Below are 53,732 nucleotides of genomic sequence, written 5' to 3'. Positions count from 1 at the left end.
GATCAATTTCAATCCACTCCCCTTTGTGCTCGGACAAAAAGGAGCGGCTCAATGTCTCACGTCCAACCCCAATGGCAAGGCAAAATTTTGGTTGATCCCCCGAGATAGCGGCGCTTTCGCGGGTCAGAAACCTCGCGTCATCAACGCCCCTGATGGCTTCGTGTTCCATCACCTCAATGCCTGGGAAGAGGACGGGGAGGTGATCGTGGAGAGCATCTACTACAGCGACTTCCCATCGATCGGTCCGGATCAGGACTTCGCTGATGTGAATTTCGATCTCATCCCCGAGGGCTTGCTCGAGCAATGCCGCATCAACCTTGATTCAGAGTCGATTCAAACCACCCGCCTGAGTGAGCGCTGTTGTGAGTTCGCCATGGTGAACCCCAAACAGCAGGGTCTTCCTTGCCGCTTTGCCTGGATGGCGGCCGCGGCGCGAGAGCAGGGGAATGATCCCTTGCAGGTGATTAAAAAACTCGATCTTCAAACCGGCGAACGACACATCTGGAGTGCAGCCCCCTCTGGCTTCGTGAGTGAACCTTTGATGGTGCCTCGACCCGGCGCCAGTGCAGAGGACGACGGCTGGGTGTTGGACCTCGTTTGGAATGGAGCGAGACAGGCCTCCGATCTGGTGATTCTCGCCGCTTCTGATCTCGCAGAAGTGGCCGTGTTGGAGCTCCCCCTAGCCATTCCTCACGGACTTCATGGCAGTTGGGTGCCAGAGGCCTGAACGCAATGGGAGGGAGGTCATGGTTAGACACATCTCAAGGGATGGCTAACCGCTCTTTTGCCGTCTTTTCCTTCAGGCTGGGACTGGATTGAGAACGTTCTCGATGACTGCCTCAATAATTGCCTCGATGACTGCCTTGGTGACCGCTGCCTTAACTCGTCGGATCGTTTGCTCTCGACAGAGACGGAGATCAGGATCGGCGATCTTGATTCCGGTTGTTGTTGGTGTTGGCCTTGGCGCAGCGACGCCTGCCTTGGCGTCAGCTCAGGTCTGCAAAGGCACCTTGTTGGAATTACAAGTGCAAGAAAGTGCAAGCACCGCCAGTGATCGCTTTCTCTTTTCGCTTGGATTGCAAGCGGAAGCTTCTTCCAAAGCGGCTGCGATGGCGCTTCTCAACCAGCGCCTTGATCGGGCGCGCCAAGACCTGAAGCCCCTCGTTCTTGGTGCCCTGAACATTCCCGCTCCACGCAGCTACTCCTTTGGTGGCGGCAGTGCCTCCAGTCCCAAGTTGGAGCGCGCCTCGACGAATGTTCGTGGTGAGGTGAGTCGTGGGAATTACGACGCGCTGATTCAATTGGCTGGTCGCTTGCCTGGCGTTCGCCTCCAAGGGATGACATCCCTGGCCTCCAGCCGTGGGGGTGTGGCCTTGGAGGATCAATTGCTGAAACAGGCCCTGAAGGAGGGGCGTCGCCGCGCGAACATCACGGCGAGCGCCTTGGGGTTAGGCCGCGTGGACCTGCTGCGAATCAACCAACGCGCTGGAGGTGTGCGGCCCGTTGCCTATGCAGAGGCAAGGATGTCCAAGCCAGCGTTTCGTCCTGACGAGGCCCCAAAACCTATGCGGTCGCTCACGCTTGGCTTGGATTATTGCCTGCGCTGATGCCGGTGGACACACTCAAGGGCTGGTGCTTTTGCCCGGATGCCCCATCGCCGCCTCTGGTTGGTCAGCTTGCTGTTTGTGGCCTGGCTGGTCTGGGCAGAGACCAGTTTTCAGTTTTACGACCATGCCCTTGGCCGTGATCTTCAGCTCTCGGCAAGTCGGGTCTCGCTGATTGCAGGCAGTTTCCTGGTCCCCTACGGCTTGCTGCAGATCCCCGTCGGGCGTCTGCTCGACCAGGGCCGAGTGGATCGCTGGATCTGGATTGCCGCCCTGATGGCCTCCGGGTTCAGCTTGACGTTTGCATTCAGTACGGATCTTGTGGGGCTGATGCTCAGCCGGATGGGAACCGGGGTGGCCTGTGCTGTTGCCTTTCCTGCCTCGGCTTTGCTCGCTCGTCGCGCCTTGCCGGCGCACAGATTTGCTTTGGCGATGGGCCTCACCGATAGTTTGCTCGGCTGGGGTGCCGTCTTTGCTGCCCTGATCCCGCTGGTCTTCCCCTGGACGGTTTGGCGTCAGTTGGTGGTTTTCCAGGCGCTGTTTCTGGCCGTCATGGTGGTGGTGCCGGTGATCGCCCTTGGCCGAGGGTTGCCATCCCCTGAGTTGCCCCAAACCCTGGGGAGCTTGGCCTCCCCTGCCCCCCCGATCCAGTGGGATCGAGCTGGTGTTGGCAAGGTCATCAAGGCTTGCTTGATGTATGCCTGGGGCGGTGGGTTTGTGTTTGGTTTGGCCCAGTACGGGCTGATTTCAGGATTGCGTGTGTGGGGCGTTGAGCGCACGCAGTGGATGTCCCTGACGATGTCGTTTGGGATTGGTGTTGGGATGGTGTTGGCTGGTTGGATCGGGAGCGTCGCAAGCCGCCGGGGGCTGGTGCTGCTCACAGGCACTGGCATGAGTGTGTTGGCTTTGATCGCCTTGCTTCAGCTCCCGAATGCCATGGGAGGCCTGTTGTTGCTGGCAGCCCTCGGACTGGGTCTTGGGCTTGGATCCTCGGTCCTGGCGTTCCCGATTGCTGAAGACGCAGCACCTGCGGGTCAAACCGGCCTCATCGTGGCCATCGTGAACACCACTGGCACCGTCACCGGCGGGGTGATGTCGGTCGTGTCTGGGTTGATCCTCGAGGCCTCAGGACCGGGCGATCTCAACCCGGTCCTTGTTGTTTATGGCCTCTTTGGTCTGTTTGGTGTCGCCGTCGCGGCTTGGATTCAGTGCAGTGGCGCGCCCGCTCAATCAGCAGCTTGACCACTGCGTTGCCATTCCTTAAACGCCAACCTTGGAGCGCTCCACAGCGTGAATAACACCAGCGGTGTGACGGGCACTGCCGTGATCACGATGAAGGCCTGGAGGGCGTCAATCGAGGTGCTGTCGCCTAATCCCGTCCCGATTCTCAGCAACACCAAGGTGAGGCTGCCGATCATCAACGCCCAGAACAGCCGCAGCCGCTGCGATGGTTCATTGCGTCCGCTCACCACCATGGCGGCGGCATAACTCATGGAATCGGCACTCGTGCACATGAACAGCACCACCAACAGGAGGCCAACGGGGATGAGCAAGCCTGAGATGGGCAGGGCACTCAGGATCGCGAGCAAGGCGGCAGCAGCCCCGTTTTGTGCCAGGGCATCACTAATGCCTGCCCCGGCGAGTTCCAGGTGCATTCCCGTTCCGCCAAGCAAGGTGAACCAGAGATTCGTCACGATCGGGCAGAGGATGGCTACGGCGAGAACCAGTTCACGGATGCTGCGGCCGCGGCTGACTCCGGCCGTGAAGAGACCCATGAGCGGCGCATAGCCCAAAAACCAGCCCCAATAAAACACCGTCCAGCCGTTCAACCACGGTTTCGTGACTTCAGATCGAGGCATCAAAGCCATCTGAGGCAGATGCACCAAGTAGGTCCAAAAACCGCTCAAAAAATGCTGGAGTAGCCAGATGCCAGGTCCGAGGATTAGCAACCCCGCCCCGAGCAAAAGGGTGAGCCAGACGTTAAGTTCCGAAAGCCACTTAATCCCCTTTTGGATGCCGCTCACGGTGGATGTGGCAAACACGGCTGTGAGCAGGACCACCACTAGGGACTGAAGCCCGGCACTGTCGCTGAGCCACGGGAGTTGTCCCGCTGCATTGCTGAGTTGAAGCGACAGGAAACCGAGAGGGCCAACGGTGCCGGCGATAGCAGCGACAACCGAAAGGCCGTCCGCAAGATGGCCGATGGGGCCATTTACCCAACCCTTGGGAAGGATGTTGACGAGGAGAGTGCGAGGCCGCAGCGGTTCTCCCCGCTGTTCCAGCATTGAAAACGTGATGGTGGTGGTGGTGGCGACGAGCGCCCAGGCGAGGAAGCCCCAGTGCAGGAAGCTCACCGCCAAAGCAGGATCGACAGCGGCCGCGGTGCTCCCCACCACGCCTGCAAAGACAGGAGAGGGTGTTTGAAAGTGGTACAGCGGCTCCGCTGCAGACCAGAACACACCCCCGCCCGCCAGCAGGGTGCAAATCAAGACCGCGCACCAATCAAAAAATTTCAGACTTGGCTGCGCTGTTGCTCCCCCTAGCCGCAGTTTTCCTACCGGGCTGATTGCAATGGCCAGGGCGATCAGGAACAGCAGCATCACCATCCATTGCCAGAGACCTCCAAGGGAGTTGCTGACGATGGTTTTGCCGGTTTCCGTGAAGTGCTTCGCTAACGCCAGATCGATGGCGGAGACCAGCAGGAAAATCAGCAGCGGAATGGCTCCAACCCAAAGGGGTGGCTGGGTTAAGGACGAGCGAACTGGGGTGGGGGATTCAGACAAGGGTCGTAGGAGAGGGGGTCAGGCGCGGACAGCGTCGCGTTGATGGCTCCAGCAGGAGATGTCTGCAGCGGGTTGATCGCCGCTGGCAAGACGGGCCAGCGAATCTCCGATGAGCGGCGCAAATTTGAACGATTGCCCGGAACCGCCGGCAAACAAGCTGAGTTTGGGGGTGAGCCGATCCAAGATGAAATTCACATCGCTCGTCATCGAATAGGGGCTCATCACCGTTTCCACCCGCTCTTGCACGCCGTCCAGCTCGTTGAACAGGAAGGTGTCCAGGAGCTCCAGGAGGCGGGCCGGCGCCTCGGTGCACATGGCGTTGGGTTCAGCGACGCGGAGCTCCTTGGGAGACCAGTCGATCCCGGCTTTGATGCGAGGACGCCCGTCAGCAGTTGTGCTGAGAGAGGGGAAGCCGTAATAGAGGCCGCCGTCATCGCCGTGCTCTTTCTGGAAGCAAAACCACTGGGGATAGCGGCTGGCGAGCGCTGGATCCACGGTGTAGTGGGCCCAGAGCATCGGCCAGATTTCCAGCTTTGGTGCCAGTCCTAATGGGGCCAGCAGGAGTTGACTCCAAATGCCGCAGGCGACAACAACATGGCCTGCGCTGATGTGATGACCAGCTTCGAGGGTGACGCCGCCCCCATCGGCATCAATGCTGCTCACCGGACAGTGCTCTTCGATCTGATGGCCTGCTTGACGGGCGGTCCGAACCCAGTGAGCAATCACCTTGTCGCTGCGGACGGCACCAGCGGTGGGTTCGAACAGTCCGGTGAAATCGGCCTTGGGTTTCAGCGGGAAGCGCTCGGCGATTTGAGCGGCACTGAGGGCTTCGTAGGGGATCCCCTGATCATCCATCACTTTGCGGGCGCCGGGGATCGATCCTTCGATCGTCTCCTCATCCCAGCTTTCTCCGTAAAAGAGAAGCCCATGGGTGTCTCGCAACACTTCCCCGGCATGGGTCTCCTCTTCACGCCAAAGGCGATTGGCTTCCTGCGCAAGGCGGCAGAGCACCGGGTCGGAATACATCTCCCGGAACATTCGGGTTTCTCCGAAGCTGCTGGCTCGCGCATGGGCCAGGGTTTTGCCTTCAAGAAGAATCACGTCGCGGATTCCTCGGCGCGCGAGCGATGCGGCACAGCTGAGGCCAGCCATGCCGCCACCGATGATCACGACGGCGGCGCTAGCTGGGAGCGAGGTGGATGTCATGCGGCTGTTCCGAAGCTGAGTCCAATGGGATCTTTGCCGGTGTGGGCGGCAACTTCAACCAGAGCGTCACTGACGGTGAGGCCATCGCCACGTTGTTTTAAAAAATCCGTGGCGCGCTGACGCACTTCGTTGCGTACGAAGTCGTACACCTCCTGAGCTGAAGCCTGGTCCCAGGCCTCAGGGGAGAAGCGCTCGATGGAGTCGGCGATGACGGCGCCAGCATTCACGAGTGGATCTGGCAGGACGCGAATGCTGCGTCGACGCAGATCATCGGCAATCTCAGGCTGCTGGAAAGGAGCATTGGCCGCTGGAACAATCGCGTTGACCTGCATCGCGTTGGCCATCTCCGTGTCGATCAAACCGGAGATGGAGCAAGGCAACAGCAGGTCGAGTGGTTTCTCCCACCAGGAGCTGCTCGGTGGCAGAGGTGTTGCCCCCTGAAGCCCCGCCCGCTCGGGGCTCATGTCAACGGTGAAAACGTCCCAGCCATGCTGAATCAGCGTTTTCGCCACCGTTCCACCCACGGCCCCACAACCGTGTACAAGCGCTTTGCCTGGCTGCGCTTCCGTTAACGATTGCGCAAGCACGGCTTCAATGGCGCCAACGGTGCCGAAGGCGGTGGCGGCGCTGGCATCCACAGGACTTCCGACGGCAGCCAAGACATGGGGTGTGAGCGACATCAATCGCTCCATGTCTTCCAGGCTGGTGTTGAGATCACAGCCCGTGATCATGGCGCCGTTTAAGGATTGGAGCAGCTCAGCGGTGACGCTGATCAACTCATCTTTCACAGTGGCGGGTTCCGCAGCCCTGGCCACGATTTTTCCGCCCGCAAAGCCCGTTCCGTAGAGGTCGTGCTTGTGGGTCATCAGACTGGCTAAGCGATGCCCATCGGCGATGCAGGCCTCATCACTGGAGTAATTGAGCAGCCGCAGGCCACCGTTAGCGGGTTTGCCGGTATCGCTGCTTTCGGCTACGACAAACACCGAAAGATGATCGGAGACGTGTTGAGCCAGCACCGACACCTCAGGGGGGCCGGCGGATTGCAGAGAAGCCATGGTCATCAGGCCACACGCTCCATGATCTGGTGGTGCTCCACGTAATCGAGGCTCCACTCCTCTGGAGAGGCTGCGATGCGCTGCTTCAGGCGCTCATAGACAAGATCGGCTGTCTCATCACCAGCGACGGAGGCAAAACTGTGGCGGCTCCAGCTGCGGATGGTGGCCATCAGTCCCTCGGCGAACGCCGCGGTGTCTGCGTCTTCGTTCCAGCGATTGCGATAGGGGCAGGGCACGTAAACGGTGCGCTCGTCCACCAGCCTGAGGCCATTGAGATAGGCCGCTGAAGTCTTGTCCTTCAGGGGGGCCATGAATTCGTCCGGAGACTTGTAGAAATTCAGGATCGTGCCCTTGCGGTAGATCTCTTCGCTGATCACTCCCTCATCAGCAAGGCTGCGCCAGATTTGATGGAGCTGGTCGTGGACATTGCGGGTCACCCCACCGTTGTGACCGAGGTATCGGCCCTCCTCATCACGGGACAAATTCACGGTGAGCAGGCGGCCGCCCACGGCGAGTTCAACGCTGCGGAGCTCGAGGATGCTCGCCCAATCCTTCATGGCCTGAGCCGTGAACCGCGCAAGGCCTCTTTGTCGTCTGATGCGAGCACATGGGTGTGCGTGTTGAGGGGGCCTGGGGATTCACTCAACCAATGCATGGCCGTTGCTGAGAAGCCGAAGCTCACGGTCTCAGGGGCCACGAGGGGTTCGTAAAAGCTACGTGCACTCACCAGGACGGTGGGATTGGGCGCGCGGCCCAGCTGCTTGGCAATATTTTCGGCCAAGGCAACGTTGTCGTTGCTGGGAAGATCGTTGCCGATCAAGGTGAGGTGGGCCTTGGGCTGACGTTGATGCAGCCGATCCAAAACCTGGGACCACAGCCCGACAGCAGTGCCTCCGTCGGCAGCGCCGTAATCCATCAGCACGTGGCTGCAATCGTTCGTTAATTGTTCAACACAAGTCAGGGCCCAGTCCGAGGCTGCATCAATGCAGAGGCGTGCGCCTTCGGTTTGAGCGCTGTAACCCGTGGTCATGGCGATGGCCATAGACCTCGTCAGCAGCAAGGGGCACCGTACAGGGTTGTTCCGTTAGGGATTCGACGGGTTGTCGGCGTCTTGGCTGGGGTTGTGGGCGAGAAGCTTCTCCAGTTCTGGCGTTAGCAGGGCAAAGGCGCGCCCTCGATGTCCGTGTTTTTTTTTGTAATCCAGACTCATTTCCGCAAAGGTGAGTCCAGTGTTTTTGACCTCAAACACGGGGTCGTAGCCGAACCCTTGCGTTCCCCGGGCGCTGAAGGTGATCGAGCCTTCGCAGTGCCCCTCCACGGCTGCAAGCACGCTGCCGTCCGGTGCTGCGATGCAAAGCGCCGCACTGAAGCGCGCCTGGCGGTCGTTGCGATCTCCCAGCTCTTGGAGGAGACGTTGAATCCGTTCAGGGTCGGAGTCTGCGTAGCGGGCCGAATAGACCCCAGGGGCACCCCCCAGTGCATCGACGCTCAGGCCCGAATCATCGGCGAGTGCCCAATGGCCAGTGGCTGCTGCAACGGTCCTGGCCTTGAGCAGGGCGTTGTCGCGGAAGGTGCTTCCGGTTTCCTCCACCTCGATCCCCTCGGGTTGGGGTTCCACTTGCAATGGCCAGGGTTGCAGCAGGTTCGAAAATTCTCGGATTTTGCCGGCATTGCCGCTGGCAATCACCAGGACGCGGTTGCTCATATGGCGGCAGCAAAGGTGCGGGCCCAGCTCAGAACCTCCTCCACCCGCGACGGGCTTGGGGCTTCGCAATAAAGGCGAAGCAAGGGTTCTGTCCCAGAGAAGCGGAGCATCAGCCAATGGCTCGGCCCCAGTCTGAGTTTGACGCCGTCTGTGGTGACCACCTCGAGCACAGGGGATCCAGCAACCTCCTGGGGAGGCGTGTCTGCCAGCAGGGCTTCCAGCCGCCGGCGGGAAGCCATATCGGCGAGGCGGAGATCGAGTCGGTCGTAATGGGCCTCGCCTCCACACCGCTCCTGGATGGCTTTCATGCGCTCTCCAAGGGGCGTCTTGCCTTCCACCAAGGCTTCGAGCACGAGCATCGCGGCAAACAGGGCATCCCGTTCTGGTAGGTGCATGCCAAACCCCACGCCACCGGACTCCTCGCCGCCGATCAGCACCTCTCCGGCCAACATTTCAGCAGCGATGTACTTGAAGCCCACAGGCAGTTCAAGAACTTCCCGCCCCAGATCTTCCGCCACCAGGCGCATGAGGTCGGAGCCGCTCACCGTTTTCACCACCGATCCAGGAAGATTTTTGGCGCGAGCCAAGTGATCGATCAGCAGGGGCATCAACTGTTGGGTGCTGCAGAACCGTCCGTTTTCATCCACGGCGGCGATGCGGTCTCCATCGCCATCAAACACCAGCCCAACGGCATCACGGCCGGCTGCTTTTGAGTCCTTCAGCGCTGCGATCAGCTCCCCTAGGTAAGGGGCCAGGGGTTCCGGTGCACAGCCGCCAAAGAGGGGATCACGGTTGGTTCGGATCTCGGTGATCAGATCCTTGGCGTCGTCTCCCAGGAGGTCTGCAACGCAACCGGCCGCCGACCCATGCATGGGATCGACGAACACGTGCAGCCCCATGGCGCGCAGGCCAGTGGTCAGAGCCTTGAGGTCCAGTTTTGTTCGCAATCCTGCGAGATGTTCCCCGCGGCCATCAAAGCGTTCGCAACGGCCAGTCACCGGTGCTGTGATTCCTCCAGCGGCGAGCCGTCGCTCCACCGCTGCCGTGAACGTGCCCTCGACCGATCCACCAAAAGGGCCTTTGATTTTGAGGCCAAGCCATTCCGGAGGGTTATGGCTGGCCGTGATGACTAGGGCTCCAAGCGATTGGCGCTCCACCACAGCCCAGCTGCAGGCCGGTGTGGGAACAGCTGTATCGGTTAGAAGCGGCTCCAGGTCGCAGCCACGGACCGCTGCCGCGACGACTTCGGCCAGTTCAGGGGCGAGGAAGCGGCGGTCGTAGCCGATCACCACCGTGCGGCTGTTCAAGCCTTCAGGTGCCTGGTGGGCGAGCTCCTGGGCTGCCGCGACGGCAACAGGAAGCAATCGCTCCACGGTGATGTCCACCCCCAAAATGCCTCGCCAACCATCGGTACCAAAACGGATCGGGGAGGCATCCAGTGGGAGCGGGGAAGACACCATGGGTTGCAAGCGATGCACAGGATCTAGCAGCTGGCCGCCTTACCGTCGGTTGATGGGTGCCACCCCTCTCGCTGACAAGCCGCTCACGGACAGGTTGCTGCGGAGCTGGGTGCGCTGCCGGCGGCGGGCATGGCTCGACCGCCATGCCAATCCAGATGATCGGCTTTACACCGCCCATCGCACCCTGCAGCTGGATGACCAACAGCGCAGTTTTGTGGCCTTGCTGCCAGGCAAGCCAGGGCATGGCCAGGCGGCTTGCGAGCGCGGAGAGCCCGGCGTGGTGGGGGTTCGGTTGAGCGGGGTCTTTCCTGATGTTTCAGCCCAGAAGGTTGCGGCTCTAGAGGCCCATCCGCCTCTGCTTGAACGGGTGAAAGGGTCCAGTCGCTGGGGGGAATTTGCCTATCGGCCCGTGATCGCTCGGCAGGGCCGCCGCTTAACCCGAGAACATCGTCTGCAGCTTGCCTTGGCTGGACGCTTGTTGGCTGAATTCCAGGGTGGGCCAGTGCCGGATGGCCTTGCGGTGGCAGGCTCGGGGCGCCGCTTAGAGCGGGAGCGTTTACCGCTTGGCAACAGCTTGAATCGTCAGCTCGATGAGGCTCTGCTGAGGTTGTCGGCCGACTTGACCAGAACCGATCCGCCTGCTTTGGCAGCTGATCGCCGCAAGTGCACGCTTTGTAGTTGGCGGGGGCTCTGCAACGACGTGGCGTCTCAAGAAGGGCATCTCAGTGAGGTCAGTGGAATTGGGGCCAAAAGGCGCGAGATGTTGCAAGACATTGGGGTGAATAGCCTCCAGGCCCTGGCCGCAGCCAACACCACGGATCTCGCTGGGCAGCTCAAGCGCTTCGGCGAGCAGCATGCAGCGATGGCGGCCCCTTTGGTGGCCCAAGCCCGTGCCCAGCGAGATGGGGTGGTTGAGCGTCTTGATGCATTCCCAGCAATCCCTGAATTGCTGAATGCTCCAGGGGTGTTGCTCTACGACATCGAATCAGATCCAGATGCCCGCGATGACTTTTTGCACGGATTTGTGCGCTTGCCCAAAAACGGAGGTCAAAGCTGGGATCTCACCCGTGCCACCTACCACCCGCTGCTGGTGCTTCAAGAGCATGGTGAGAAGCGCTGCTGGCAAAGGATCCAACGCTTCCTTGCCACCTATCCCGATTGGTTGATCCTTCATTACGGCGAAACCGAGTCGCTGGCTCTGTTGCGCATGGCCAAACGCCAGGGCGCTTCAGACCAAGAACAGCAAGCTCTGCGAGAGCGCCTGATTGATGTGCATGCCCGCTTGCGTGCCCATTGGCGGCTTCCCCTCAGCAGCTATGGCCTCAAGGCCGTTGCCGGTTGGAGAGGCTTTAAGTGGGGCCAGTCAGGGGCCGATGGCGCCAGGGCCCTGTTGTGGTGGCGTCAGTGGCGCGGTGAGGGAGTGAAGGCGCGGGGCTCCAGCCATGCCTTGCGTTGGATCCTCACCTACAACCGCGACGATGGATTGGCCACATGGGCTGTGGCCCAATGGTTGTTGAGCGGTGATCAAGGTCTGGTTTAAGGGCGTGTGGGTGGCTCAGAAAACGCCTGTGGTTTGGACAGCTGAATCGAGCCTTGATCGTTGTCGAGGCTGAGCTGGGGGTCTGCCAGGGCTTGTCGGCGCACGAGGGCGAGGCCGATCCATTCCGCTGGCGTTCCCTCCGCAGGCGCAATCTCCATGGCGGAGGTAATGACACCAGCACGTTCTCCCTGGCGTCGCAGCACGGTGCCCCGTTGAGGGACAGCCCCCTGAAGGTCGCTGGAGGGGGCGCGCCAACGCCGGAGTTGTTGCTTGACCTCCCCTTTTGAAGCCAGCTTTGCCACCGTTTCCTGCCCCAAATAACAGCCTTTGTTGAGATGCACCCAGGGGGAGAGGCCGAGCTCAAAGGGATTGGTGGTTCCATCCAATTCACCAGGGCTGAGAGGCCATCCCTGGTCCAGACGCCAACGCTCGAGTTGGTGGGCGTTAGCGGCCTCACTGGCGGGAAAGCGATCGCTGGCGTCCGGTGCATCCTCTGCCCAAGAGACGTTGACCGGATCCATCGGTTGGCCCTGAACCAGCAGCTCTTGTCTTCGTTGTTGTCGGGTGCCTTTGAGGCGGACGCGGTCGGCTGGAAAAATCACACGGTCGAACCCTTGGTTAACGGCTTCCACCGCCCCAGCCAGCACGAGCACATCAGCGCCTGTGGCATCCACTCGGATTTCAAGCAGAGCCTGTACCCGTCCGGTGGCATCCAGCCAGCAGGCCGGCAGGGGGGCGCCCTCCTCCGCCTGCTGGACGTCGGCACTGGTCTGACCTTGAAGAAACGTGCGACTGCCACTCCCCTCGAGACGCAAGACCGGGAAGCGTTGATCCCAAAGGAGCTTGTTCATGCTTGGAGTTCACGGGACTGGGCGGCCACCTCTTCCAGGCGATAAAGGCTGAGTAACTCAAGTCCAGCGGCTTGCATGGCAGCAGCCCCTCCCTCTTCACGGTCCACAATCGTCACCACCCGATTCACGCTGTAGCCCGCTGCTCGGAGTTGTTCGACAGCCTTGATCGACGACCCACCGGTGGTGACCACATCCTCAAGAACGGTGACGAGCGCGCCTTGCGCAGGCAGGGGACCCTCCAGCCAAGCCCCTGTGCCGTGGCCCTTGGCCTCTTTTCGCACGATCAGAGCGTCCAGCGAGCGTCCAGCCTGGGCGGCAACAAGGGCAACGCCACTAACCAGCGGATCGGCTCCCAGGGTGAGACCTCCAACGGCGGCCGCGTCGGCTTCCACGAGAGCCAACATCGCTGGGCAGAGCAGGGCTAGGCCTGAACCGCTCAAGCTGACCGGCTTGCAATTCACGTAGTGATGACTGCTGCGACCGGACGCGAGCGTGAAGCTGCCGTGGCGGTAAGCCTCTTTCGCTAATCGCTCCAGGAGAGGGTCGTGTTGAAAACGTTGAGACATCAGGGCTGGTGCGCAGCGAATCCTCTGCCTAGTTTGCGCGCAGTGGTAACGGTTTTTGTGCGCAGGCTCCCGTTTGGTGTTCTGGTGGTCATGGGACCACTCGCTCTGTGGCAGGCCAGCCCTGGTCAGGCCAATCCTGTGGTTTGCGAGACAAGCCTTGAAGCTCCTGCGTCTTCAAGCCGTGCTGGCGAGGTCATCGCTCCCGTGGAGGTGAGCCGTTGCGGCCCTGTCAAAACCACGGATGAGCTTGTGACTGAGCGGTTTTATACCTGGACGGCACCCTTCGCTCGTGGCGTGGATGTGATGCACCAGATCACCGACCTGCTTGGCATTGCAGTGGCGGGGCCTGAGGGCAACAGGGTGATGGGATTTGGCTTCCCCGATCAGACGATTGTTTGGGATGGATCGGCCATTCAATTCACGTATCAGGTGTTGCTAGAAGAGCAAAGTCCGGCCATTCCCTGGCGCACTGTGGATATTTCCAACGGATTCACGAGCAGCTTGGCGGAGGAAGGTCAGGTCAGAATGCCCATTGAGCGGGAGGATCCACCCTCAGCACCCATTCGTGCCTTGTGGTGAACCCGTGATAACGCGGGGGTCTAGCAATCTGGTGAATGCAGCGAACTCATAATTCGCCTTAGCCGAGTTCGATCCTCGGGACCCCCATTCATTCATGACTCATGCGCAACCTGCTGCTCATCGCGCTTTTGGTGTTGCCGGCGTTTTTTGCAGCGGCGGAAGTGGCATTGCTGCGACTGCGGCCGAGCCGCGTTCATGAACTTCGAGAGGAGGGTCTGCCAGGGGCTCCAGCGGTCGAGCGCCTCCAGCGCCGGTTGCGAACGGCTCTGCTGATGACCCAGTTCGGGACCACCTTGTCGTTGGTGGCGCTCGGTTGGATTGCGAAAGGCTTTGGTCAGCGTTGGTGGCCGATGGAAAACCCCGCCGGTCGTTGGTGGGATCTGGCCTGGTTCCTTGTGTTGGTGGTCTTGGCCACGTTGTTATCCGGGTTGCTCCCAAGGGCTTTGGTCCTTAGCCGTCCGGAGCCAGCTGCCTTGCAATTGTCTCCGGTCTTGGAAACCACCATGCAGGTGTTGCGTCCCCTGCTGTCAGCCCTGGAGGTCATCGCCTCCCTTCTGCTTCGTCTTGTGGGCTTGAAGCCTCGCTGGGATGCACTCGTGCCGGCACTCACAGCTGGTGAGCTGGAGACCCTGGTGGAGAGTGGTGGAGTCACGGGACTTCGGCCGGATGAACGCAACATCCTCGAAGGAGTGTTTGCCTTAAGAGATATGCAGGTGAGGGAGGTGATGGTGCCTCGCTCTGGGATGGTCACCCTGCCGGTGGAGGTGCGTTTCGCCGAGTTGATGGAGGCCGTCCACCGCACTCGACATGCACGTTTTCCAGTGATTGGGCAGTCGCTGGATGATGTTCGTGGCGTGCTCGACTTACGCCGTTTGGCTGAGCCGATCGCCCGTGGCGAACTGCAAAAAGATTCCGCTCTTGAGCCTTATTTAAGTCCTGCCGAGCGGGTGCCTGAGACCAGCAACCTCGCCGAATTGCTGGCAATTATTCGCTCTGGACATCCGTTGCTGTTGGTGGTGGATGAACACGGGGGAACCGAGGGATTGGTCACTGCCGCCGATCTCACCGGTGAAATTGTTGGGGATGAGCCAGAGCATGAAAGTGCCGAGCCAGACCTGCAGGCGATTGAGGGACAGGAAGGTGCCTGGTTGGTTGCTGGTGATTTGGAGATCTTCGAGCTCAATCGCCAACTCGACCTTGACCTGCCTGAGGCCTCGGACCATCACACCCTTGCTGGCTTCTTGTTGGAACGGTTGCAGCACATTCCTGCAGCCGGAGAAGCGCTGCGGCACAACGGAGTTCAATTTGAAATCGTCACGATGAGAGGCCCGCGCATCGTTCAGGTGAAACTGGTAATTCCCGGTGTGACGACCCTCTGAAGCAGTCCTAGCTGTTGATCACCGATAATCAGCTTTGACCTGCATTCCCTCCGATGACCGACCCTATGGTTCCGGTAAAGGTCGGAGTAATTGGAATCGGCAACATGGGTTGGCATCACGCCCGTGTTCTCAGCCTTTTGAAGGACGCAGTTCTTGTTGGTGTCTCTGATCCGGATGCCGAACGCGGAGCGTTGGCAAAAGACCAGTTCGATTGCCGTTGGTTCGCGGATTACCGCGAGATGCTGTCTGAGGTCGAAGCGGTTTGCATCGCGGTGCCGACCTTGCTTCACCATGCCGTCGGTTTGGCTTGTTTAGAGGCTGGGCTGCACGTTTTGATCGAAAAGCCGATTGCGGCCAGCCAGGAGGAAGCTGCGTCGCTCAGCGAGTCGGCAAGCCGGGTGGATCGGCTGCTGCAGGTGGGGCACATCGAACGCTTCAATCCTGCGTTTCGTGAGTTGACCAAGGTGGTCGCGAATGAGGAAGTGGTGGTGTTGGAAGCCCGACGTCACAGTCCCCATTCCGATCGTGCCAATGATGTTTCGGTCGTTCTGGATTTGATGATCCACGATTTGGATCTGGTCTTAGAGCTTGCCGGCGCGTCGGTTGTGCATTTATCAGCGGCCGGAGGCCGGAGCTCTGAGGGCCCTATCGATTACGTCAACGCCACCTTGGGCTTCGACAACGGCGTGGTGGCCAGCTTGACGGCCAGCAAAATGAGCCATCGCAAGATCAGGAATTTGAGTGCGCACTGTCGCGGGAGCCTGGTGGAAACAGATTTTTTGAATCACACCCTGCATATCCATCGGCGCGCCCACGAGTGGTACTCGGCGGATCATGGTGAGCTTTTGTATCGCAACGATGGATTCATTGAAGAGGTGAGCACCACGTCGATTGAGCCGCTTTACGCCGAGTTGGAGCACTTTTTGCAGTGCGTTCGCGGCCGTGAAACCCCTGCCGTGGATGGCCAGCAGGCTTCTCGGGCCCTGCGCCTCGCCGACCTCATTGAGCAGGCGGTGGAGCGGCCAGGGGTTGGCATTGCTCTCGACGCTCCTATTTGATTTAAAGCAGGCCTTCCTGTTCGGCTAACTCCCTTAGCGCTTCGATTTGCCATTGGCGGCATTGCGCCGGAGACGCTTGGTAAAACTGCTCCCAGGCCGCGGCTTTGTGCTGGCTGTAAGTCCCGATGTCTTGTTGGGGATGGGTGCTTTGCCATCCCACCCGCACGGCATGGCCAATCATCACGTCGAGTGCGATGTCGTCCTCAAAGTGCATGTCTGGATTGGTCATGGTGAAGGCCATCAGCGAGAGCAGGCTTTCGGTGCACAGTTGGCGGTATTCCGCGGCTTCAATACGACTGAGCAGGTGCTCGACCTGAATGGCGAAGTTGCGTTCGCCTGGGGTTTTTTCCAGCACCAAAGCGCTGGTTAGACGGTTGCGTCGCTCCAATTTGTCTCCGATCACCAACCCACGGCAGTGATGCAGGAGGGACCAGATGCCGGCATAGAACTCCTTCGGGACTTGTTGCAGGGAGCCCAAGCGCATGCGGTGTTGAAGCCAGTCGGATCCGCTGGGTCGTTCCTCGAGGGGCTCAGGCACGGTCCACTGCACATGTCCGCGCAGGTGAAGCAGCTCTCGTCGCTGTAGGGCTGCGCGGGCGTGGTCGACGTCATTGAGCAGGGCTTGAAGGCGCAAGCTGATCGCATGGGGGGCTTCGCTGCACAGGGCTTCAAAGGCTTCGTCCTGGCTGAGTTGCCTCTCGGCTGCGAGTTCTGAGGTGAGCAGAAGCAGCAATTGCCCCAGCTGCAGGGTGAGCGTGCCCTTGAGTTTTTCTGGTTCTCGGCGGGCAAGGCCATCAAGAGCCACGAGCAATTCCTGCTGCAGCATCCGTTCTCGGCCGTCATTGCCACAGGTGCGTTCAATCAGCGCGGCGATGGCCGGGCTGGAAGCCGGCGCGCTGAGACGGGAGTCGCTGGTGTAGTTCCTTCCCACCACCACTTGCTTCTGGCGGCTGAGTAGGTCGATGACGGCATCTTCCAGTTGGGGATGGACGAGCCCCATCGCCCCGGCACAGCGGCGGGCCACATTCCAATCCTCCTGGCTGAGCCCGCGGTGGTAGATCTCCTCCAGCAGGGTGACCAGCTCAATCGGTGTACCTTGAGGGCCACTGAGAATCGCTCGATGGCCCAGTTGGCGCTTGAGCAGTTCAAGCACTTCGGCTTGTTCTCGGAGCGAGTGGCTGCTCCAGAGGCGATCGCGGAGCTGAGCGAGGGGGATGTCATCGAGCTCCTGCTCCTGGGCTGCGGTGAGGTCGCTGAAGTCGGTGGAGTCTTGTAGGTAGCGCGCTGCATCGCTCCGTTGCTGGGCGTTGCTCTTGGCGGTTGTGGTGGGCAGAGTCACCCACTGAGCGCTGAGGGCGAGTGTCTCAAGGTCGCTGAAGCAAACAGGAACATCCTCGATGCGTCCGGATTGCAAACGCGTGGTGAGATCGACCAGCAGCTCTGGGTTGTTCTCAAGAAGGTTGGCTTCCACTGGGATCAGCAAGAGCGGTGAACCTTCACCGCGCCAGTGCCGCTGCAGCAGGTGCAGTTCATTGATGACCGTTTCCATGAGCTGGCGTGGGTCATGACTGACGAAAAAGGTGTCTTCTTCCAACACGGCCGGTAGGACGGCAAGCTGCTCGTCGCCCTGGCGGTAGAGGCGGGCTGTGTCCGAGGTGTCGGCTCGGAGCATCGGCTGACCGCTCAAGCGCAGAGCTTCATCTGCCCCGACGGCGCTGAGGCGATCGTTGAGATTGCTGGATGGCACCACCTGGATGGGGCAGGTCTGGGGATCGCTGACCGGGAGCCCCCGTGCCTTGAGTTCAGCGGCGAGGGAGCTGTTGGTGGGTGCAAGGGCCACCAGAACCTGCTCTGCACCGATCTCGGCGGGGAATCGGCGACCGCAGGGATCCAAGTCCCCTGGCTCGATCAGTCCTGCCATCAGCATGTCCCCCAGCCAGGCAAGGCTCTGGGTCCAAAGCAAAGGCACGTTCTCGTTGGCTAGGCGTTGTTGGCTGCCTGGTGCCCGTCGTTCCAGCTCCACCGCACTGTCCGGGACCAGATAGAGCTCGGGATAGAGCTGCTGTCCATGGCATACAACCTGGAGGGTCTTGAGCCTTTCTTGCCAGTAATGCGCGTCTGTCCAGCGCTCTTCGCAGCAGGCTGTCAGCTGCTCATAGGCCAAGAAAAGGGGCCATTCCGATTCCACGCCTTCGAAATTCACGAGTTCGGCCCGTTCGTAATGCAGTCGACTGACGTCTTCGACAACGGTTTGATGGCCGTCGCGGCGGAAGCGTTTGTATCCATAGGGGCCACCGAGCTCGCGTCGGATGCGTTGGACGGTTCGCTCCACCAGCTCGTGCTCTTCCACCGCCCAGGCTGGGTAGCCGATGATCGAGAGACAGGCGCTGTCGACTTCTTTGCTGGCGGATTCCCTGGGCAGAAGTCCTTGCAGGGCCCGACGCAAGCGGACGACAGCCCCTTGCGGCACCAGCACCTGCACCGAGCCATCCCCGTGGGAGCTGAAAAGATCCACGCCATCAAGGGCCTCGAGTGCCGCTTTGGCCATGCCAATAGAACTGGCGTTGCGTTCGGGTAAGCCTTGATTTCCCTTGTCTCCCCGCTCCCAAATTCCGTAGTCGGGCACCCGGTAGGCCCGGGCCACGTAGTAGACGAGGTTTTGGATGAACGCCACTTCGTGGCGATTGCGAATCACGGCGAGACCGCCGCGGCTGAGTTGAGCGAGCTGCAATAAAAACAGCGATGTGGCATCTAGCTGCAGATGGCCCCAGCCGTCATCGGCCACAACCTGATCGCCATTGGCGCTGTTGTATTTGGCATGCAGGGCGTCGAGCGGATCGAGGCTGTACTTGAAGCGCTCCACTTTTGAGGCTTGGCGCATCATGCTGTTAAGCAAGCCGCGCATCAGCCCCAGAACCCGTTGTTCGAGTTCCCAGCTGCGTTGGCTGCTGCCTCCGTGAAGGCGACGATGGGCGATCGCCAGGCCCCAAACGCACTGAATCGAGTACACGCAATCGCGAACCCAGGCGTCTCCGTAGTTTCCGTGCACGGTGTTTGCCGTGCTGGCTGGAAGCAATCCGCTCACGGGATGCTGACGTCCTAAGACCACCGCTTCGATGGCCACATCCAGGTTCTTGAGTTTTTCAAGGCGTAGCTCGTGCTGCTCCTGAGGGGTCGGATGCGACAAAACCGTGGCCTTCCAAGCGACCGGATCTAGATTCTCGCTCGTAGTCGATTTAGGGATGGACATCACCAGCACCGGTCCGCGTGATCAACGTCGCTTCCAAGTGCTGGGGGTGCCAGTCGATGCTTGTCGCGATGTCACGGCAGCAGCCATCGGTGTGCATGCCGACGGGGGAGGTCAGATCGTGACCCTGAATGCCGAAATGACGATGGCGGCACGTGCCAACCCACGCTTAGGCGCCGTGATCGCTGACGCCGATCTTGTGGTTCCCGACGGTGCAGGCGTTGTTTGGGCTCTTCGTTTGCAGGGTGTGCGGGTTCGCCGAAGCCCTGGCATTGAACTGGCGTGGGAATTGTTGGCTTACGCCGAGGCCCATGGTTGGTCGGTGGCGCTCGTGGGGGCTGCGCCGCAGGTGATGGAGCGCCTGTGTGATCGCTTGGTGGTGGAGCGCCCTGAATTGCGCCTGGTGCTGGCGCAACATGGATATCTCAGCGAGGAGGAATGGCCCCAGCTGGAAGCCAACTTGTGCAAGCTGAACCCGGATTTGGTGCTTGTTGCTCTCGGCGTTCCCCGTCAAGAAGTTTGGGCTCAGCGCTTGAAAGCTACGCAAACCGGCATCTGGATGGGTGTTGGTGGCAGCTTTGATGTCTGGGCTGGCCTCAAGGAACGGGCACCACGATGGGCCAGCCGTTTCCAGGTGGAATGGCTTTACAGGCTTTTGCAGGAACCAAGCCGTTGGAGGCGTTATCTCGCCCTACCCCAGTTTGTTTGGGCTGTTTTGGTCAGCGGAAGCCGACGGAAGCCTGCCAAACAAAAGCAAGCAACAGGAAGAACAAAGGAATGATCGGCAGGATGTCGATCAGCGGACCAAAGGCTTGATAGGCCTCAGGTAGCTGGGCCAGCAAATCGAGGGTGTAAGCAGCCATCCCGGCGAATTCAGGGTCGGAGCAGGGACGCTACCACGTGTGATGGGCTCTGGAGCTCGGCTCCCACGGAGCGAAATCCTCTGAAAAGCAACCATCACGAATGGCTTGCCCCATGGCGGTGGTGAATCGGATCAGATGGGTGAGGTTATGGAGACTCAAGAGTGTGAGTCCGAGCAGTTCCTCACTACGGATTAGATGGTTGAGGTAGGCACGGGTGTGATGGCGGCAGGCCATGCATGGGCAGCTTGCATCTAAAGGGGTGTGGTCGTGCCGGAAGCGAGCATTGCGCAGGTTCCAGCGCTCGCCTCCCACCAAGGCGGTGCCATGTCTGCCGAGACGGGTGGGCAGAACGCAATCAAACATGTCAATGCCATTGGCGACGGCGACGGCCATCTCGCGCAGGGTGCCAATGCCCATCAGGTAGCGGGGGCGATCCGCGGGCAACAGGGGTGTGACCTGACGCACGATCTGATGCATCTCATCCACCGGTTCGCCAACGCTGACGCCGCCGATGGCGATGCCGGGCAGGTTGAAGTCCGCCACCGTACGTGCGCTGAGATCACGAAGGTGGGGAAAACAACCCCCCTGCACAATCCCGAAGAGGGCTTGGTCGTCGCGTTGATGGGCGTCTGCACAGCGGCCCAGCCAGGCGTGAGTGCGCCGACAAGCTTCCGCAACATCGTTCTCGGTGGCTGGATAGGGCGGACATTGATCGAAGGCCATGGCCACATCGGCGCCGAGGCGCATTTGGATCTGCATCGACCGCTCGGGGGTCAGCAAGATTCGGCTGCCGTTGCGAGGGTTGCGGAAGTCGACCCCTTCATCGTCAATGCGGTTGAGGTCGCCGAGGCTGAACACCTGGAAGCCACCGGAATCGGTCAGCATCGGTCCGTCCCAGCCCATGAACCGATGCAGCCCGCCGGCGTCGGCAACGATCGCTTCCCCAGGCTGGAGATGCAGGTGATAGGTGTTGGACAGCACCATTTGAGCGCCGGTCTCTGCTAATTGAGAGGTGGTCACCCCTTTCACGGTGCCCAGCGTGCCCACGGGCATAAATCGTGGCGTCGTGACGGGACCGTGAGGTGTGTGGAAGCATCCACAGCGAGCAGCCGTGTGGCGGCAAGAGGCCTGAATCTCGAACTGGAACACAGGCCCTCGGGCAACGGACCAATTTACGGTGAGCCCTGTTGGTGCATGGGTCGAGGTCATGGCTTCAGCCCCCTTCTGGCTGCGCGATTTAGTGGGTGCCTGGATTTTTTATTCGGTGCTGCCGTCCTGGCCCTGGCCGCAGCCTCGCTTTGAGCGCATCGCCCGCTTTGCGCCCTGGATCGGCTTGGTGATTGGGGGCCTGCAGGCGGGATTGTGGTGGCTTTTGTCCGCTTTGGGATGGCCTCAAGTCGCGCTCGTCCCAGTTGTTTTGGCCTTGGGGTTGTGGTTGACCGGTGGGCTCCATTTCGATGGACTGATCGATACGGCTGATGGTCTCGCTGCAGGACCGGAGCGCTGCCTAGAGGCGATGGAGGACAGCCGTGTGGGTGCCAGTGGGGTGCAGTTGTCTGTCCTGGTGCTGTTGCTGCAATTTGCTGCTTTGGTGCGTTTGGGCTCCCTGGCGCCAATCGCCTTAGTGGTCACGAGCGCTTTGGCAAGGGTGTCGCCCCTTTGGGCGATGGCGCGTTTTGCCTATTTGCGCGTGAATGGAACGGCTGGGTTTCACCGCCGTCACCACAAGGGTCTTGGCGATGCTGTCCCCACCCTTGTTTTGTTGTTGGTGGTGAGCCCCCTGCTTGGGCAGCTGCCGCTCTTGACGGTTCCTGTTTGTTTCCTCAGTGCATTGATCGCGGCTGAGTGGCTCGGCCGGCGTCTAGGGGGGATGACGGGAGACGGCTACGGAGCTGTTGTGATGCTCAGCGAGACCTCTAGTTTGTTTTTTATCGCCTTGCTGGCGCCTTTGCTGGGCTCGGGGGGAGGCTGAGAAGGAAGGCATTGCCGCGGCTTGGCAGGCTCGGGTCGAGCTGGTTGGGTGTGGTGTGCAAAACCAGTGATCCACCCCGTTCTTCGGCGAGATGTCGGGCGAGTGCGAGGCCTAGTCCGGATCCGGATTGATCCCTGCTGCTGCTGCCCCGTTCTCCTTTGCGGAAGATCAGCTCTTGTTCTTGATCCGGGATGGGAGGTCCCCCGTCCCAGATCAAGATGCTGCGTTCCAGCAGGCTGAGTCCGAGTGGACAGCCTGTAGGGCTGTATCGAAAAGCATTTTCCAGCAGATTGGCCACGATCTCTGAGATCACGGCATCGTCATCTGGCCGAATTTCTTGTGTCCAGGCAGGCCAGTTGGCTGGTGTTTGCCAGACGCGGTTCTGGAGGGCTGCGGTTGCGGCAGCCCGTTCAATCAGAGGTTGAAGCAGGTGTTCAATCGTGAGCCCTGGGCCCTTCGTTTGCACCTGAGGAAGCAGCAGCGGGGCAGGTGCCTCGGGGCGATAAGGCAGGTTCTCCTGACCGATCAGGTCCAGGGATGTGATGTAGCGGTCGAGCTGGGCCTGCTCTTGAAGGAGTCCCGTTACCAGTGGGCGTTGGAGATGCTCGGGCCCCAAGCGACGGAGCAGAAGCTGGGCATAGGTGCGCAAGGCTGCCAGTGGGTTGCGCAGCTGATGCACCACAAGATTCATCTGTTGGCGTTGCTGATGGAGCTCTTCCCGTAGGCGACTGCGTTCGAGTTCCAGGCCAAGGCTGTAAGCCAAGGCTGAGGCGCTGGCTTGCAGGCGGCGATCGAGTTGGTCGGACCATTCCGTCTCGCGCTGCTGCTCTGCCCTGAGAACTCCTAATAAGAGGTCGTCATGGCGGAGGGGAAACCAGTGACGCTCTGGCGCTGGAATGCGCAGGATGGGGTCGTCGGCAATCTCTGGTAGGCGGCCACCATCGGGAGGCCATTGATCCAGCATCGTGAAGCTGGGCGCATCTCCTTCACTGCTTTGCGCGATGTAGACAACGAGCTTGTCCAAAGCCTCGTCGCCAGAAAAACTCTGCAGTTGTTGCTGGACCAGGGTGAGGAACCGGTTGGACAGCTGCATTCGTGAAGTTGTGTGCCTGGATACAGCCGGGGAGGCAACTCAAGACCTGACCGTCTTGCCAATTCTGGAAAAAGTCTTAAGATCAGAAGATCGACCGACGGCGCTCTTCATTGCGGTGCCGGTTTCCTGTCGATTCTGCTCGGGTTGCACTTTCGTTGCTACCAAGGTTACAGCAGAGGTTGATGTGTCTCCTGTTGTCATCGGTTTTATGCCGTTGAAAGCGATGGTGTTTGTCGGTTTGTCTCGCAGCTTTGGTTGCGCGATCGACCCTCCGATTCGCTGACGTCACGATGCTCTTTATGAGCGTCTCACTTGATCGAATGCCGTCTCAAAACGGTGCCGGTCTTTCTTGACAGCCCCCTCTCACTCCCTCAACAGGGATTTTTGCCCAATGTCCAAAAAACGTAAGAGGATTAGTCGTCGTCGCCTTGCTGGCCAGCGTGTGCTCGCACACGTGCCGACTCACCATCTCGAAACTGGTGAACACAAGCCTGTGACAGCGGCTCGTCGCTACATCGCTGAGGGCGTCCTTATGCCCCCGGCTCTAGTCAACGTTCGCCGTAACGAACACACCACAGATCGATTCTTCTGGGGTGAAAAAGGACTTTTCAGTGCTCAGTACGCCGAGGAAAATCATTTCCTGTTCCCTTCCCTCCGTTCCATCGTTGATCACGTTGGTGAAGAGGTCATTTTTGAAGGCCTAGACCTGGCGTCTGACGATTGGGAGGAAATGGAAGAGTACGAATACGCCTTCGTCTGATTTCCTTTCATTCCAACCCTTGATCGCAAAGTCCTTAAGCGTCCTGAGCTGTTTGATCCAGCCAGCGCTTGAGGGCTTTTTTCATTTCAGCCTGAGCCTCAACGGGGATGGCATGCCCATTCTCAAAACTGAACAGATCACAGGCTTGCTTGCTGGACGACAGCTCGTTTTTTAGCGCTAAGGCTGCGGAATGCGGCACAACATCGTCATACCGTCCATGCAAAAGAAGCACAGGAGGGCGGATCACAGGAGCTTGCCAGTGGGGATGGGGATAGGCACTGCATGCGATTAATCCGGCGAGCGGTAAGTCACAGCCCGCGGCCATGGCCATCGCGCCTCCTTGAGAAAAGCCCAACAGCACGGTTGCTTCCAGTGGGATCTCCGCTGAGCCCAGATTGTTGATGCGTTCTTTTAATCCTTCAACAGCTGCTGGCACGGCGGACCAGTCGGCTGGGAAGAGGCCGTACCACTCGCGTCCTGGGCCTTGGGTCTGCAGTTCGGGAGCTTGTAGGGCCACCAGCTCGAGGGGTGTCGCGATCGCCTCGGCGAGCGCTTGTCCCAGGGGCATCAGGTCGCCGGCATCGGCGCCCCAGCCATGAAGGAGAACCAGGCGTGCCCTCGCCGTCGCTGTGGATTGGCGGAGCAGATCGGCGGCCATGGCAGCAGGTGAGCGGTTGCTGCGTAGGTTGGCTCAAGCCCTGTCTTTCGTCCTGCTGCCATGGCTCCAACTGCCTTGCTGAGCGTGTCTGATAAGCGGGGGGTGGTGCCCCTTGCTGAGGCTCTCAATCGGCTCCATGGCTATCAGCTGCTCTCCAGTGGTGGAACAGCCAACGTGCTTGAAGAGGCTGGATTGCCGGTCACACGCGTGGCCGACCACACCGGTGCTCCTGAGATTCTTGGCGGTCGCGTTAAAACACTCCACCCTCGAATTCATGGCGGAATCTTGGCGCGAAGAGGAGATCCGGCCCATGAGGCCGATCTCCTCGAACAGAAGATCGATCCCATCGATGTGGTGGTGGTGAACCTTTATCCGTTCAGGGAAACCGTCGCAGACCCTGATGTGAGCTGGGATACGGCCATTGAGAACATCGATATCGGCGGACCCACGATGGTTCGGTCTGCGGCCAAAAATCATGCCCATGTCGCGGTTCTCACCAGTCCTGAGCAGTACGACGGGTTTTTGCAATCGCTGTCTCGATCGGCTGGAGGCGTGGACGCGAATGTGCGCCGGCAGTTGGCTTTAGAGGCGTTTGCCCATACGGCGGCGTATGACGTCGCGATCAGTCGTTGGATGCAAGCTCGCCCTGAGCTGCACCCCGCTGTGGATGCCAGCTCTTCCGTCGAGGCCAAAGCTCCACCCGAAGCCCTGCCATGGCTCGAAGCGCTGCCGCTTCGGCAGACGTTGCGCTACGGGGAGAACCCCCACCAGAAGGCGGCTTGGTACAGCAGCAGCGTGGGCTGGGGGGGTGCCAAGCAGCTTCAGGGGAAGGAACTCAGCACCAATAATTTGCTCGATCTGGAAGCGGCCCTGGCCACCGTTCGTGAGTTTGGTTATGGCGCAGAGGGCCTTCATCGCGCCGAACAAGCGGCGGCTGTGGTGGTCAAGCACACCAATCCCTGTGGCGTGGCGGTGGGTGATGGCGTGGCGACCGCCCTCACCCGGGCTCTCGATGGTGATCGAATCAGTGCCTTCGGCGGCATTGTTGCTCTGAATGCCGTGGTTGATGGCTTAGCGGCTAAGGAGCTCACAAGCTTGTTCCTGGAGTGTGTTGTGGCGCCTGGGTTTAGCCCAGAAGCGCGTGAAATTTTGGCCGCCAAAGGCAATCTCCGCCTCCTCGAGTTGGCGCCTGAGGCCATTGATGCGGCAGCCAAAGATCATGTCCGCAGCATTCTTGGTGGTGTTTTGGTGCAGGATCTCGACGATCAGCCAATCGACCCCTCCGCTTGGACGGTGGCGAGCCAGCGTCAACCCACCACGGCTGAATACGCCGATCTCCGCTTTGCTTGGCAGCTCGTGCGTCACGTGCGCTCGAATGCGATTTTGGTCGCACGTGATGGACAGAGCCTGGGGGTGGGGGCTGGTCAGATGAATAGGGTTGGCTCTGCCCGTCTTGCTTTAGAGGCTGCTGGTGAGCAAGCGCTGGGGGCTGTGCTCGCCAGTGATGGCTTCTTCCCTTTCGATGACACCGTTCGCCTTGCCGCAAGCCATGGAATTAAGGCTGTGATCCATCCAGGCGGCAGCCTTCGGGATGCCGACTCGATCAAAGCCTGCGATGAGCTCGGTTTGGCCATGGTGCTGACCGGACGCCGTCACTTTCTTCACTGAGAACACGAGCACCTAATCTCGCTTTACTCGTCCACTCAACGAACTGATCCATGACCCTGCCAGCTCTGCCTTTTGCCGCCAACTTCATGCACCCCCTAATGATGTGGGGGCTCTTGGCGGCAGGTGGTTATTCCATGTTTCTTGGCATCAAAGCCAAGAAGGTCCGGACAGGGACCCCAGAGCAGCGCAAGGCCCTGCTACCAGGCAAGTTTGCCCAGCGTCATTACCGCTGGGGAAGTCTGATCCTTGCGGTGATGGTGACCGGAATGATCGGTGGTATGGCCGTGACTTACATCAACAACGGCAAGTTGTTCGTGGGTCCGCATCTGCTCGTGGGCTTGGCGATGACCGGAATGATCGCCCTTGCCGCGTCCTTGGCTCCCTTCATGCAGCAGGGGAATGTGATTGCCCGGAAAGCTCACGTTGGGCTCAACATGGGCACCCTCACGTTGTTCCTGTGGCAGGCGGTGAGTGGAATGGAGATTGTGAACAAGATCTGGGTGAATCGCTGATCGTGTTCAGCTGAGCTTGTTCAAAAGGCTGCCCGTCGTCTTGGCGGGCAGACAAGACCATGGCTTGCATGGAAATCTTCTTGCACTTTCCAGGTGAGACGCCTGGAAATTTGCCGCACAATTTGGCGCAAAAGGTGATCACCACTGGACTGAACCAGCCCGTCAGGGAGCAGGGTGATCATCTTGGGCAGGTGAATCCAAACGGATAGATCAAGATCCCAGCTCACCGCCGTGAGCTCTTCGGAGGCGTCACTCGAGCTGTTGTCCTCAAGGCTGAGGTTGGCCTGGAAATCAACGTCGTATAGATCCGCTAGGGCTGGATCTTGATTGCTGAGAGGCACTGTAGAGATCGCGTAATTACCAGCGTTCTGCGGTAGGAGGCGCAGGCCGATCGTGGGTTCGACCTCAAAACCGAAGTTGCCAAAGCGTCCGAGCGTAAGGGCATAGGCCTGCTCGTCAATGGCCTTCACCTCCATGGGAGCGGCACAACGGCGAAACCAGCCTTCGTGCCGATCGAGGTAAGCCCCGACGGTTTGAAAGTCAGCACGCATCTCCATGCGATCGCGAAATTCACTGCGATAACAGCGGACTTGACGGCTATCGCTACCGCGCAATGTGTCGGTTGAGGGTCTCGTCAAGAGCAGCACGTAGGCAGGTCCCCGGTTGGAGAAGTCTCCATGATGAACCAATGTAAAGGGAGCTGGGGGTCAGTTTTCGCTCAGGGCGATCAGTCTCTGAATGACATGCTCCACGACCCGATCTGGCGTGGAGGCTCCGGAGGTAATTCCGACGGTGACGGGCCCCTCGGGCAGGAACAGCTCTTCAAGGGTGAGTTCTTCGCCAAGGGGCTTGTGTTCAATCGAGTTGTCGGAGTGAATGCGCTCTGGAGTATCGATGTGGAAGGAACGGATCCCTCGGCTAACGGCAATTTCTTGCAGGTGGGTCGTGTTGGAGGAGTTGTAGCCCCCAATCACCACCATGAGATCCACGGTTTCATCAACGAGCGAGAACATGGCATCTTGCCGCTCCTGGGTGGCGTCGCAGATGGTGTTGAACGCTAAAAAATGCTCATTGAGTTCTGTGGGCCCGTACTTGCTGAGCATGGTGCGCTCAAACAAGCGGCCAATTTCTTCGGTCTCACTTTTGAGCATGGTGGTTTGGTTGGCCACACCCAAGCGTTCAAGATCACGATCGGGGTCAAACCCTGGCGAAGAAGCGTTTGAAAACCGTTTCATAAACGCTTCGCGATCGCCATTCCCGAGAATGTATTCAGCGACAAGCCGGGCTTCCTCGAGATCGAGAACAACGAGATACGTACCGGCAAAGGAACTCGTTGCCAGCGTCTCTTCGTGTTTCACCTTGCCGTGAATGATCGAGGTGAAGGATTGCTTCTTGTGCTTCTCCACCGTTGTCCACACCTTTGAAACCCATGGACAGGTGGTGTCAACAATGTGGCAACCACGCTCATTGAGAAGTTGCATCTCCTGAACGGTTGCACCAAAAGCCGGAAGGATCACCACATCGCCCGAGGCCACGCCAGAAAAATCCTTAACTCCACCCTCAACGGAGATGAACAACACGTCCATTTCTCGCAGGTGGTCATTCACCGATGGGTTATGGATGATTTCGTTGGTGATCCAGATCCGTTCTTGTGGGTAGTGACGTCGCGTCTCGTAAGCCATGGCGACAGCCCTCTCCACGCCCCAGCAGAATCCAAACGCTTCGGCAAGGCGGACCTGGAGACGGCCATGGGTTAAGCGATACCCGTTGTCTCGAATGGACCCGATCAGGCTGCTCTGGTAAGCCTGCTCCAAACTGCCTGCCACCTCTTCGGCTCGACCGAAGCCTCGCCGGTTGTAGCGATCGGAGTGATGCAGGGAGCGTTTGAAGGCGTGAGTATCCATATCTGTAACCACAGTGATTCGACTCTATGGGCTGTCTGCCACTAGCGACTGATCGCGGATGCCAATAAAAAACCCTGTCCCATGGAGGGACAGGGTGGAAAGCACTTCAAAAATGTGCAAAAAATGGATCAGCTGCCAGATGAGACGAAGTCTGGATAGGCCTCCATACCGTGCTCACCAATATCAAGACCTTCAATTTCTTCTTTTTCGGTGACGCGGATGCCTCCGAACAACCCACCGATCACAGACCATGCAATCCAGCAGGTCACGATCGTCCAGATGGCGTAAGCAGCGCAGCCCAGAGCTTGGATTCCGAGCTGGCTGATACCACCTCCGACCAGCAGGCCCAGAGGTGAGCCATCGCCTTGGATGTCAAAACCCCAAAGACCAACCACCAAGGTTCCCCAGACGCCACAGACGCCATGGACGGAGAAGGCTCCGACTGGATCATCAATGCCTGATGAATCCAAAGCTGAAACAGCGAAGACGACAATGATTCCGCCGATCAGACCAGCAACCCATGAGCCCACAAACGTCAGGTTGCCGCAACCTGCCGTGATGCTGACCAGGCCGGCAAGGATGCCGTTGATGATCATGGTCAAATCAGGTTTCCCTGATGTAATGGTTGAGATCACGGTGGCACCGATGGCTCCACCAGCTGCAGCCAAGGTTGTCGTTACTGCGACATAAGGAACCCACTGATCCATAGCGAGCTGGGATCCGGGGTTGAATCCATACCAACCAATCCAAAGAATCAGGGCCCCAAGAGTGGCGATCGCCATGTTGTGGCCAGGGATGGCTTGAGGCTTGCCATCCACGAATTTGCCAATGCGTGGGCCAAGAAGCATGGCTCCAACAAGACCAGCCCAGGCTCCTACGGAGTGAACAATGGATGATCCAGCAAAATCAATAAATTCTTTGTCTCCAACGGAATTCAGCCATCCGCCATTCCATTCCCAACTCCCTGCAACGGGGTAGATAAATGCGGTGAGTACCAGGGCAAACACCACAAATTCGCCAAATTTCACGCGTTCTGCCACGAGGCCAGACACGATTGTTGCTGCAGTTCCAGCGAAAGCCGCCTGAAACAAGAAGTCGACACTTGGAACAAGGCCAGCTTCTGAGATCAGTTCTGGCGTAACAGCCGGATCAAAAAACAGCCCGTTGAAGTAGAGCCAGCCAGCGGCTATGGGATCGCCGTACATCAAGGAATAACCGACAAACCAATAGGCGGTTACTGCAAGCGCAAAGACAAACAGGTTCTTAGCGAGAATATTGACTGCATTTTTTTGGCGACACATTCCGGCTTCCACCATGGCGAAGCCGGCGTTCATGAAGATCACCAGAATCGTTGCTACCAGTAACCAAAGGTTGTTGGCTAAAAAGGCGGCGCTGAGTTCTGGCATCTCTGCGGCATGAGCCGACAGGTTGAATAGCCCAAGCCCGAAAAGGGCCAGCGGCACGCAGCCAAGCCACAAGAGTGAGCGATTGGTTTTAAACCCACGAATGCTTTGAAGGAGAAGCATTGGGCCCTCCACGAGACTCGCCTCCTGAAGGCGAGATTTGCGTCGCCAATTGGGCGACTCGTAAGCAGTTGTCATAGAAAAAAGCGTCACTGCATGGAATGAGCTGGACGGGATTGTCCAATTTCACCTTCCAAAACTGCTCGCTAGCGAACACTTCTCAAGTGGCTATTGATACCAAATCTGGGTTTCGCGACGTTTTAAGTACTTTTACTGACAATTATGAACCGGCTGGAGTCCTTCCCAATTAATCCGATCTTCGTCAAAACTGAAGCGGCAAGGCAGCACTTCCACTCCTGCTGCCATAGCGAGCCTGAACAGATCTCCGTAGCGGGGATCGGCGCTGTCCCCGGGGGCAAAAGCAGTGACATCCGGCCGGCTTAGGCAGGGAATCAAGACCCCTCTTGCCTCAGGAATGAGTGCCGTGAGTTCCTCCAGGTGTTTTTGGCCCCGTTCCGTCACCGTGTCGGGGAAGAGCGCAACGTCGCCGCGGCTCCAGGTGGTGTTTTTGACTTCGACATAAATGGGGCGTTGATCGTCTGCGCTGTCGTCTGGAGTGAGCAATAGGTCAATGCGACTTCTGCGATTGAGGCCGTAGGGAACCTCGGCGCGGATGGTCTTGATCGGGCCGAGTTGGTTTTTGAGTTCTCCGGCTTCGATCAGGGCCCGAATCAGTTTGTTCGGCAAAGCCGTATTGATGCCAGCCCAACACAGCGTTCCGTCGCTGCTTGGGACCTCGGCCTGCTCCCAGGTCCAAGCCAACTTGCGCTTCGGGGAAGGGGCATGACGGACCCGGACCCTTCCACCGGGATGGAGCACGCCTTTCATGGGACCAGTGTTGGCGCAGTGGACGGTGACGACCTGTCCATCGTTGAGCTCCACATCAGCCAGAAAGCGTTTGTAGCGCTTCAGGAGCACGCCTTCGCTGAGGGCAGGAAACTGAAGAATCGACGTGCCGGTCATGGCTGCTGGCTGAATCCGCCCATGGTGGCCTGGCACGGGGTTGAGAATGCTGGCTCGGAAGCGCTGTGAAAAGACGACGAATGGCGAGATCTCTGAAGCGCATTGCCCTGGTCGTCACCTACGGCACGTTGTTGAGCAAGGTTGGTGGCTTGGTGCGTCAGTTGGTGATTGCAGCCGCCTTTGGGGTGGGTGCTGCCTACGACGCTTACAACTACGCCTACGTCCTCCCTGGCTTCCTATTAATCCTTTTGGGCGGGATTAACGGGCCCTTCCATAGCGCGATGGTGAGCGTGCTCAGTCGCCGTCCCCGGGAGGAGGGAGCGCACATTTTGGCCACGTTGAACACGATGGTCAGCACGCTGCTGCTTGGGGTAACCCTTGTGTTGGTCGTGGCGGCTGATCCCCTAATCACGCTTGTTGGCCCTGGTCTGAGTTCGGAGTTGCACCGCATCGCCGTGGTGCAACTGCAAGTGATGGCGCCGATGGCTCTGTTGGCCGGCCTGATCGGCCTTGGCTTTGGATCGCTAAATGCTGCTGATGAGTTCTGGATCCCAGCGATTTCGCCGTTGATGTCCAGCCTTGCTCTCATCCTGGGCATCGGTTTGCTCTGGTGGCAGGCGGGATCTGCGATCTCAACGCCCGCTCTCGCCCTGTGGGGAGGGGTGGTGTTGGCTTTATCCACCCTGGTGGGGGCGGTTCTGCAATGGCTTCTGCAGCTGCCTGCCCTCATGAAGCAGGGCTTGGTTCAATTGCGTCTCGCCTGGGATTGGCGCCATCCCGGTGTTCAGGAGGTTTGGCAGGTGATGGGCCCTGCCACCCTGTCGTCGGGAATGCTGCAGATCAATGTGTTTACCGATCTGTTTTTTGCTTCGGGGTTGCTTGGAGCGGCGGCAGGGCTTGGTTACGCCAATTTGTTGGTCCAGACCCCGCTGGGGTTGATTTCCAACGCGTTGTTGGTGCCACTGTTGCCCACCTTTTCCCGGTTGACGGCTCCACAAGATCGCCCAGAGCTGATCACTCGAATCCGCCAGGGTTTGATGTTGTCGACGGCATCAATGCTTCCCCTTGGTGCCTTGTTTTTGGCCCTCGCAACCCCAATTGTGGCTCTGGTGTACGAGCGGGGTGCGTTTAATCAAGGTGCGGTGGAGCTTGTTACGGGCTTGTTGATGGCCTATGGACTTGGCATGCCGGCCTATCTCGGCCGAGATGTGTTGGTGCGCGTGTTCTATGCCCTGGGCGACGGCACCACACCCTTTCGCCTTTCGGTCATCGGTATTGGCCTGAATGTGGTGTTCGACTGGGCCCTGGTGGGTGGGCCAACGCCTTGGGGACCGCAACTTCCCTTCAATTTCGGAGCAGCAGGTCTGGTGCTGGCCACCGTCTTGATCAATGTGCTGACCTGCGTTGCGCTGTTGTTAGCTCTGCAGCAGCGCTTGAAAGTCTTGCCTTTAAAACAGTGGGGCTTGGATGGTTTGCGCCTCACGGTTGCAGCCGCTGGAGCTGGGATCGTGGCCTGGGGATTGAGCCAAGGGGTGCGTTGGCCCGTTGATCTAGTGGGCCGACTCTTGCAGGTAGGCCTGTCGGGATCGCTAGGGGGTTTGGTGTTTGTGGCGTTAGGGCAAGCCTTTGCTGTTCAAGAGGTTCGCGAGATCAGCCAAGGTCTGACGCGTCGCTTCATTCGTCGCTGAGGCGGACGTCTCGGTCTTCACGCACCTGGATCGGTAATTCGAGGTGTTGTCGACCGACCAGCTGCGGTCCTTGCACAGACAGGATGCGCGCTTCAATGCCGAAGTCTCGGAAAGCGGTTTCCATCTCTTGAATGAGCGCTTTTTCAACCTGGGCTTCGGGATCAACAACCTTCCCGATTAACCGTTCGCCGAGGCGGCCGATCCGTTGCCGGACCACATCGCGGGCATTGGTGACCTCGATGATCAGCACGGCAGAGTCCAACAACGGTTCAACCTTATCGGCAGTGTCCTTCGAGAATCTCTTCGAGGTCTGAAAGTTGAGAGGACGGCAACAGACGCGCCATCGGCAATCGCGCACTTCCTCCCCCAATCGGCACTTGAACCGCCTCGAGGGCTTGTCGTGCTGCCACCACGGCGCCTTGGTCGAGCAGCGCACTGCATTCAATCGCAAGGGCTTCGGCTAAGCCGGCATCTCCCAAATACAAGTGCCATCCAGCCACTTGGATGTAAAGACGGTCCGCCAGTGTTGAGGTGAGGGCCCGTAGATCAGCTGAGTCCAGAGTCATCTTTCGTTTGTGTCTGTATCGGTGTCTGCATCTTTGCCTGGGCGCAAACGGATCACCACCAGCAGGTGAACAATCAAGACCCCAAGCCAAGCTTCAGTCCATAGGTCGAGATGGCTCCAGGGGTGACGCATCTCTTGCACAAACCAAAGGCCGCTGCTGACAGCGGCAAATCCCCCGGCGTGGAGGCAGAAATTCACCACCCGGTTGAAATGCCTGTAGGTGGCATTGTTGGGATCGGCGGGTCCGTACCAGCGGAGCGGCATGGGATGACCCTCGTGACTTCATTGATTTTGACGTGTTGATGTCCGTTGGTTGACGAAGGGTGCCTTGATACGGTCAGATGGTGGCTTCCAAGCGCTTGTAGCTCAGCGGATTAGAGCATCTGACTACGGATCAGAGGGTCGGGAGTTCGAATCTCTCCAGGCGCGCTTCTGAAAACTGCCGATAAGGCAGTTTTTTTTTGAAGATTCGTATGGGCAAGGGACCTATTCCCTACGATTCGTGCACTGATTTCTGAAACGCATGACAGATCGCTCCGCAGCCTCGATTAATGCATCTCTGAAGGCTGCAGACCCTGCCATTGCTGGTTTGATCGATCAGGAGCGGATGCGTCAAGAGACGCATCTTGAGTTGATCGCATCGGAGAACTTCACCTCCAAGGCGGTGATGGAAGCTCAGGGCTCGGTTCTGACGAATAAATACGCGGAGGGGCTACCTCACAAGCGTTATTACGGCGGTTGCGAGCACGTGGATGCCATCGAAGAATTGGCCATTTCAAGGGCGAAGGACCTCTTCGACGCAGCTTGGGCGAATGTTCAGCCCCACAGTGGCGCTCAGGCGAACTTCGCGGTGTTTCTTGCCTTGCTTCAGCCCGGTGACACGATCCTTGGGATGGATCTCAGCCATGGTGGGCACCTCACCCATGGCTCTCCGGTCAATGTGAGCGGCAAGTGGTTCAACGTGGTGCAGTACGGCGTTGATAAAGAGACGCAGCGCCTCGATATGGAGGCCATTCGCCAGCTGGCTCTCGAGCACAAGCCCAAATTGATTATTTGTGGCTATTCGGCCTACCCGCGCGCCATTGATTTTGCTGCGTTCCGCTCGATTGCGGATGAAGTGGGTGCGTACCTGTTGGCAGACATGGCCCATATCGCCGGCCTCGTGGCTGCTGGGGTGCATGCCAGCCCGGTCCCTCATTGTGATGTGGTGACCACCACCACGCACAAAACGCTGCGCGGCCCCCGTGGTGGTTTGATCCTTTGCCGCGATGCTGAATTCGCGCGCCGATTCGACAAGGCGGTGTTCCCAGGGTCGCAAGGTGGTCCGCTGGAACACGTGATTGCGGCCAAGGCCGTGGCCTTCGGCGAAGCCTTACAGCCCGATTTCAAGGCTTACAGCCAACAGGTTGTGGCCAATGCTCAGGCCCTCGCGGCCCGTCTTCAGGAGCGATCGATCGATGTGGTGAGTGGTGGTACTGATAACCATGTGGTGCTTTTGGATCTGCGCAGCATCGGGATGACCGGCAAGGTGGCTGATCTTTTGGTGAGTGATGTGCACATCACGGCCAACAAAAACACCGTTCCCTTTGATCCTGAGTCGCCCTTCGTGACGAGTGGTTTGCGTTTGGGAACGGCGGCCCTCACCACCCGCGGCTTCGACGAGAAGGCCTTCCACGAGGTTGCTGATGTGATCGCTGATCGGCTTCAGAACCCTGAGGATGACGCCATTCAGGCGCGTTGTTTGGAGCGAGTCAGTGACCTCTGCAAACGGTTTCCGCTCTACGCCCCTGCTCTGGAACCGGCTCTTGCATAACTGCCTGAGGCGCCGTGTCCCTCGGCCCATTTCTGCCTAATATTTGCCCTTAAAAGATTCTTTTTGGTGTCGTTCCGCCGGAGCTTTTTGTGACGTTTGCGAGCACTCCTCTCGCAGTCGCTTCGGCGAGCCTGGTGGTGGCGGCCGTCATTACGACGTTGCTCGTCCCCCTCGTGCGGCAGCTGGGGTTGAAATTGGGTCTCACAGATCAGCCCGATCCCCGCAAACAGCACACCACCCCCATGGTCCGATTGGGGGGCATCGCCTTGGTGCTGGGTTTTTGTTTGTCCCTGGGGGTGACTTGGTGGATGGGCGGTTTTGGCATGTTGGCTCCGGCCCGTGACCAGCTCATTTGGACCACGCTTGCGGGGTCTCTCTGCTTTTTTGTGATCGGTCTTGCGGACGATCTGTTTGCCCTGTCTCCTTGGCCGCGCTTGGCGGGTCAGATTGCTGTTTCGGTGGTTGTTTGGTCCCAGGGAGTCCGTATTGGAGCGATTGATCTTCCCTGGTTAGCGAACAGCTCCGAAGCCTTGCTGCTTCCGGATCTGCTCAGCTTGCTCGCCACGGTGATCTGGTTGGTGGGGATCACCAATGCGATCAACTGGCTGGATGGTCTGGATGGCTTGGCTGCAGGTGTGGCTGGAATCGCAGCGGTTGGCTTGGTGTCCGTGAGCTTTTCGCTGCATCAGTCAGCGGCTGCTTTTCTTGCTGCCGCGTTAGCTGGAAGTTGTCTTGGCTTCCTCCGTCACAACTTCAATCCAGCGCGCATCTTTATGGGTGATGGCGGATCGTATTTTTTGGGATTCACCCTGGCCGCCGTCAGCATTGTTGGCCCGGCGAAAGGGCTCACAACGGTGAGCTTGTTGCTGCCGTTATTGATTCTTTCCTTGCCCTTAGCCGATATGTCGGCTGTGATCATGGGGCGTCTCAGCGATGGTCACTCCCCCTTTTATCCGGATCGCCGTCACCTCCATCACCGCCTCCTACGTGCTGGGTTTAGCCATCGACGCACGGTTGTCTTGATCTATGTGTTCACGCAGTGGTTGGCGTCCTTGGCGATGGTCGTGGCCAACGTGGAAATGCGTTTTCTCTGGCTTGGATTGGCGACAGCCATCCTCGTTGCCACGGTCGTGACCATCAACCGTCAGCGTCATCTTGAAGCGGCCATCGAACCATCAGACCTGAAACCATCAGACCTGGAATCTTCATCCAATGACCGCCATCGCTGATCGCTCGAAGCGCTCGGGTGTTGAGATCCTCTGCGTTGGGACGGAGCTTCTGCTTGGCAACATCCTCAATGGCAATGCGCGTTGGTTGTCGGAGGAGCTTGCTTCTCTTGGTCTCCCTCATTTTCGCCAAACGGTTGTGGGAGACAACCGTGATCGCCTGATTGCGTTGGTTCAGGAAATCGCGCAACGCTCCAGCGTGTTGATCGTGACCGGTGGGCTTGGACCAACCCCGGATGACCTCACTACGGAGGCGATTGCCGCTGCGTTTTCTGTTCCTTTGGAAGAGCGAGCCGACGTTTGGTCTGACATTCAAGACAAGGCCCATAGCCGCGGTCGTACCCCTGGCCCTGAAACCCGCCGTCAGGCGCTCTTGCCAGTTGGGGCCGAGGTTCTATGGAATCCAACGGGAACGGCCCCCGGCATGATCTGGACCCCCGTGCCTGGATTCACAGTGCTCACGTTTCCCGGTGTGCCCAGTGAGATGAAGGCGATGTGGAAGGCCATGGCCGCGCCCTGGTTCCGTTCGTCCGGCCTTTCGAAGGGTGTGTTTGTGAGCCGTCTCCTTCATTTCTGGGGAATTGGTGAGTCCACGTTGGCTGAACAGGTGTCTGATCTCTTGGATGGGGTGAACCCCACGGTTGCTCCCTATGCCGGTCGTGGAGAGGTGAAGCTCCGGATTACGGCCTGCGCTGATGAGCCTGCGCAGGCTTGGAAGCTGGTGGATCAAACCGAGCAGGAGTTGCGTCGGCGCACGGGCAACCTGTGCTTTGGCATGGATCAAGATTCGCTGGCTTCTGTTGTGTTGAAGCGGCTGGGGCAAGCCGGCCAAACCCTGTCTGTGGCGGAATCCTGCACGGGTGGCGGGTTAGGTGCTGAGCTCACAGCGGTGCCCGGTGCCTCTTCCGTGATGCTTGGTGGGGTGATCTCCTATGCCAATGCCGTTAAGCGAGATCTGTTGTCCGTGCCTGAAGCGTTGCTCGAGCAGCACGGTGCCGTCAGTGCGCCAGTGGCGGAGGCGATGGCGCTGGGTGTTCGTCGTCTCACCGGATCGGACTGGGCGCTTTCGGTCACGGGAATCGCTGGCCCTGATGGCGGAACGCCGGAAAAACCCGTGGGATTGGTGTTTGTTGCTGTCGCTGGGCCGGATGGATGCAGCAGTCAGCGGTTGCGCTTGGGGAACACTCGCGGCCGGGAGTGGATCCGGACCGTCAGTGCTGGGGAGGTTTTGAATGCCCTGCGCTTGCGCTTAATCGCCAAGGCTGAGAAGGCGTGCTCGGAGCAGGAACCCTAAAAAGCGAGATCCAGCGGATTGGATTGAACGCCATTTGCCTCTAGGGTTTTGAGTGAATTGTCGAGTGGGAATGAGCAGCGGAACCCTGTACGACAAGGTTTGGGATCTCCATCGCGTTGCGGAACTCTCTGGCGGCTCTACCCAGCTGTTGATTGGGTTGCATCTGATCCACGAAGTCACGAGCCCTCAGGCGTTTGTGGCCCTTGAAGACAAGGGGTTGAAGGTGCGTTGTCCGGAGCGAACGGTGGCGACCGTGGACCACATCGTTCCCACGACCAATCAGGCCAGACCCTTTGCTGATCCGTTGGCGGAGGAGATGCTCAGCACTCTGGAGCGCAACTGCAGCAAGCATGGAATCGTGCTCAATGGGATTGGCAGTGGTCGTCAAGGAATCGTGCATGTCATTGCTCCGGAGCTGGGATTGACGCAGCCCGGCATGACGGTGGCCTGCGGGGATTCACACACCTCGACGCACGGGGCCTTTGGGGCGATCGCCTTTGGGATCGGCACCTCTCAGGTTCGTGATGTGCTGGCCAGCCAAAGCTTGGCGATGAACAAGCTCAAGGTCCGCCGTCTGTGGGTTGAAAATCAGCTGAGTCCTGGGGTGTTTGCCAAAGATTTGATCCTGCATGTGATTAGGTCGCTTGGGGTCAAGGCTGGGGTTGGCTATGCCTATGAGTTCGCCGGACCGGCGATCGATGCTCTCTCGATGGAGGAGCGGATGACCCTCTGCAACATGGCGATTGAGGGGGGAGCCCGTTGTGGGTACGTCAATCCCGACCAGACGACCTTTGACTACTTGGAGGGCCGTCCGTCCGTACCGACCGGTGAGGCTTGGCACCGGGCTACGCGCTGGTGGCGGTCACTGGCATCGAATGCCGATGCCGTCTTTGACGACGAGCTGCACTTCGATGCAGCGACGATTGCCCCAACGGTGACCTGGGGGATCACACCCGGTCAGGGCATCGGCGTCGATGAGCAGGTTCCAATGCCTGAGCAACTGGATCCTGCCGACCGACCGATTGCTCAAGAGGCTTATCGCTACATGGATTTAACGCCGGGCCAGGCCATCGCCGGCGTGCCGGTGGATGTCTGTTTTATCGGCAGTTGCACCAATGGTCGCCTCAGTGACCTGCAGGCCGCCGCCGCTGTGGCCCGGGGCAGGCAGGTGGCTGCTGGGATCAAGGCTTTTGTGGTTCCTGGCTCCGAGCAGGTGGCGCGTGCCGCTGAGGCTGAAGGCCTGGACCAAGTGTTTCGCGATGCGGGGTTTGAGTGGCGTGAGCCTGGCTGCTCCATGTGCCTAGCCATGAATCCTGACCGCCTAGAGGGGCGTCAGATCAGTGCGAGCTCCAGCAACCGCAACTTCAAGGGGCGTCAGGGATCTGCCAGCGGCCGCACGTTGCTGATGAGCCCTGCCATGGTGGCTGCTGCTGCCGTGACCGGCCATGTCAGCGATGTTCGCTTGCTCGAGGCCTGAGCTCGGCTGTGGCGGCAGGCTGCCGCTCCGTTTTGCGTGTTTTGGTTGCTGTTTTCTTCCTTTTGATCCTTCATGTCGCAAACCCACGATTTCCCTCAAGGCCTGATTACCAAGATTGAAGGCCGCGCCCTTGTCTTGCGGGGTGATGACATCGATACCGACCGGATTATTCCGGCTCGATTTCTGAAATGCGTGAGTTTTGAAGCGCTCGGATCGCAGGCGTTCGCTGATGATCGCAAGGAGCTCGAAGGATACCATCCCTTTGACCTCCCTGAGCATCAGGGATCCTCGATTTTGGTGGTGAATGACAACTTCGGTTGTGGATCGAGTCGTGAGCATGCACCTCAAGCCTTAATGCGTTGGGGGATCCGGGCGCTGATTGGGGTGAGCTTTGCTGAAATTTTTTACGGCAATTGTTTGGCCTTGGGAATCCCTTGTGCGAAGGCCAGTCAGGACCAGGTGCGCGCTTTGCAAGATGCCATGGCCCAAGACCCCTCAGCAATTTGGACCTTTGACTTGGAGACCTCAACCTGCAGCAGTGATCTGGGGCAATGGTCGATTGAAGTGGATCCGGGCCCGCGCGACATGCTCCTCTCCGGTCGTTGGGATGCGACGGGGCAGCTTTTGGCGCGGGATGCCGAGCTGCAGAGCACGCTCGATCGATTGCCTTACTTGAACGGGTTTTGCGTGGATGCGGCAGACACTTGATTTAGTGTCTATGAAGGAAGAAGCGGCATCGACGTCATGACAGTTCTTCTTAAGCGCATCTGGTGTGCTTTTGGCTCGATGGCCCTGGTGCTGGGCCCCTCTCCCGTCGTCGCAGGCTCCGTCACAGCGATTGCCGTGGAGCCTTTTGGCACCCCGCTTGAACGCTTGCTTGAGAGTGGCGCTTGCCAGGGATGTGATTTACGGGATGCGGATCTCCGCGGCCATCATCTGATCGGGGCGGATTTGCGTGATGCTGATTTGCGCGGGGCCAAGCTCCATGGGGCGAATCTTGAAGGAGCGGATTTGAGTGGTGCCAGGCTTGATGGTGCTGTCATGCAAGGGGCGATGCTCAGCAATGCCGATCTCTCAGGCACTGATCTGCGCCGTGCCGATTTGCGCGATTCGGTTGTGATCAATGCCTATGCGCCTGGGGTGCAGACCGAGGGAATGCAGTTTGCAGGCTCGGATCTCACCGGAAGTCATTTGATCTATGGCGGTGGTCCTGATGACGAAGCCATTGATTTTTAGAAAGAGGGTTTAAAAGGGTCGGTTGTCGAGCTCGTTTGAAGGGTTGTAGGGGACAAAGGGAACGCCAGTTCCCGTGAAGTTGAAATCATTGAGGCGGAATCGGAATCCGCCGACCCCTTGATAGGGATTGAAGTAGAAGCCAAAGTCGTAGGCACGACGTTGCCAGCGCAACTCAATATTGGAATCAATCACATCACCGTAAAACGGTGATGCGGGGTCAATATTTAAGCCAAGACCTGCATTGATCACCAAAGGTCCTGCGATCTGTTGTGTGACCCCAAGGCCCAAGGTTCCGAGGTCAATGGCTTGGTCAAAATCGAACGGACTTGAACCTTGCCTAAGAGTGCCACCACCGGTAACGGATAGCTGGGTGTAGTCCAGGAACGGTTTGCTAAAGGTGCCTAATGTGAGGCTGGGACCTCCGCTCAGGCTGATCGTGGTTTGACGTTCACCATCTCCGTAAGCGGCTAAAAGTGTGTTGATGTTGGTGTTAAATGTCAAGCCTGGAACGATGGCAACTGGAGAATAGCGATAGGCGGCTTGAGGCGTTAACGCCGCGTGATTACCCCTCCAGATTGGAAAACTGCTATTTAAAGAACCATAAAAATTAGCTCGCCACAAATCCGTGAGATTTTCACTTTCAAATTGTTCGGCTTGATAATTTCCAGCTCCGATGCGCCAAACGTAGTTATTGGCAAGCTTGCCAACATTGAAATCTCCCCTTTTTTCGAGGAAGCTACCAAAAGCGGAATAGACATCTGTTTCTCCTAACGAGCCGTTGTAGGCCTTGTAGCGATAAGCGGAAAAGAGCCTGGCCTGGATGTCGCCCAGCAAAGGAAGATCGATGGTCTTATTTAGTTCACCCCAGAAGCGACTGCCATTTGCGAAGTTTTCAGGATTAAACGTACTGATATCAGCATTGACTTTTGCTGTCCATCCCATGATCTCACTGGAGACTTTCGCTTCTAGGCCAAATAAATCGCCAGCTGTTGTTGGTTGACTGATTTTTCCGCTGCCAATTGATTCCCCTGGGGCGATATAGCTATCAGTAGTGCCATCAATAGCTCGTTGCACAAGAAGTTGAGGTTGGAGGCTTAATAAAGTCTTTTGGTTGAGTTCAATCGGTTTGAGTGATCTCCCGATAAAAAATCCGTCCCTGTCATCATTGTCGATTCCAAATTCCCAGCGGTTTTCAACTTCCTCTTCCTTTGTGATTCGTTGGGTGCGGCTCACCGGGATAGGGAGACGCTCTTCCACGATCAATTGATTGCGCGAACTCTTGATCAAAATGTCGCCGTTGGGCTGTTCCTTCGCAACAACGTTTTCGGTGTCGATTCTGGTTTGTGCCGGTGTATATGGATCATTGGTGAATCCCATGCGATCGGAAGTCCATCCTTCAGGTGTGATCGCAACTTGGGCTGCTTGGATACGCCAACGACTGATTTTCCCGTCAATTAGCTGCGTTTTTCCATAAGAAGGAAGCTGTCTTGGCCGAACTTTTCCATATTTTGTTTGTGCTTGGAAGTCACTATTTGACAGGTCTACAAACTCATCGTTACTGCCAAACCGACGATCGATCGTGAACCTTTGCTGGAGCTGGATGCTGCTAATCCTTTGATCGATCATGGCGATCGCTTGTTCGCGCAGCGCCTCCTGTTCAGCTGGGGACATCCCTGAGAAGCGCGATTGGGCCAGGGGTTGAACGGGCTGGGTCGCTTGTTTCCCTCCCGTGCCAAGCGTGATTTCCTCGAGTTCCTCGTTCAGCGTGAGTAGGGGCTGGCGGGTGGCGCGATCAGGATCGGGGCAGCCCAATGGAGGCGGCACCACGGCGATTTGGGGAGCCACGGGATCCTCACCCCATCGGTAGCGCAAGCCGAGGAGGTACGCATTGCTTCCTTCCTTGACACCGCTGTAGGTGCCGAAGGCTCCGGAGCGATGGTGAATCCTTCCGACAAAGGAGAGCTGCTCAGAGACCGAGGCTTCGAGCTCGAAGGCCAAGTAGTTCAGCAGTTGTGCGTAGTTCTCTCGATAGGTGCGTTCGTAGTTACTCACCGTGGAGTTAAAGCTGACTCCTTCCACAAACCCAAAGCTCAGCCAAGGCTGCAGCCAGAGTCGTGCACCCAGTCCAAGGATGGCTTCTCCGAACTGTTGGTCTGGTGTGTCGGCATTGGGAACATCCTGGTTGAAAGGCCCACCGGGTTGTTTGAATGCCTGATGCCCGAACAGGTCGGCCTCCAATTCGATCGCAAAGGGTCCAGCACGCCAAATCCGCTTTTGCATGCTGACCCCGAGGAGATACTCCTCTCGCATCCGCCCGTTGAACAGGAAGGTGTCTCCAAAATTGGAATCAATCATTTGGCCGCCCCACGCGGTCACCGCCCAAGGGTGAGGGTGCCAGTCAGGGATCGGTGGAAGCGGTACCGGACAGGCCATGCCTGCGTCGTCCGTTGACGTCGATGCGTTGGGTGCTCCGTCCGGGACTTCCCAGGTGGGCGTTGGCGCGAGCTCTGTGTCCCAGATGCTGTCTCCACTCGGCTGATCACTCATCCGGCCAGCAGTCCTGCCACCTAGCTCCATATCAAGAGCCGTTGGGAAGCCAAGGCCTGAACTCTCGAGCACAGGAAGGGTCTGTTTGGACGGTGGCTCTACAGCCTGTGCTGAGGATTGGAAGCCTTCAGACAGCTCGTCAAGCTCAAGAACGCCATAGACGTCTTTGAGTTCACCGCTGTTTTGAATCAGGCTGTAGCGGAAGGTGCTCGCTTGGAAATACTGCGATCCACGGCGTAGACGCACGCTGCCGCGGGCGAAAAGGGTATTGAAATTGGAGTCAAATTCAATGCGATCGGCCTGAAGCAAGCCCCCTCGAAGCGAGGCTCGGACGTTGCCTTCGGCGACAAAAACTCCACGGCGCGCATCAAATGATTGGCGATCAGCCTTGAGGCTGATTGCTTCTGGAGGCTTGGGAGACTCTGCGAAGGGTTCAACATCAAGAGCGGTCTGTTCCGTGACCGCATCGGTGACCGCATCGGTCTCATCAGCCAAAGAGTCCACACGCTGAGAGTGGACGGGAACTCCCGTCAGCGCAGCGGCAACAGCCAGAGATCCAGCGATCCTGGTGATGGGGCTAAACGCCGACAAAAGAATGCAGCAATGGCCGGTGATCCTGCCATGTGCAAAGGCTCTTAAACGAGAGGGCTAACCAGTGCTCGGCGTGACCCTGTTACTGCGTGATCAATCTTCGAGATCTTTCCGGCTAGGGGTGCGGCTTGGGTCGCTGGCAAGGAAGCCAAAGACAAAGATGCCGAGAAAGAAAAAGACGACGGAATAAACCGAAATCTTGAGGGCAAGCATGGCAACCGACCGGCGTCTGAAATTTGATCGCCATCCTATGGCGGAATGATGAAATATCACGATGGAGAAGCCTCTGCAAGCCCCGGGATCGGAGTGGATTGAAACGTTTCGATGTCGGAGTCGCGTTGATCTGCACCCAGGGTGGTGGCGACGTGGCGATCAGGAACGGCGTCCAGTACTGGCCGATCCATGGGGGCGTCATCACCGTCCTGATTGGGCTGAGCGAGGACTTTTGATTTGGCCGCGAGGGGGCAACTGGTTGCGCCTCGAGCAGACCCTGGTCTGCCCAAGCCCTTGGATGCAGGCCAGCGCGTCCTGCGAGCGACTGGTGCTCAGCTGGTGGGCTGATCACGTTCGCCTCCGTATTGATGGGGTCCTAGTGCATGAGGGAGACCTCTTCGATACCCGCTGCCGTTGGCTCCTCCCCGCCGATTGGAGGGAGCGAGGGGGCCTGCGGATTCAGCTGGATTTACGAAGCCCCTGTCATGACGATGGGGCTCTTATTGAAAGTGCACTCGTCCAGGAGCCTCTGATCCCCACCTGCGACGCGGATCGTGCCTTGCTTCCGGAAAGCTTGGCCCTGTCCTGGGCCAACGGAGCGACGCTTCCGGATGCGCTGTTGTCTTGCGACCCCAAGGGAGCAGAGGCTGTTGGCTTGGTCGATCGCCACTTGGCGACATGCCCTAAGCCCGTGGGTGTGGTGCATTGGCTGGGCCACGCCCATCTCGACCTTGCCTGGCTTTGGCCCGTGGCTGACACCTGGCAAGCGGCGGAACGCACCTTTTGCTCGGCCCTCGATCTGATGGAGCGTTACCCGGAGCTGCACTTTGCCCACTCCACCCCGGCTCTGTATGCCTGGGTGGAACGCCATCGGCCCGCCTTGCATGCACGCATTCAGCAGGCCAGTCGTGAAGGCCGTTGGGAGCCGATCAATGGCCCTTGGGTCGAAACCGATTGTGTGTTGGTGAGTACGGCATCGCTCTCGCGTCAGTTCACGCTTGGACAGGAGGACAGCCAGAGGCGTTTCCCGGAATGGCGGCATGAGTTGGCTTGGTTGCCTGACAGCTTTGGGTTCGCTGCCGGACTTCCCGCCGTCGCGGTTGCCAGTGGAGTGCGCTGGTTCTGCACGCACAAGCTGGCTTGGAATGCCACCAACCGCTTCCCCCACCGTTTGTTTCGCTGGCGCAGCCGCGGAGGCGCTGAGGTTTTAGCGCTGATGCTGCCAGCGATTGGCACCGATGCTGATCCTGTCGCGATCGCAAAAGAGCAGCGCGCTTTTCAAGCTGCGACTGGGGTGGAGCAGGCGATTTGGCTCCCGGGTGTTGGAGATCACGGTGGCGGTCCCACTGCCGAGATGCTGGAACAGCTCAGGCTTTGGGAGGGCCAGCCGCAGGCAGTGACCCAGCAGCCTGGAACGCTGCGCGCCTACCTCGATCACTTGGAGCCTTGCCGCTCCAGCTTGCCGGTCTGGCGGGATGAGCTTTATCTCGAGCTGCATCGGGGTTGCGCGACCAGTCGGCCTGATCAGAAACGGCACAACCGCAGCCTGGAAAGGCTTCTTCGTGAGGCTGAACTGGCTGCCGCGCTGCTTGGGACTCGGGCTGATCAGCTTGTGCCCAACCACGCCCAGGACAGCGATTGGCGCCCTCTGTTGTTCCAACAATTTCATGACATCCTTCCTGGCACCTCGATCCCCGAGGTGTTTGAGCAGGCTGAACCGATCTGGTGTGATGCTCGCCGGCGTGCGGTGCGCTGTCGAGACCAGCTTTTAGGCCATCTGCTTACGTCCCATCAGGAGGTGTTGGATTCCGATCCCCATCGCTCTCGTTGGACTTGGTGCGGCTTGCAGCCCTTGGCGCATTGGTCACCGTTGCTGCGCCTACCCAAGGGGCATTGGTCCAGTGGTGGGCAGAGTCTTCCTGGGCAGGTGGCGCCTTCAGGCGGTGTTTGGGTGCAACTGCCCTGTAGTGAGGGCGTTTGCGCGCTCCCTCTGCAGCGCAGCCGTGAGCCTTTGGGCTCTGTCTTGCCCGTTCGTCATCCGGTGAGCGTGGAGGTGGTGTCGTCGGGACTGTGGAGGTTGAGCAACGGTCTGGTGACGGCAGATGTCGGCGTCCATGGGCTGGTTCAGCTGCTTGACGGCAAGGGGGTGCCACAGCTCAGCAAACCCCTGCGATTGCGGCGCTTTTCCGATCGAGGGGAGTTTTGGGATGCTTGGGATCTTGCCGCTGATTACCGCCAACATGCGCTGCCGATGGCCGAACGCTGGTCGGCAGAATTGGTGGAGTCGGGCCCTCTCACCGCCCGAATGGTGCTGCGCACGATGGCTGGGCTGAGCAAGGTGCGCTTGGACCTCATGCTGCAAGCCGATTCCCCCTGGCTCGAGGCCCAGCTCAGTGTCCAATGGCAGCAGACCCATGAATTGCTGAGATTGGAAGTGCCGTTGAAGAGGCCTGCGGTGCGTTGGGCGGCCGATACGAGTGGTGGAGTGATCGAGCGACCAGCACAAGCGTGCACTTCCTTTGAAAAGGAGCGTTGGGAATTGCCTGTGATTTCATGGCTGGCCGCTGAAGCGGAGGCTCCTGGGGGTGGGATGGCTGTCTTGCTGGATGGCCCCCAGGGGGTCGATGCCAGCGATCACCATTTAGGGGTGTCGCTGCTTCGAGGTCCAACCTGGCCGGATCCCTCTGCGGATCACGGATGGCATCGGCACCGCTTGGCCTTGATGCCAGCGGTGCTCGGTTGGAACCGCAGTGGTGTGCCCCAGGCAGCGATCCGATTTAGGGAGCCGGGTTGGCTGGGTCCTGTTGCGCTGGATCATCGCTGGCAAGGGCTTCCCGCTTTGCCCATCGGTCTGGTGCCGATTTCAGTGCGATCAGCCCAGGGTGACGGACTCAGCGATCAGGCCGTTGAAATTGAGTTGCTCAATGCCGGTCCAGCGCGCCAGCGATGGTTGCCGGGGAGCGATTGGACGCTGAGCGGCGTCGAGTTGAACGAGCGAAAGACGGTCTGGGAAGTTCAACCTGGTCAGCTCATCAGCTTGGTTTTGGAGCGCGTTCAATCCTCGTGATCATCAAACGGATCGTCGAGGTTTTTGGATGGCGGTCCAAAGGCGGTGTAGACCCCCAACCCTGTTAACCCAAGCAGGGCCGCCAGCACCGCAATCGCCACTGACATGGCCGGGGACGAACTTTCCATCACAACTCTCCACAGGATCGACGCCTTTACGGGTCGTAGCCCCTACAGTATCGAGACTTAATTCCACCCGAGACTTCAGCGCTGCCATGGCTCAACGCACCCGTCTGGGAGATTTGCTCCGCCCCCTTAATTCGGAATACGGCAAGGTTGTCCCTGGTTGGGGAACAACACCAGTGATGGGCATCTTTATGGCCCTCTTCCTTGTGTTCTTGCTGATCATTCTCCAGCTGTACAACAAGTCGCTGATCCTCGAAGGAATCAATGTCAACTGGAACGGCTTGGGCCTCGGCTGATCTCAGCGAATGAATGTTTTCGGCATTGGCCTGCCAGAGATGGCCGTCATCGCGGCGGTCGCTCTTTTGGTGTTTGGCCCTAAACGGCTTCCCGAGTTCGGTCGCACCTTGGGAAAAACTTTGAAGGGTTTTCAATCGGCCTCCAAAGAGTTTGAGCGCGAAATTAATAAGGCCATGGCCGACCCTGAACCTGTGGCAGATCAGGCGAAAGCGGTTGATCAGGCAACAGTTTTAGAGGCATCCGTAGAGGCCGCTGTTACGCCTGCGGTTGCGCCAAAATCAGAGCCGACACCCCCCTCCGATTGATTTGATGAATCGCGGTGATCTCCGCTTGGTGGTGGGGTTGGGGAATCCAGGCAATCGTTATGCCAACACCCGTCATAACGTGGGCTTCATGGCCTTGGAGCGGCTGGTCTCTCGCGAGGGTGGTGCTTTTCGTTCGACGCCCAAGCTCCAAGGTCAGCTTGCTGATCTGGGCTCGGGAGAGCGGCGATTGCGCTTGTTGATGCCCCAAACGTTCATGAACGACAGCGGCCGCTCGATTCGGGCTGCGCTCGATTGGTTCGGGTTTGAGCTCCATCAGCTATTGGTGCTCGTGGACGATATGGATCTGCCGCTTGGTCGTTTGCGTTTACGCGCCCGCGGCTCTGCTGGTGGCCACAACGGCCTGAAAAGCACCATCCAGCATCTCGGCACCCAGGATTTTGCGCGTCTGCGGATAGGCATCGGTGCACCCGGGCAAAATCCCAGTGAGCGCAAGGCGCGAACGGTGTCGCACGTCCTGGGAAGTTTCAGTCGTGAGGAGGAGCCCCTGCTCGACAAGGTGCTGGTGGAGGTGGTCGATGGTTTGGAGCGGATTCAGCGGCAAGGTCTCGACCTCGCCGGCAATCACATCAATGGGCTTCAGTTGGCTCCCACCAACCCTGAGGCGTGATGGCAGCGCTCCCCGTTACCACCGCCCACTTACGGGTTCAACGCCAGAGTTTTGCAGATCAATGTTTGGAGGGAGACGTCCAGGCCGGAGGCTTCAATTGGCAGTTCAGCTGGTTTTTTGATCGTGGCGAGTTGAGTGTGGAGCCGTCCTTGGGGCGCGCGTTGATTCAAGACGCGCTGCTTCGCTTTCTTGTGAAATCTGACTATGACCTGGAACCGGGAGGGGACTACACCTTCACCGTGAGAGCCCGGTTCTGAGGGGATCGGGACCCGGCCATTGCAATGGTCGATCGAGATAGTCCTCGAGGATGACGAGCGCGGCGATGGCATCAAGATCGCCCGATGGGATGCGTAGGCCTTTGGGAAGCAAGCGTTTCCAGCCCCGTGCCGGCCATAACTGCCAGTAACGCTCTCTGGCTCGAAGGGTGGTTCCCGTTTCGTCGACGACGCGGATCGGCAGGCTTGCAGGCAGTTGTTGTTGCCAGATCATGCTGCTGGTGCCATCCCCGATCACCAGTTCAGCAATCTGGGCGGTGTCCCCCTGAGCGTCCGCCATCCAGACGCGAAGCTGATCAAGGACTTGAGCGCTGGGGGTCACCATCCCTTGAAGCACGGTGTTCGTGGCGGTGTCTGCGAGGAGCAATCCGCATTTGCTTCGGCCAGGATCCATGGCGACAACGCGAGTCATCGGCTGAGACGCAGCTGGATGGCGATGGGATCTGCTGTTTCGCTGCGGCGTAACGCCACCGCTTCCAGCCCCGCGAGTCCTCCGTTGCGGTCGATCAGCTCTTGGCCAAGCGCATTGATGGCATTGCCATCAAACTGCAATCCCTTGCTGAGAGAACCGCGTCTTTGCACCTCGGCCAATGTGGAGGCGAGGAGAAGGTTCAGCCGATTGCGTACGGCTTCAGGGTCGCGTTCATTGCTCGCCAGGGTGGTGCGTGCCAAGACCTCACCCTCCCTGGTCACCGTGACATTGGGAAGCACTTCAGGGAAGGCGTAGACAACGGTTTCGCCCAGCAGCACATTGGCGGCTGAACGGATGTTCACAACCCAGGTGCCAGGTTTGCGAATCGTTTGTTCCAAGCGCTTGATGTCAGGCCTCGGAACCAGCAGGATCTGACGCTTTGCCGGTTGGCCAGGCAGGACCTGTTGATAGGCCTGAAGATTGGCGTCTCGGAGCAACTGATCGATCACCGTTTTTGCCTGATCGGGGCGTTCGAGTTTCAGGGTCACGGTGGCAAGCGGCTGCCCGCTGCTGATGGCGACGTTGCCGCGCCGCAGCGCGAGGAGCGTGTCTTCCAGTTGATTGAGTTCTTTCTCGCCATCGCGAATTTGCGTGCGCACGGCAGAGAGTTCCTGTTCGGTGCGTTGGATCTCGATATCTTTGGCATCTACGTCTTGGCTCAAGCGCTGTCGCTCCGCTTCCAAGGATCGGGTTTGTTCCTGGAGGGGCTTGAGGGTGCGACGCAGTTCTGCCGCGCGTTCTTGGGCCGTTGTGAGCTCCTTGCTAGCTTGCTCCTGAGCGCTTTTGCTGGTTTTGAGATCGGCGCGACTGCTCCTTAATTTGGCTTCGAGAGCATTCAGTTCAAACAGCCCGACCCTGAGTTGCCGACTGACCAAGAGCAGGAGTCCAAGGGAAAGCGCACTAATTAGACTGCCGGTCAACACCGTGATCACCACGGCTGTGCGCTTGGGACGCAGTCCAAGCAAGCTCAGCCGAGCTTTCCCCACGCGAGAGCCAAGGCGGTCCCCCAGGGTTGAGAGCACGCCTCCAAGCACAAGCAGGGCGAGAAGTAGAAACCAGCCGGTCACGGAAAATGAAGGATCAGAGTTCGGATGGGAGCTCCATCTTCACCTGCATGGTCAGCTGAACCGCTTGGCGAGAGCGATTGGATCGAGAACAGTGATCTTTTTGCGATCGATATCGACAAGGCTCGATGACTTGAGGTCCCCCAGGAGACGCGTGATCGTGACGCGTGTGGACCCGATCGCCTCGGCAATGGCTTGGTGAGAAAGGCGTAAATCGATGGTGATCCCCCGTTGACCAGGCACACCGAAATCTCGACAAAGCACCAGCAGAAAGCTCACCAGCCGAGATGACATGTCTCGATGGGTGAGGGTTTCGATCATCGTTTCAGTCTGGAGAATCCTGCTGGACAGCCCCTGCAACAACAGCAATCCCACACTGGTGTCGTCTTCAATGGCCTGCCGCACGGATGTGGCTGGAGCCGTCACCATCTCCACCCTTGTGAAAGCGATTGAGTGATAAAAGCGATCGGAGCGGTGACCTGTCAGCAACGACAGAACGCCAAACAAACTGTTTTCTCGCAACAGGGCAACAGTGATTTCCTCGCCGGATTCATAAACCCTGGAGAGGCGGACGGCACCTCGACGAATCAGATAAACCTTTTCAGCGGGGTCGCCGGGGAAAAAGATGGTTTTCCCGCGCTCCACCATCTCGGTATTAGCACCATCGAGACCACGAATGACATCTTGAAGGGTGCGGGTGGCTGGAGCCGTGGGAGTTCCGAAATTCGAGCCCACCGGGCGGATGGTGGGAGGGGCGTATCGGCTGAAGCCGCGGCTGACTTCGGCCATGGTTTCTACTCGTGTATTGGGATGTTATGGATCAGCACCCCCTGTTCATGTAGCAAGGAACACGAAACCCCGCATTTTCACCTAGTGGAAAGAGCCGAATTCTGATCCTGCATGATTTGCTTGAGCCCAGGCTCGGCAAGGTCCAGTAGGTCATTGAGCTGGTGACGACTAAAGGGAGCGCCTTCCGCCGTTCCCTGCAGCTCCAGCAGATGCCCCTCTCCGTTCATCACGACATTGAGATCCACATCGGCTTGGCTGTCTTCGCTGTAGTCGAGATCGAGCAGGGGGCGATTGTGAATCACACCCACGGAGACGGCTGCCACCTGGGATTGGACAGGGTTGCTGGTGAGGACCCCTTGTTGAACCAGTCGCTCACAGGCCCGCTGAAGGGCGACCCAAGATCCGCTGATCGCGGCGGTGCGGGTGCCCGCGTCCGCCTGAATCACATCACAATCGATTTTCAACGTGTTTTCGCCGAGAGCCTGCATGTCGATGGCTGCGCGCAGGCTGCGGCCAATCAGACGCTGAATCTCCTGGGTGCGTCCGCTCAGTTTGAGGAGTTCACGGTTCTGTCGCTCTGGAGTGGATCCAGGCAGGAGTCGGTATTCGGCACTGAGCCACCCCTGGCCTTGATCTTTGCGCCAGCGAGGCACGCCTTCTTGATGACAAACGCTGCAAAGAACGGCGGTGCGTCCGCTGTGGATGATCACTGAACTCAGGGCAAATCCCATCGGATCCCAGCTGATCGAGAAGGGGCGAAGCTCGCCCGGCTGACGTCCGTCATTGCGAGAGGTGCCAGTCATGAGCCCACGGTGCGGAGATGCTTTGAGCCTGCCAGGTGGCTAGGCACACCATGGATGGTGTCAAAACACTTGTGTCTTGGACTTTCACCGCTAGATTCATCCACATCCGGATTTGCCGGACATCGGCGAATGTGATGACCGTCAGCCTCAGCCCTACCCATCATTCCCGTGAGTCGCGGACTGTTGACCACAGGACTCTCGAGCAAGCAGGACTCAGGCGACTCCCCTCCGTGGAGGTTCGTCCACCGCTGCATTTGGTGGCTCCGGAAGGTCAGCTTCAGGTGCATACCGCCTCCTTTCGGGGGAGTTTTTCTGGTGTTCTGAGCCAGGCGCTGCGCACGGCAGGCCTGGGGAGCCATGTCTTAATTGCTCAGTTTCTTAAGGGTGGAGTGGGCCAAGGCCCTCAAAGCAGCCTCACCCTCTGCGATCGGCTGAGATGGTTGCGCCCTTCCGTGACGGAATGTCTCTCAGATGCTGCTGATAGCCGCGATGACGAGGTCAAAGAGGCGGTTCAGGCGGTTTGGCAGATCTGCAAAACCCATCTTTTAGAAGGCACGTTGGATCAACTCGTGTTGGATGAGATTGGCTTGGCAATCGAGCTGGGCTATCTGAGTCATGAGGATGTCTTGTCGGTGTTGGAGCAACGGCCATCCGCCATGGATGTGATTGTGACGGGGCCCGCGATCCCTGCAGAGATGATGGAGATGGCTGATCAAGTGACGGAATTGCGTCGAGGTTTTTAATGCTGAAGAACGATCGCTGGATTACGGATCAAGCAGATGCAGGCATGCTTGAACCTTTTCAAAATGGATTGGTACGCCACTTGGATCCGGATCAACGCCAAGGTCCGGTCCTGAGTTTTGGCTGCTCGTCCTACGGCTACGACCTAAGGCTCTCGCCAAAGGAGTTTTTGATCTTTCGCCACGTCCCAGGCACGATCATGAATCCCAAGCGATTCAACCCTGACAACCTTGAATCAACGCCTCTTCATCATGATGAGGATGGCGACTATTTCATCCTTCCAGCCCATTCGTATGGCTTGGGTGTGGCCCTTGAAAAAATGCGCGTGCCACCCAATATCACGGTGATTTGCCTTGGTAAGAGTACGTATGCCCGTTTAGGCATCATTGTGAATACAACTCCGGCTGAGGCTGGATGGGAGGGACATCTCACCTTGGAGTTTAGTAATAGTTCTGGCGCTGATTGTCGGATTTATGCCAATGAAGGGATCTGTCAGTTGTTGTTTTTCGAGGGTGATCCTTGTGAAACCACCTATAGCGACCGGCAAGGGAAATATCAGCATCAGCCAGAGCGGGTAACGCTGGCCAAGGTCTGAATGAATGGTTGTTAGGGAGCAAGCCTGGCTTTATGCAGTCTTGTTTTTTCGTACCAATCGGCAAATTCCGGCGTCCAAGCTTTGAGATGGGGCCACATCAAATCGCAGAGTTCGCGGATTTCTTGCTGGGCATCAAGCTTGGCGCGTAGGTCCATGAAATGCAGGAAGGCCCTGAGCGTAAAGCTCACCACAAAATGTTGCCGGTAATCGAAGGGGAGGATGCCGCGGGCATGTTCTTCCGCAAACCCAGCCTGAAGCAATTCCTGATAGCGAGCGGCACTGATTTTGCAGTGGTTTAAATCTTTTTGCCGCTCAGCTTCGCTGTAGAGATATTTTTTGCCTTTTCGGTCGCTGTACTCGCCGACGGGGCGCAAATAAAACACTTCTTCGAGATCGAGTTCTCCGAGGGCAGCCCTGCAGATGCGATCGCCTGTGTAACGCATGGATTGAACATCAAAACTGACGCCCACCCGGTGCGTTCGTGCCTGTTGCATCACGGAATGGGGAAACCAGCCCACGTTCAGCACAATCTGGGCATGCTCCATCGGTCCGTAATGGCCCCGCTCTCCAGCCAGGAGGCGTTTGACGCAAATTTCGCCAGCTTTGGTTTCATCGGGCCATTGCGCGCGATCGGCTGCCACAAAGCCCTCGCTGTAGTCCTGGTGCATTCCCACGTACACGCACTGTTGCGGATTCGGGGTTGCGGCGATCAGGTCAACTCGAAAACGAGAGTCCATGGGGGTCGTCTGCGATGAACTGTTCATGCTTTGTCTAGCTGTGGCTGCGGGGGCCTGGGCTTGAAACCGTCTCCGCAGGGGGCACGCTGCTGGTGGAACCAACGCCAGCCAGCGCAGGCAACGGCGAATTGTCGATCAAGGCAACCGCCAATGCTTCCAACTCGTCTGCTGTTCGCGCCCCAAGCGAACGGCCGCGCATCACAGCGTCGGCTGAAAATAAATTGAGCTGTGGAAT

Annotated in this window: 55 protein-coding genes, 2 tRNA genes and 1 pseudogene (2 of these 58 only partly in view); 29 read left to right on the top strand and 29 right to left on the bottom strand. The window is 58.7% G+C overall.

Translation table 11 applies throughout. From position 1 onward, the window contains the following. The 3 genes from SYN8016DRAFT_RS07405 to SYN8016DRAFT_RS07395 all read left to right on the top strand — a co-directional run. On the top strand, window positions 1-727 hold the end of the coding sequence (locus SYN8016DRAFT_RS07405; RefSeq protein WP_006853723.1) for a carotenoid oxygenase family protein. Its footprint begins 761 nt before the window's first position; only the last 727 of its 1,488 coding nucleotides appear in the window; the start codon falls outside the window, past its left edge; the stop codon is at window positions 725-727. A 103-nt stretch (window positions 728-830) separates the two neighbouring features. Beyond that, the gene (locus SYN8016DRAFT_RS07400; RefSeq protein ID WP_253909823.1) at window positions 831-1,607 is read left to right on the top strand and encodes an SIMPL domain-containing protein; all 777 of its coding nucleotides are present in this window, start codon (window positions 831-833) and stop codon (window positions 1,605-1,607) included. A gap of 39 nt (window positions 1,608-1,646) precedes the next feature. After that, complete coding sequence (locus SYN8016DRAFT_RS07395; protein WP_006853721.1) at window positions 1,647-2,846, top strand: MFS transporter; 1,200 nt, start codon at window positions 1,647-1,649, stop codon at window positions 2,844-2,846. On the opposite strand, the gene SYN8016DRAFT_RS07390 is transcribed toward SYN8016DRAFT_RS07395, so the two are convergent. The 6 genes and pseudogenes from SYN8016DRAFT_RS07390 to SYN8016DRAFT_RS07365 all read right to left on the bottom strand — a co-directional run bounded on the left by SYN8016DRAFT_RS07390 (window position 2,831) and on the right by SYN8016DRAFT_RS07365 (window position 9,813). Next, window positions 2,831-4,387 carry a BCCT family transporter gene (locus SYN8016DRAFT_RS07390; RefSeq protein WP_006853720.1) on the bottom strand — a complete coding sequence of 519 codons (1,557 nt, stop codon included), beginning with the start codon at window positions 4,385-4,387 and terminating at the stop codon, window positions 2,831-2,833. The genes SYN8016DRAFT_RS07395 and SYN8016DRAFT_RS07390 overlap by 16 nt on opposite strands. 18 nt (window positions 4,388-4,405) lie before the next feature. Next, window positions 4,406-5,593, bottom strand: a complete 1,188-nt coding sequence (locus tag SYN8016DRAFT_RS07385; RefSeq protein ID WP_006853719.1) for an FAD-dependent oxidoreductase — start codon at window positions 5,591-5,593, stop codon at window positions 4,406-4,408. Continuing rightward, entirely contained in the window at window positions 5,590-6,654 is a 1,065-nt protein-coding gene (locus SYN8016DRAFT_RS07380; RefSeq protein ID WP_006853718.1) for a Glu/Leu/Phe/Val dehydrogenase dimerization domain-containing protein, read from the bottom strand. The genes SYN8016DRAFT_RS07385 and SYN8016DRAFT_RS07380 overlap by 4 nt, the downstream gene beginning before the upstream one ends. Beyond that, a pseudogene (locus tag SYN8016DRAFT_RS07375) lies at window positions 6,654-7,690 on the bottom strand (SAM-dependent methyltransferase). Before SYN8016DRAFT_RS07375 ends, SYN8016DRAFT_RS07380 begins: the two are co-directional and overlap by 1 nt. A 42-nt stretch (window positions 7,691-7,732) precedes the next feature. Beyond that, window positions 7,733-8,353, bottom strand: coding sequence for an RdgB/HAM1 family non-canonical purine NTP pyrophosphatase (gene rdgB / locus SYN8016DRAFT_RS07370; RefSeq protein ID WP_006853715.1), 621 nt, complete (start codon window positions 8,351-8,353; stop codon window positions 7,733-7,735). Continuing rightward, on the bottom strand, window positions 8,350-9,813 hold the full coding sequence (locus SYN8016DRAFT_RS07365; protein ID WP_006853714.1) for a phosphoglucomutase/phosphomannomutase family protein: 1,464 nt from the start codon (window positions 9,811-9,813) through the stop codon (window positions 8,350-8,352). The genes rdgB and SYN8016DRAFT_RS07365 overlap by 4 nt, the downstream gene beginning before the upstream one ends. 52 nt (window positions 9,814-9,865) lie before the next feature. On the opposite strand from SYN8016DRAFT_RS07365, the gene SYN8016DRAFT_RS07360 reads away from it, so the two are divergent. Then, entirely contained in the window at window positions 9,866-11,353 is a 1,488-nt protein-coding gene (locus SYN8016DRAFT_RS07360) for a TM0106 family RecB-like putative nuclease (protein WP_006853713.1), read from the top strand. Here the strand turns inward: SYN8016DRAFT_RS07360 and SYN8016DRAFT_RS07355 are convergent. After that, entirely contained in the window at window positions 11,350-12,204 is an 855-nt protein-coding gene (locus SYN8016DRAFT_RS07355; protein WP_006853712.1) for a folate-binding protein YgfZ, read from the bottom strand. The genes SYN8016DRAFT_RS07360 and SYN8016DRAFT_RS07355 overlap by 4 nt on opposite strands. Continuing rightward, window positions 12,201-12,770 carry an orotate phosphoribosyltransferase gene (pyrE, locus tag SYN8016DRAFT_RS07350; RefSeq protein ID WP_006853711.1) on the bottom strand — a complete coding sequence of 190 codons (570 nt, stop codon included), beginning with the start codon at window positions 12,768-12,770 and terminating at the stop codon, window positions 12,201-12,203. The genes SYN8016DRAFT_RS07355 and pyrE overlap by 4 nt, the downstream gene beginning before the upstream one ends. Window positions 12,771-12,860: 90 nt before the next feature. Here pyrE and SYN8016DRAFT_RS07345 point away from each other — a divergent pair, with 90 nt between their 5' ends. The 4 genes from SYN8016DRAFT_RS07345 (at window position 12,861) to SYN8016DRAFT_RS07335 (ending at window position 15,786) form a co-directional block, all read left to right on the top strand. Further along, window positions 12,861-13,349, top strand: a complete 489-nt coding sequence (locus SYN8016DRAFT_RS07345; protein ID WP_006853710.1) for a hypothetical protein — start codon at window positions 12,861-12,863, stop codon at window positions 13,347-13,349. A 14-nt stretch (window positions 13,350-13,363) separates the two neighbouring features. Further along, window positions 13,364-13,436 (top strand) — tRNA-Ile (locus tag SYN8016DRAFT_RS15155). Between the two features lie 14 nt (window positions 13,437-13,450). After that, a complete protein-coding gene (locus SYN8016DRAFT_RS07340; protein WP_006853709.1) occupies window positions 13,451-14,728 on the top strand; it encodes a hemolysin family protein in 1,278 nt (425 codons plus the stop codon). A 53-nt stretch (window positions 14,729-14,781) separates the two neighbouring features. Then, complete coding sequence (locus SYN8016DRAFT_RS07335) at window positions 14,782-15,786, top strand: Gfo/Idh/MocA family protein (protein WP_006853708.1); 1,005 nt, start codon at window positions 14,782-14,784, stop codon at window positions 15,784-15,786. Between the two features lies 1 nt (window position 15,787). Here SYN8016DRAFT_RS07335 and SYN8016DRAFT_RS07330 read toward each other — a convergent pair whose 3' ends face one another. Further along, the gene (locus tag SYN8016DRAFT_RS07330; RefSeq protein WP_253909822.1) at window positions 15,788-19,036 is read right to left on the bottom strand and encodes a glycoside hydrolase family 15 protein; all 3,249 of its coding nucleotides are present in this window, start codon (window positions 19,034-19,036) and stop codon (window positions 15,788-15,790) included. Here SYN8016DRAFT_RS07330 and SYN8016DRAFT_RS07325 point away from each other — a divergent pair. Beyond that, window positions 19,029-19,814 carry a WecB/TagA/CpsF family glycosyltransferase gene (locus SYN8016DRAFT_RS07325; RefSeq protein WP_006853706.1) on the top strand — a complete coding sequence of 262 codons (786 nt, stop codon included), beginning with the start codon at window positions 19,029-19,031 and terminating at the stop codon, window positions 19,812-19,814. The genes SYN8016DRAFT_RS07330 and SYN8016DRAFT_RS07325 overlap by 8 nt on opposite strands. Here SYN8016DRAFT_RS07325 and SYN8016DRAFT_RS14490 read toward each other — a convergent pair. After that, a complete protein-coding gene (locus SYN8016DRAFT_RS14490) occupies window positions 19,753-19,896 on the bottom strand; it encodes a photosystem II reaction center protein K (RefSeq protein WP_006853705.1) in 144 nt (47 codons plus the stop codon). The genes SYN8016DRAFT_RS07325 and SYN8016DRAFT_RS14490 overlap by 62 nt on opposite strands. A 30-nt stretch (window positions 19,897-19,926) precedes the next feature. Beyond that, window positions 19,927-21,045, bottom strand: a complete 1,119-nt coding sequence (gene tgt, locus SYN8016DRAFT_RS07320; protein WP_038014082.1) for a tRNA guanosine(34) transglycosylase Tgt — start codon at window positions 21,043-21,045, stop codon at window positions 19,927-19,929. A 58-nt stretch (window positions 21,046-21,103) separates the two neighbouring features. On the opposite strand from tgt, the gene cobS reads away from it, so the two are divergent. Next, on the top strand, window positions 21,104-21,868 hold the full coding sequence (gene cobS / locus SYN8016DRAFT_RS07315) for an adenosylcobinamide-GDP ribazoletransferase (protein ID WP_006853703.1): 765 nt from the start codon (window positions 21,104-21,106) through the stop codon (window positions 21,866-21,868). On the opposite strand, the gene SYN8016DRAFT_RS07310 is transcribed toward cobS, so the two are convergent. Beyond that, window positions 21,825-22,961: a sensor histidine kinase KdpD gene (locus SYN8016DRAFT_RS07310; protein ID WP_006853702.1), complete on the bottom strand. Its 1,137-nt coding sequence runs from the start codon at window positions 22,959-22,961 to the stop codon at window positions 21,825-21,827. The genes cobS and SYN8016DRAFT_RS07310 overlap by 44 nt on opposite strands. Here SYN8016DRAFT_RS07310 and SYN8016DRAFT_RS07305 point away from each other — a divergent pair. Further along, window positions 22,948-23,244, top strand: coding sequence for a hypothetical protein (locus SYN8016DRAFT_RS07305; protein ID WP_141561427.1), 297 nt, complete (start codon window positions 22,948-22,950; stop codon window positions 23,242-23,244). The two genes, SYN8016DRAFT_RS07310 and SYN8016DRAFT_RS07305, sit on opposite strands and share 14 nt — an antisense overlap. Window positions 23,245-23,352: 108 nt before the next feature. After that, window positions 23,353-23,721: a DUF3155 domain-containing protein gene (locus tag SYN8016DRAFT_RS07300; RefSeq protein WP_006853701.1), complete on the top strand. Its 369-nt coding sequence runs from the start codon at window positions 23,353-23,355 to the stop codon at window positions 23,719-23,721. A gap of 34 nt (window positions 23,722-23,755) precedes the next feature. On the opposite strand, the gene SYN8016DRAFT_RS07295 is transcribed toward SYN8016DRAFT_RS07300, so the two are convergent. Next, window positions 23,756-24,379: an alpha/beta hydrolase gene (locus SYN8016DRAFT_RS07295; RefSeq protein WP_006853700.1), complete on the bottom strand. Its 624-nt coding sequence runs from the start codon at window positions 24,377-24,379 to the stop codon at window positions 23,756-23,758. Window positions 24,380-24,439: 60 nt separating this feature from the next. On the opposite strand from SYN8016DRAFT_RS07295, the gene purH reads away from it, so the two are divergent. Then, entirely contained in the window at window positions 24,440-26,047 is a 1,608-nt protein-coding gene (gene purH, locus SYN8016DRAFT_RS07290; protein WP_006853699.1) for a bifunctional phosphoribosylaminoimidazolecarboxamide formyltransferase/IMP cyclohydrolase, read from the top strand. Window positions 26,048-26,097: 50 nt separating this feature from the next. After that, window positions 26,098-26,559, top strand: a complete 462-nt coding sequence (locus SYN8016DRAFT_RS07285) for a DUF4079 domain-containing protein (RefSeq protein ID WP_006853698.1) — start codon at window positions 26,098-26,100, stop codon at window positions 26,557-26,559. 20 nt (window positions 26,560-26,579) lie between these two features. Here SYN8016DRAFT_RS07285 and SYN8016DRAFT_RS07280 read toward each other — a convergent pair whose 3' ends face one another. The 4 genes from SYN8016DRAFT_RS07280 to sfsA all read right to left on the bottom strand — a co-directional run bounded on the left by SYN8016DRAFT_RS07280 (window position 26,580) and on the right by sfsA (window position 30,949). Then, window positions 26,580-27,206, bottom strand: a complete 627-nt coding sequence (locus SYN8016DRAFT_RS07280) for a DUF1997 domain-containing protein (RefSeq protein WP_038014080.1) — start codon at window positions 27,204-27,206, stop codon at window positions 26,580-26,582. Between the two features lie 60 nt (window positions 27,207-27,266). After that, complete coding sequence (locus tag SYN8016DRAFT_RS07275; RefSeq protein ID WP_006853696.1) at window positions 27,267-28,463, bottom strand: 4-hydroxy-3-methylbut-2-enyl diphosphate reductase; 1,197 nt, start codon at window positions 28,461-28,463, stop codon at window positions 27,267-27,269. Between the two features lie 128 nt (window positions 28,464-28,591). After that, a complete protein-coding gene (locus SYN8016DRAFT_RS07270) occupies window positions 28,592-30,064 on the bottom strand; it encodes an ammonium transporter (protein WP_006853695.1) in 1,473 nt (490 codons plus the stop codon). 132 nt (window positions 30,065-30,196) lie between these two features. Then, on the bottom strand, window positions 30,197-30,949 hold the full coding sequence (gene sfsA, locus SYN8016DRAFT_RS07265; RefSeq protein WP_006853694.1) for a DNA/RNA nuclease SfsA: 753 nt from the start codon (window positions 30,947-30,949) through the stop codon (window positions 30,197-30,199). Between the two features lie 80 nt (window positions 30,950-31,029). On the opposite strand from sfsA, the gene murJ reads away from it, so the two are divergent. Further along, on the top strand, window positions 31,030-32,637 hold the full coding sequence (murJ, locus tag SYN8016DRAFT_RS07260) for a murein biosynthesis integral membrane protein MurJ (protein ID WP_006853693.1): 1,608 nt from the start codon (window positions 31,030-31,032) through the stop codon (window positions 32,635-32,637). Here murJ and SYN8016DRAFT_RS07255 read toward each other — a convergent pair. From SYN8016DRAFT_RS07255 to SYN8016DRAFT_RS07245, 3 genes are read right to left on the bottom strand one after another with little or no spacing between them, the layout of a single operon-like run. Then, window positions 32,624-32,887, bottom strand: coding sequence for a hypothetical protein (locus tag SYN8016DRAFT_RS07255; protein ID WP_006853692.1), 264 nt, complete (start codon window positions 32,885-32,887; stop codon window positions 32,624-32,626). The genes murJ and SYN8016DRAFT_RS07255 overlap by 14 nt on opposite strands. A 25-nt stretch (window positions 32,888-32,912) precedes the next feature. Beyond that, entirely contained in the window at window positions 32,913-33,203 is a 291-nt protein-coding gene (locus SYN8016DRAFT_RS07250) for a DUF3181 family protein (RefSeq protein WP_006853691.1), read from the bottom strand. After that, window positions 33,200-33,466: a hypothetical protein gene (locus SYN8016DRAFT_RS07245; RefSeq protein ID WP_006853690.1), complete on the bottom strand. Its 267-nt coding sequence runs from the start codon at window positions 33,464-33,466 to the stop codon at window positions 33,200-33,202. Before SYN8016DRAFT_RS07245 ends, SYN8016DRAFT_RS07250 begins: the two co-directional genes overlap by 4 nt. A 91-nt stretch (window positions 33,467-33,557) precedes the next feature. Between SYN8016DRAFT_RS07245 and SYN8016DRAFT_RS07240 the strand changes: the two genes are divergently transcribed. The 7 genes from SYN8016DRAFT_RS07240 (at window position 33,558) to SYN8016DRAFT_RS07210 (ending at window position 40,248) form a co-directional block, all read left to right on the top strand. Next, window positions 33,558-33,631: transfer RNA gene (locus tag SYN8016DRAFT_RS07240), tRNA-Arg, on the top strand. A 94-nt stretch (window positions 33,632-33,725) separates the two neighbouring features. Beyond that, window positions 33,726-35,015: a serine hydroxymethyltransferase gene (glyA, locus tag SYN8016DRAFT_RS07235; RefSeq protein WP_006853689.1), complete on the top strand. Its 1,290-nt coding sequence runs from the start codon at window positions 33,726-33,728 to the stop codon at window positions 35,013-35,015. 89 nt (window positions 35,016-35,104) lie between these two features. Next, on the top strand, window positions 35,105-36,244 hold the full coding sequence (locus tag SYN8016DRAFT_RS07230; RefSeq protein WP_006853688.1) for a glycosyltransferase family 4 protein: 1,140 nt from the start codon (window positions 35,105-35,107) through the stop codon (window positions 36,242-36,244). Continuing rightward, window positions 36,228-37,535, top strand: a complete 1,308-nt coding sequence (locus SYN8016DRAFT_RS07225; protein WP_006853687.1) for a competence/damage-inducible protein A — start codon at window positions 36,228-36,230, stop codon at window positions 37,533-37,535. Before SYN8016DRAFT_RS07230 ends, SYN8016DRAFT_RS07225 begins: the two co-directional genes overlap by 17 nt. Window positions 37,536-37,605: 70 nt before the next feature. After that, the gene (leuC, locus tag SYN8016DRAFT_RS07220; RefSeq protein ID WP_006853686.1) at window positions 37,606-39,012 is read left to right on the top strand and encodes a 3-isopropylmalate dehydratase large subunit; all 1,407 of its coding nucleotides are present in this window, start codon (window positions 37,606-37,608) and stop codon (window positions 39,010-39,012) included. Between the two features lie 72 nt (window positions 39,013-39,084). Then, window positions 39,085-39,720: a 3-isopropylmalate dehydratase small subunit gene (gene leuD, locus SYN8016DRAFT_RS07215; RefSeq protein WP_006853685.1), complete on the top strand. Its 636-nt coding sequence runs from the start codon at window positions 39,085-39,087 to the stop codon at window positions 39,718-39,720. Between the two features lie 36 nt (window positions 39,721-39,756). After that, entirely contained in the window at window positions 39,757-40,248 is a 492-nt protein-coding gene (locus tag SYN8016DRAFT_RS07210; protein ID WP_006853684.1) for a pentapeptide repeat-containing protein, read from the top strand. Between the two features lie 9 nt (window positions 40,249-40,257). Here SYN8016DRAFT_RS07210 and SYN8016DRAFT_RS07205 read toward each other — a convergent pair whose 3' ends face one another. Beyond that, a complete protein-coding gene (locus SYN8016DRAFT_RS07205; RefSeq protein WP_006853683.1) occupies window positions 40,258-43,386 on the bottom strand; it encodes a DUF3769 domain-containing protein in 3,129 nt (1,042 codons plus the stop codon). 93 nt (window positions 43,387-43,479) lie between these two features. Next, on the bottom strand, window positions 43,480-43,599 hold the full coding sequence (locus SYN8016DRAFT_RS07200; protein WP_006042333.1) for a photosystem II reaction center protein I: 120 nt from the start codon (window positions 43,597-43,599) through the stop codon (window positions 43,480-43,482). 61 nt (window positions 43,600-43,660) lie between these two features. Here SYN8016DRAFT_RS07200 and SYN8016DRAFT_RS07195 point away from each other — a divergent pair, with 61 nt between their 5' ends. Continuing rightward, window positions 43,661-46,666, top strand: a complete 3,006-nt coding sequence (locus SYN8016DRAFT_RS07195) for an alpha-mannosidase (protein ID WP_006853682.1) — start codon at window positions 43,661-43,663, stop codon at window positions 46,664-46,666. Here SYN8016DRAFT_RS07195 and psbN read toward each other — a convergent pair. Continuing rightward, window positions 46,654-46,794 (bottom strand): photosystem II reaction center protein PsbN, encoded by a 141-nt coding sequence (gene psbN, locus SYN8016DRAFT_RS07190; RefSeq protein ID WP_006853681.1) that lies wholly within the window; start codon window positions 46,792-46,794, stop codon window positions 46,654-46,656. The two genes, SYN8016DRAFT_RS07195 and psbN, sit on opposite strands and share 13 nt — an antisense overlap. Before the next feature lie 86 nt (window positions 46,795-46,880). On the opposite strand from psbN, the gene psbH reads away from it, so the two are divergent. The 4 genes from psbH to SYN8016DRAFT_RS07170 are packed head-to-tail and all read left to right on the top strand — an operon-like array spanning window position 46,881 to window position 48,278. After that, window positions 46,881-47,087: a photosystem II reaction center phosphoprotein PsbH gene (gene psbH, locus SYN8016DRAFT_RS07185; protein WP_006853680.1), complete on the top strand. Its 207-nt coding sequence runs from the start codon at window positions 46,881-46,883 to the stop codon at window positions 47,085-47,087. A gap of 9 nt (window positions 47,088-47,096) precedes the next feature. Beyond that, window positions 47,097-47,393 carry a TatA/E family twin arginine-targeting protein translocase gene (locus tag SYN8016DRAFT_RS07180; RefSeq protein ID WP_006853679.1) on the top strand — a complete coding sequence of 99 codons (297 nt, stop codon included), beginning with the start codon at window positions 47,097-47,099 and terminating at the stop codon, window positions 47,391-47,393. A gap of 4 nt (window positions 47,394-47,397) precedes the next feature. Then, complete coding sequence (gene pth / locus SYN8016DRAFT_RS07175; RefSeq protein ID WP_006853678.1) at window positions 47,398-48,021, top strand: aminoacyl-tRNA hydrolase; 624 nt, start codon at window positions 47,398-47,400, stop codon at window positions 48,019-48,021. Beyond that, complete coding sequence (locus SYN8016DRAFT_RS07170) at window positions 48,021-48,278, top strand: DUF3146 family protein (protein ID WP_006853677.1); 258 nt, start codon at window positions 48,021-48,023, stop codon at window positions 48,276-48,278. The genes pth and SYN8016DRAFT_RS07170 overlap by 1 nt, the downstream gene beginning before the upstream one ends. Here the strand turns inward: SYN8016DRAFT_RS07170 and SYN8016DRAFT_RS07165 are convergent. The 4 genes from SYN8016DRAFT_RS07165 to rph form a co-directional block, all read right to left on the bottom strand. Beyond that, window positions 48,256-48,708, bottom strand: a complete 453-nt coding sequence (locus tag SYN8016DRAFT_RS07165; RefSeq protein ID WP_006853676.1) for a hypothetical protein — start codon at window positions 48,706-48,708, stop codon at window positions 48,256-48,258. The two genes, SYN8016DRAFT_RS07170 and SYN8016DRAFT_RS07165, sit on opposite strands and share 23 nt — an antisense overlap. Next, the gene (locus SYN8016DRAFT_RS07160) at window positions 48,705-49,835 is read right to left on the bottom strand and encodes a DUF3084 domain-containing protein (RefSeq protein ID WP_006853675.1); all 1,131 of its coding nucleotides are present in this window, start codon (window positions 49,833-49,835) and stop codon (window positions 48,705-48,707) included. The genes SYN8016DRAFT_RS07165 and SYN8016DRAFT_RS07160 overlap by 4 nt, the downstream gene beginning before the upstream one ends. A gap of 51 nt (window positions 49,836-49,886) precedes the next feature. Next, window positions 49,887-50,621 (bottom strand): global nitrogen regulator NtcA, encoded by a 735-nt coding sequence (gene ntcA / locus SYN8016DRAFT_RS07155; protein WP_006853674.1) that lies wholly within the window; start codon window positions 50,619-50,621, stop codon window positions 49,887-49,889. A 77-nt stretch (window positions 50,622-50,698) separates the two neighbouring features. Then, window positions 50,699-51,424 (bottom strand): ribonuclease PH, encoded by a 726-nt coding sequence (gene rph / locus SYN8016DRAFT_RS07150; protein WP_006853673.1) that lies wholly within the window; start codon window positions 51,422-51,424, stop codon window positions 50,699-50,701. A 134-nt stretch (window positions 51,425-51,558) separates the two neighbouring features. On the opposite strand from rph, the gene SYN8016DRAFT_RS07145 reads away from it, so the two are divergent. Both SYN8016DRAFT_RS07145 and dcd read left to right on the top strand, forming a co-directional pair. After that, window positions 51,559-52,167, top strand: a complete 609-nt coding sequence (locus SYN8016DRAFT_RS07145; RefSeq protein ID WP_038013989.1) for a cob(I)yrinic acid a,c-diamide adenosyltransferase — start codon at window positions 51,559-51,561, stop codon at window positions 52,165-52,167. Continuing rightward, complete coding sequence (gene dcd / locus SYN8016DRAFT_RS07140; RefSeq protein ID WP_006853671.1) at window positions 52,167-52,760, top strand: dCTP deaminase; 594 nt, start codon at window positions 52,167-52,169, stop codon at window positions 52,758-52,760. The genes SYN8016DRAFT_RS07145 and dcd overlap by 1 nt, the downstream gene beginning before the upstream one ends. 11 nt (window positions 52,761-52,771) lie before the next feature. Here dcd and thyX read toward each other — a convergent pair whose 3' ends face one another. After that, complete coding sequence (gene thyX, locus SYN8016DRAFT_RS07135; protein WP_006853670.1) at window positions 52,772-53,497, bottom strand: FAD-dependent thymidylate synthase; 726 nt, start codon at window positions 53,495-53,497, stop codon at window positions 52,772-52,774. Window positions 53,498-53,531: 34 nt separating this feature from the next. Then, window positions 53,532-53,732, bottom strand: the 3' portion of a protein-coding gene (locus tag SYN8016DRAFT_RS07130; protein WP_006853669.1) for a thioredoxin domain-containing protein. 345 nt of this gene lie beyond the right edge of the window; 201 of the gene's 546 nt are visible here — the last part of the coding sequence; the start codon falls outside the window, past its right edge; the stop codon is at window positions 53,532-53,534.

Source organism: Synechococcus sp. WH 8016, assembly GCF_000230675.1.
Taxonomy (GTDB): Bacteria; Cyanobacteriota; Cyanobacteriia; order PCC-6307; family Cyanobiaceae; genus Synechococcus_C.
Note: the sequence above shows the minus strand (reverse complement) of the source record. Positions and strands in the feature narration are given on the sequence as shown.

What these genes read in the sequence shown, in the direction of transcription:
- SYN8016DRAFT_RS07400 (WP_253909823.1), top strand. Translation starts at nt 831, where the DNA reads ATGACTGCCTCAATAATTGCCTCGATGACTGCCTTGGTGACCGCTGCC.
- SYN8016DRAFT_RS07395 (WP_006853721.1), top strand. Translation starts at nt 1,647, where the DNA reads ATGCCCCATCGCCGCCTCTGGTTGGTCAGCTTGCTGTTTGTGGCCTGG.
- SYN8016DRAFT_RS07385 (WP_006853719.1), bottom strand. Translation starts at nt 5,593, where the DNA reads ATGACATCCACCTCGCTCCCAGCTAGCGCCGCCGTCGTGATCATCGGT.
- SYN8016DRAFT_RS07380 (WP_006853718.1), bottom strand. Translation starts at nt 6,654, where the DNA reads ATGACCATGGCTTCTCTGCAATCCGCCGGCCCCCCTGAGGTGTCGGTG.
- rdgB (WP_006853715.1), bottom strand. Translation starts at nt 8,353, where the DNA reads ATGAGCAACCGCGTCCTGGTGATTGCCAGCGGCAATGCCGGCAAAATC.
- SYN8016DRAFT_RS07365 (WP_006853714.1), bottom strand. Translation starts at nt 9,813, where the DNA reads ATGGTGTCTTCCCCGCTCCCACTGGATGCCTCCCCGATCCGTTTTGGT.
- SYN8016DRAFT_RS07360 (WP_006853713.1), top strand. Translation starts at nt 9,866, where the DNA reads ATGGGTGCCACCCCTCTCGCTGACAAGCCGCTCACGGACAGGTTGCTG.
- SYN8016DRAFT_RS07355 (WP_006853712.1), bottom strand. Translation starts at nt 12,204, where the DNA reads ATGAACAAGCTCCTTTGGGATCAACGCTTCCCGGTCTTGCGTCTCGAG.
- pyrE (WP_006853711.1), bottom strand. Translation starts at nt 12,770, where the DNA reads ATGTCTCAACGTTTTCAACACGACCCTCTCCTGGAGCGATTAGCGAAA.
- SYN8016DRAFT_RS07345 (WP_006853710.1), top strand. Translation starts at nt 12,861, where the DNA reads ATGGGACCACTCGCTCTGTGGCAGGCCAGCCCTGGTCAGGCCAATCCT.
- SYN8016DRAFT_RS07340 (WP_006853709.1), top strand. Translation starts at nt 13,451, where the DNA reads ATGCGCAACCTGCTGCTCATCGCGCTTTTGGTGTTGCCGGCGTTTTTT.
- SYN8016DRAFT_RS07335 (WP_006853708.1), top strand. Translation starts at nt 14,782, where the DNA reads ATGACCGACCCTATGGTTCCGGTAAAGGTCGGAGTAATTGGAATCGGC.
- SYN8016DRAFT_RS07325 (WP_006853706.1), top strand. Translation starts at nt 19,029, where the DNA reads ATGGACATCACCAGCACCGGTCCGCGTGATCAACGTCGCTTCCAAGTG.
- SYN8016DRAFT_RS07330 (WP_253909822.1), bottom strand. Translation starts at nt 19,036, where the DNA reads ATGTCCATCCCTAAATCGACTACGAGCGAGAATCTAGATCCGGTCGCT.
- SYN8016DRAFT_RS14490 (WP_006853705.1), bottom strand. Translation starts at nt 19,896, where the DNA reads ATGGCTGCTTACACCCTCGATTTGCTGGCCCAGCTACCTGAGGCCTAT.
- cobS (WP_006853703.1), top strand. Translation starts at nt 21,104, where the DNA reads ATGGCTTCAGCCCCCTTCTGGCTGCGCGATTTAGTGGGTGCCTGGATT.
- SYN8016DRAFT_RS07310 (WP_006853702.1), bottom strand. Translation starts at nt 22,961, where the DNA reads ATGCAGCTGTCCAACCGGTTCCTCACCCTGGTCCAGCAACAACTGCAG.
- SYN8016DRAFT_RS07300 (WP_006853701.1), top strand. Translation starts at nt 23,353, where the DNA reads ATGTCCAAAAAACGTAAGAGGATTAGTCGTCGTCGCCTTGCTGGCCAG.
- SYN8016DRAFT_RS07295 (WP_006853700.1), bottom strand. Translation starts at nt 24,379, where the DNA reads ATGGCCGCCGATCTGCTCCGCCAATCCACAGCGACGGCGAGGGCACGC.
- purH (WP_006853699.1), top strand. Translation starts at nt 24,440, where the DNA reads ATGGCTCCAACTGCCTTGCTGAGCGTGTCTGATAAGCGGGGGGTGGTG.
- SYN8016DRAFT_RS07285 (WP_006853698.1), top strand. Translation starts at nt 26,098, where the DNA reads ATGACCCTGCCAGCTCTGCCTTTTGCCGCCAACTTCATGCACCCCCTA.
- SYN8016DRAFT_RS07275 (WP_006853696.1), bottom strand. Translation starts at nt 28,463, where the DNA reads ATGGATACTCACGCCTTCAAACGCTCCCTGCATCACTCCGATCGCTAC.
- SYN8016DRAFT_RS07270 (WP_006853695.1), bottom strand. Translation starts at nt 30,064, where the DNA reads ATGACAACTGCTTACGAGTCGCCCAATTGGCGACGCAAATCTCGCCTT.
- sfsA (WP_006853694.1), bottom strand. Translation starts at nt 30,949, where the DNA reads ATGACCGGCACGTCGATTCTTCAGTTTCCTGCCCTCAGCGAAGGCGTG.
- murJ (WP_006853693.1), top strand. Translation starts at nt 31,030, where the DNA reads ATGGCGAGATCTCTGAAGCGCATTGCCCTGGTCGTCACCTACGGCACG.
- SYN8016DRAFT_RS07250 (WP_006853691.1), bottom strand. Translation starts at nt 33,203, where the DNA reads ATGACTCTGGACTCAGCTGATCTACGGGCCCTCACCTCAACACTGGCG.
- SYN8016DRAFT_RS07245 (WP_006853690.1), bottom strand. Translation starts at nt 33,466, where the DNA reads ATGCCGCTCCGCTGGTACGGACCCGCCGATCCCAACAATGCCACCTAC.
- glyA (WP_006853689.1), top strand. Translation starts at nt 33,726, where the DNA reads ATGACAGATCGCTCCGCAGCCTCGATTAATGCATCTCTGAAGGCTGCA.
- SYN8016DRAFT_RS07225 (WP_006853687.1), top strand. Translation starts at nt 36,228, where the DNA reads ATGACCGCCATCGCTGATCGCTCGAAGCGCTCGGGTGTTGAGATCCTC.
- leuC (WP_006853686.1), top strand. Translation starts at nt 37,606, where the DNA reads ATGAGCAGCGGAACCCTGTACGACAAGGTTTGGGATCTCCATCGCGTT.
- leuD (WP_006853685.1), top strand. Translation starts at nt 39,085, where the DNA reads ATGTCGCAAACCCACGATTTCCCTCAAGGCCTGATTACCAAGATTGAA.
- SYN8016DRAFT_RS07210 (WP_006853684.1), top strand. Translation starts at nt 39,757, where the DNA reads ATGACAGTTCTTCTTAAGCGCATCTGGTGTGCTTTTGGCTCGATGGCC.
- SYN8016DRAFT_RS07200 (WP_006042333.1), bottom strand. Translation starts at nt 43,599, where the DNA reads ATGCTTGCCCTCAAGATTTCGGTTTATTCCGTCGTCTTTTTCTTTCTC.
- SYN8016DRAFT_RS07195 (WP_006853682.1), top strand. Translation starts at nt 43,661, where the DNA reads ATGGAGAAGCCTCTGCAAGCCCCGGGATCGGAGTGGATTGAAACGTTT.
- psbN (WP_006853681.1), bottom strand. Translation starts at nt 46,794, where the DNA reads ATGGAAAGTTCGTCCCCGGCCATGTCAGTGGCGATTGCGGTGCTGGCG.
- psbH (WP_006853680.1), top strand. Translation starts at nt 46,881, where the DNA reads ATGGCTCAACGCACCCGTCTGGGAGATTTGCTCCGCCCCCTTAATTCG.
- SYN8016DRAFT_RS07180 (WP_006853679.1), top strand. Translation starts at nt 47,097, where the DNA reads ATGAATGTTTTCGGCATTGGCCTGCCAGAGATGGCCGTCATCGCGGCG.
- pth (WP_006853678.1), top strand. Translation starts at nt 47,398, where the DNA reads ATGAATCGCGGTGATCTCCGCTTGGTGGTGGGGTTGGGGAATCCAGGC.
- SYN8016DRAFT_RS07170 (WP_006853677.1), top strand. Translation starts at nt 48,021, where the DNA reads ATGGCAGCGCTCCCCGTTACCACCGCCCACTTACGGGTTCAACGCCAG.
- SYN8016DRAFT_RS07165 (WP_006853676.1), bottom strand. Translation starts at nt 48,708, where the DNA reads ATGACTCGCGTTGTCGCCATGGATCCTGGCCGAAGCAAATGCGGATTG.
- ntcA (WP_006853674.1), bottom strand. Translation starts at nt 50,621, where the DNA reads ATGGCCGAAGTCAGCCGCGGCTTCAGCCGATACGCCCCTCCCACCATC.
- rph (WP_006853673.1), bottom strand. Translation starts at nt 51,424, where the DNA reads ATGACTGGCACCTCTCGCAATGACGGACGTCAGCCGGGCGAGCTTCGC.
- SYN8016DRAFT_RS07145 (WP_038013989.1), top strand. Translation starts at nt 51,559, where the DNA reads ATGACCGTCAGCCTCAGCCCTACCCATCATTCCCGTGAGTCGCGGACT.
- dcd (WP_006853671.1), top strand. Translation starts at nt 52,167, where the DNA reads ATGCTGAAGAACGATCGCTGGATTACGGATCAAGCAGATGCAGGCATG.
- thyX (WP_006853670.1), bottom strand. Translation starts at nt 53,497, where the DNA reads ATGGACTCTCGTTTTCGAGTTGACCTGATCGCCGCAACCCCGAATCCG.